The sequence below is a fragment of the uncultured Methanobrevibacter sp. genome (assembly GCF_902784195.1).
Classification (GTDB): Archaea; Methanobacteriota; Methanobacteria; order Methanobacteriales; family Methanobacteriaceae; genus Methanobrevibacter.
In genome coordinates this window covers 230,686-271,583 of sequence record NZ_CACZTX010000009.1, presented here as the reverse complement: position 1 = coordinate 271,583, position 40,898 = coordinate 230,686, and the positions used below count along the sequence as shown (strand labels likewise).

Sequence of the window (40,898 nt, the reverse complement as noted above, 5' to 3'; positions counted from 1 at the left end):
TTAAGAGGGGATGTTTCTGAAATTGTAAATTCCCTTTTAACTGAAATGGATGGAATCAATCCAAATGATGGTGTTGTAACAATTGCAGCAACCAATAACCCATCTTCAATTGACTTTGCAATCAGAAGTCGTTTTGAAGAGGAAATTGAATTTAAGCTTCCAAATGATGATGAAAGAAGAGAAATTTTTGAGTTAAACCTTAACACGTTCCCAATGGATTATGATTTGGATATTGAAAAATTAGTAAAGCTTTCTAAAAGGATGTCTGGTAGGGACATTAAGGAAAAGATATTGAAAACAGCTCTTCATAATGCAATAATAAATGATAAGGAAAAAGTAACAATGGATGATATTTATTTTGCATTAGACATCAATAAATATAAAAAAGAAGAAATTAAAGGAATGTTTGAATAATCAACATCCTTTCATTATTTTATTTTTAATTTTTTCTATATTTTTTTAAGACTTATCTACTATTTTATGACTTTATCAAATTATTTTTTTAAGGATTTTAAGTTTAGTCTCCTTTTAAGATCATTTCACATATTCTTACGTAATCATCTTCATTATTTTTTGCTGTTTTTCTGATGTTTTCAGAAATGTCATAAAATATTTTGTTGACTATGGACTGAGTCATCTTATCTATAGTTTTTATATCCTTTGCATCTACACTATTTAGTTTAACTATGCCCTTTTGACTCTCACGTTGTCTTATCTCTTCCATAGACTCTCTTAAACTACCAAGTAATGTATTTATTTCAATTAAATTAAAGGATTCTTTAAGTAAATCAAACTCACTTTTGATTATCTTTTCTGCTTCGATAACTTCTTTCTCACGAAGCTTTTTATTTTTCTCTGCAATTCCCCTTAAGTCATCGATGTTAAATAAGTCAATGCCTATTTCCTTAACATCCTCTTCAATGTCTCTTGGATTTGCAATATCAATGAAAACCATCTTTTTTGGTATTTTCTCATCAAATACTTTCAATAGTCTTGCTTTATTGATGATTGCATGAGGCGCTCCAGTGGAACTGATGACAAGGTCTGCGTTGAGCAATTTTTCTTCCAAGTTATCAAAGAGAATTGCTTCCCCATCAAGTTCCTCTGCCAGTTTAATAGCTTTGTAATAAGTTCTGTTTGCAACAAAAATAGCTTTCAAGTTCTTTTCAGCTAATGCCTTTGCAACGAGAGTTCCCATCTTTCCTGCACCAATAACAAGAACATTCTTATCTTGCAAATCTCCAAGATTTTCTTCTGCAAGGTCAACTGCTGCTGAACCGATGGAAATGGATCCCTGATTGATTTTAGTCTTGTTTCTCACAACTTGACCGACATGGATTGCCTTTGTGAAAACAGCATCCAATTTCTTTCCGCAATGGCCTTCCCTTTCACCTTTTAATTTTGCATCCTTCACTTGGCCTAAGATTTGGTCTTCACCGATAATCATGGATTCAAGACCGGAAGTCATTCTGAATAAATGCAAAACTGCTTCATCACTATATTGTATTATGACATACTTGTTTTCGCAGTCTAAGTCAAGTTCATTGTAATCCTCAGCATAAAGGAAATACTCATATCTATTGCATGTATTGATTTCAATATATTCTTTAACATCAATCTGTTCTTTTAAAGCTGAAAACAATTCTTTTAAATCTTTTGATACCTTTTCCATAGTTTCTATGTCTGCAAGAGTATGGTCTACACGTATATTGATTATCAATTTTGAGTCTCCTTTATTTTATGATAAGTCAGAGTTAATTATGCTTTCTGCAAGCCTTTTAGCATCATCTAATTTATTTTCCTTTAGGCAGTTCCTTATTTCTTCATTGTTTAGAATACTCTCAAGATATTCCCTTCTCACCTTTTGGTCATCTACTTTTTCCTTAAGGATTTTTCTTGCATGATCTTGAAGCTTTATCTCAAGGATATCCTCTTCTGTAATGATTGATTGTATTTTCTTTCTAAGTTCTCTAGCCATTAAAGGACTTTGCCCATTTGTATAAATGGATATCTCTATATCATCTATCAAGAAACTTGTAGGCGCTATTATATTTCCTTCTTCAGGTTTGTCTGCTCTGTTAATTAATTTTCCTTGGCTGATGGATGCGATGTATTCACATAGCTTTTCATCGCCGCTTGCAGTAATCACTATGTCGCTCCATTTAACCATTTCGTCAAGGTCTTTTAAAGGTGTTAAAATAGCTCCTTTTTTAGTCAATTCTTCATCAATTGAATTTCCTGCCAATATTACATTGGCTCCTTTATCTAAAAAGCGATGTGCTCTTCTTGTAGCAACCTCTCCAGTGCCTAAAATAAAGACATTCTTGTTTTCCACTTCAAAGAAAAGAGAAGTTTTTCCCATATTATCACATCATTTATTGTCAATTGATTTTCGCATCTGATTTTCACATAAATTCAGATGGATTATGATAACTAAAAGTTTATTTTTGTTCTAATTGTTTAAGTTTTAATAATTTTACAGCCATTCTTAAGTCATTGTTACAGTCTGCAAGAACTTTTTCAGCTTCTGCTTCACTTATGTCAAAGGTTTGTGAAAGTGCAAATACCGCTTCATTTGATGTAGGTGGTGTTCCTGCTGCTAAAATCACTTCAGACAATTCCTTTTTGAGATTCATATATTCATCTTCGCTCATGCCTATTTGGTTTAAGGTCATGTCTCTTAAAGGACAAGGTTTTGAAGTTTTACAGCACCATACAAGTGATCCAAAACAGGTTGCAGGGCCTTCGCCTAATCTAGTTTCTCTTGCAAATTTTTGCTTAATGTCCAAGAATTCTTGAGGAGTTAATCCAACTTCTTTTAAAGCTCCCATAATAGGGCAAGGTTTTACAGGAGGACAACAGAATGCGAGTCCTCTTACATCTCCTCCTCTACAAATATGTGACGGTGAATTTTCCCATACCATAATTTTTCCTCTATTGTAAATAATAAATATAAAATAATTTTAATTTTTTAATAAATGAATTTTTGATTTATGAAATCACATTAATAATTAATTAAATTAATAATTAATATAACATTATTAATTTTGTTTGTTTATATTAATATAAGTTTTTAATTATAGTTGAAAATCTTTAAAAATAGTTTGTATAATCTATGCTAATAAATATTTAAAGTGTTATCTAGAAAAATAGTAAAAATTAAAAATAATAATAATGAAAAAATAAAAAAGAAAAGAAAAAGAGTTTAGTGATCTTTAATCATATCTGCTTTTTCTTCACCAGTTAATTCTGCAACGATTTCTTCTGGAGTTCCAGTACTGAGGAGTTTTCCTCCTCTCATTAAGCTTGCCTTGTCACAAACATCCAATACGAAATCCATATCGTGAGAAATAATTACAAATGTTTGATCCAATTCATCTCTTGCCTTTAAGATGGAATTGGTTACGATGATTCTTGTAACTGGGTCCATTGTACCTGTTGGTTCATCCAATACGACAATGTTAGGTTCCTTGATTAACACTTGTGCAAGAGCTACTCTGTGTCTTTCCCCTCCACTTAACTCATCTTGCCATTTGGATAAGATGCTCATGGATTTTTCCTTTTCAAAACCAACGGTTTCAAGGATGTGCGCTGCCTTGATTTTTGCAAATTCTGCAGGCAAGTTCAAACTGATAGCGTCAGTTAAGTTTCCTAAAATGTCTCTGTGAGGGTATAATGAGTATTCTTGGTGTAATAAACCTAAGTATGGAGTTACACGGCCTCTGTTTAATGGGCCTGGTTTTTTCATGTCAATCCAGTCGTCACCTAACTTGATTTCAAGTTCTCCAGAACTTGGTTCAGTCAATCCAATCATCATTCTGGTTAAGGTGGTTTTTCCTGATCCACTTAGTCCAACAATACCATAAATTTCTCCTTGGTTAATTGTTAAACTTACACCGTCTACAGCCTTAACAACTCCTCTTTCAATTGAATAGTAGTGCTTCTTAATGTCTTTTACTCTAATGATCTCTTCGGTGTGCTCAACTTTTTCAACTTGTTCAGCTTGAGGAACGGTTTCAAGGAATTTTGGAACTATGACATCTGGATGACCATGTTCAATGATTTCCCCTTTGTCTAACCATATAGCATCGTCAGCTAATTGATTCATAACTTCTGGCCAGTGGGAAGTGATTACCATACTGATTCCTTCATTTTTTACCCCTTCAATCAAGGTTTGGTGAAGTTTTTCAGCAGTTTGTGGGTCTAAAGTACCTGTTGGTTCGTCAGCTAAAAGCAACATTGGGTTTTTAGCTAATTGTCTTGCAAGTACAACTCTTTGTTTTTCTCCTCCACTTAAGTCACGAGCAATATGAGTAACCCTGTGACTCATTTGAACCATTTCCAATAAGTCAATAGCGTTGTAAATATTCTCTTCTTCGTATCTGCCTTCGTCACCCATTGCATTCAATACGTTTTCAATTACGCTTTGTTCATCGTACAATGCAAAGTTTCTTTGAAGCATAATTGAAATTCTTCTTCTGATTGCTGCCTTTTCCAATCTGTCAGCATTCCAGAAATCGATTTCCTTAGCTTTCAATTCAGCTCCACATTCTGGACATTTTTCGCCAGCTTTTGAAGCAGGTTCAACATGCAAGCATTTTTTATTTTCACAGATTGCTAAGTCAAAGAGTACTTGCCCACTGTCAGGAGCATATTCTTTAGTACCTCTTAGCATGTTGATTAAAACAGATTTTCCACTACCACTTCTACCGAGAATACCTAATGTAGAACCTTCTTCTATTGTTAAGTTAATATCTTTAAGAACTTGTTCTCCATTAAATGACTTATTAATATTTTTTAAAGTTATGAAAGACATAAGCCCACCTTGATAATTAGTTGTAATTATGATTTATTTTTTTAATTTATTATATTTTATTTATTAAAATATATTAATTTTATCAAATATTAATTTATTAAATTATATGTATATTATTTTTAAACGATATTATTAATATAAATTTTGATATTTTTACAATTTTTTCAATTTTTCATTAGTCTTCAATTAGTTTTCCTTATGATTTGAACCGCATAATGGTGTTCCGCATTCAGGACATTTTATGTTTCTGCATGGGAATCCCCTAATCTTAGGTGCTATGTAACCACAGTTCGGACATTCGCATGCTTTTGATGGTCCTCTTCCACTTCCTGAACCTCCAAAAGAACGTCTCTCATTCAAAGGATATTTTGAAGCTTCGGGTACATTGAAGATTTGCGGAGCAGATGGCTTGTTTTCCAAATCATTTTTAATTATTTCAATGTTTTGAGACTTGCAGTCAGGACAGTTTGTGTATTCCTTTTTGGGATTATTCCATTGAAATCCACAATCCTTGCAGATATATACCTTTTCTTCTGCTTGAAATTTTTCATTGTTTATTTCAATTTTCTTGCCTTCAATTAAAGACATTGCTGTCTTTTTTCTAGCAGAGTTAATGATTCTATGGAATGTTGGCTGTGATATTCCCATTAATTCTGCAGCCTCTTTTTGCTTTATATTGTGATAATCTCCCAATCTGATTGCTTCGAATTCATCCAGATTCATTTTAATGCTTTCAAGGTCATCTTCTCTTGAAATATCTCCATGAATTAGGCAATCATATTCTGGTTTTTTCACAATTCTACGTTCAATTTTTGGCCTAACCATTTATTCTCTCCTTAATCAATTTCCTTAAATCATCTATTGATAATGATTTCATTATGAATATATATTTATTATGAATATATATTCATAACATTTAATATATAGTTTGTCTTTTGAAATTGTGTAACAAATCTTAAAGCAAAATTTATAAACTAAAAATACAAATCTAAATAAATAGATTTCTATTAGAAATATCATAAATCAATTTTTTCAAAACTATTCTTGAGGTATTGAAATGGGTGAACTATCTAAATTACCGAATATTGGTAATGTGCTTGAAAAACAATTAAATGATGTCGGAATAAACACAATCGATGACTTGATTAATCTTGGCAGTAAAGAGGCATGGCTAAAAATTAAAGAAATAGATGATAGTGCATGTTTAAATAGATTAATGGCATTTGAAGGAGCCATACAAAATATTCGTTGGCATAGCTTATCTGAGGAAGATAAGGATGATTTAAGGAATTTTTATAATTCACAAAAATGAATGTTGAATTGAAAATAGATATGTTTAGTCTAAAATAAGTTTAAATTTTAAAAAATTAAAATATTAAAAAAATTAAAAGATTAAAAAATTGAAAATAAAAATAATTAAAAATTAAAAAAGAAAAAAAGTTAAAATAATTTAACTTATCTTTTTTTAGCTATTTTTCCAGTTACTGTCTTGGCTTTTATGTTTTTGTTTCCCAAGAAAGTGACTTGATATTTATTTGACTTGAGACTTTTAATCTTAAGATTTTTAATGGCCAGTCCATTTTGAACCTTAACGATGTAAGACTTGCCATCTACTGTAAACTTGACTTTTCCTTCATCCACTTCTGCATCGTTTTTAAATCTTAAATTAGCTTTTAACTGTATATTTTGCTTGCCGGATAGGTTGATATCTGCCGCTTTCATTCTAATTGAAGTCTTCTTGATTATTATTGTTTTGTATTTAGGCTGTGCCTTTATCCCGCCATCTTCACAGTAGATTTTTGCTTTACATGTTCCCACTTCCAAATCGTTAGGGGTAATGTAATTTATTCCCTCATCATCAGTACAATAATATTCGGAAGCTATTCTCTTTCCTTTCTTCAAATAATCAACTGAAAGTAAGGTTTCTATTCCTTTTCCATTCCTTTTCTTAACAATCTTTGCTTCAAAGGCTCTTCCATCATTATACTCCCTTACGAAGGTCTTATCATCCTTAAACTTGATTACTGCATTTGACTTGTCGATTATCCTAAGCTTTTCAGCTGTCTTCTCATCCACTTTTCCAGTCACTTTCAGTTTTTTGGCCTTCTGGAATTGCTTGACTGATCTTTCTGTATAATATCCGAACCAGCCATCAACCTTTAAGTAGTGGCCCTTATAACTTAAGTAGTATCCATTCCTTTTCAAAGCCTTTTGGATTTTCTTAACAGCAACCTTATCCTTACTGCCTTTGGATATGGTTTTGAAAGAAACTTTATTTTTAGAACTTTTTTTAGCTGTGGCATTTTCTTTCACTTTTGCATTGCCTGATGAACTGACAATAGGTTCATCATTCTTGCTTGCTAAAGCAGGTTCTTCATTTGCATCATTTGTTAAAATATCTGGCGGTTCCTCATTTGTTAAAACGTTCTGTGGGATACTTTCTTCTAAAATAATTTCCTGATTATTATCAGCAACAGAAATATCTCTTGTTGAGTCATCTGCAGCACTGACTGCAGAGATGGAAATTATGCTAACAAGCAATATCAGTGCTAAAAATAGATATTTTTTCTTCATGCTAGTTTTCTCCTAATAAAATATTCTTAAATTAGTATTCTTTTGATATATTAGTATATGATTATTAATTATTTATAAAATTTTATTATATTTCTTGAAAATTTTAAAAAAGTGAAAAACATTTTAAAATAGTAAAAATGGGAATAATTAGATTTTAATATCATTCAAATCAAAATTCAATTTTCCTCCAATTGCTGCTCTAGCTATTGAAATTCCATTTGCCCCTGCTTTTAACATCTTCTCTGCTTGAGCAATGGAGTTTATTGAATTGTTTCCAATAATGAAGATGTTGGTATTATCTGATATTTGTTTTATTAAATCAAAATCAGCATCCCTTACCCCTTTTTTCATGGCATCTATGTGCAAGTAGTCCACTCCACAATCCTCTGCTAGTTTAGCTATTTCAAGGTTGTCCACTCCTTCAACATTGGCTCTCACCTTCATGGATACTTGGGACTGGGATTTTTTGACAACTTCATTGATGTAGTCTTCCAAATCTGGTCTTAAAAGCATTGCTTGTCCGCAACAGGCTTCAACAAGTTCCTCTTGTCTGCAATGGCAATTGATTTCAATGATGTCAAGATTTGCTATTTTGCTGATTTCAATAAGAGGATCTGGGGTGGTTCCTCTTAAGTTAGCGCTTACGCTTACATCAAAATTGTCTTTTATGGTGTTAACCTCATTTTCAATTACACGGTAAATCTCTTCTTTAGGGTAATTGAACTCTTTCCTGCCTCTGGCTATGATTCTTTCACAGGCATCTATTGATTCATTGTCAGTATTGTATCCTCCAATAGTGACTGTGTCAAATCCATAAGGTATAAGTTTCATTGCAAATTCTGCATTTGTTATTCCCGCCATAGGTGCAAGTACTTTAATGTTAACACTTCCTTAAGTTTTGATAATTGCAATTATTCTAAAATTGTATCATTCTATAAAAATAGTTTAAAAAAGTATAATAAAATAAAAAATGGAAATAAAAAGAAAAGTTAATTAAGTGAAAATAAGATTTATTTAAAGTTCTTCTATTACATGAATCCAATCTTTATTATTTCCTGCACGAATTATTTCAAGTCCGATGTCTGCCATATATGCTGCATCTTCCATGTTGTCTGCTCTACCGATACCTGCTTTTAGGCCGATTCCAATTTCTTCATCAATCTCTTTGAGAATTTGGGTGAGGTCATCTTCACTTAATCCATTACATGGGGACATAAAGTTGTCTCCACCAATGAAGAATAATAATGCGCCTTTTTCTCTAAGTTTAGTCATTAAGTAATGTTGTGCTTTGTTTACCATAAAGCTTGTATCAAAAGCAGATTCAATATCAGTTAAGGTTTCAGTTACACTGTTGATGTCAATATGTGCAGCTTGTACGAAACTGTCTTCTGGGTTTTCAATTAAATTGTTTATTGCTAAGATTTCTTTTCTTCCTGAAGATTGTGCTCCACCTTCTTTTTGAAGTGCAATGGTTGCTAATCTTTGAGCTTCGTGTGCAGTTTCTGCTGCTCCAACACCCATACTGATTGTAATTGGGTATCTGTTTCTAATAGATCTTTGAATTCTCATGTGGTCTTCTTCATTAAGACCGTTTGTGACTGCAAGTAAATTATCAAATCTTGTAAAGAACACTAAACCTTTTTTAGCAGCTATTTGTCTTTGCACATCTGCAAAAAGTTCTGCTTGTAAAATTTGAAGGTCAGATTCTGTACGTGGTCTTGGAGTAACTGTCCATGGACCATAATTATCGATTTGTATCAAAGTCATTTGTATCATATATTTTCACCTAATAGTAATATATTTAGTTATAACTAAATTAGTATTTAAACTTTAAGCATTTAATTAGTAATTTTTTTAAAAATCTTTTATTTTTAATAATTTTTTTTAATTTTTTATTAACTAATAATTTTTAATAATTTTAAATAATTTTAAAAATTTCTAAACAATTTTAAAACAATTTTTAGACAATTTTAAAAAATTTTTTATTCCAAAACCACTTTAGCCAGATTGATTTTATCCTCAATTGTCTTCATAAAAGTGTTGGTTATGATGACATTTGGAACGATTTCTTCAATTTCCTCTTTAAACTCTTCGTCTTGATTGTCAATCACCAATGTATTAAGGAATGATTTGTAAAGTTCTGCGACTCCTTTGGAGGAAGTTTCATAACCGAATGCATTCATGAATTGTCCAGCAGGGCCGCTAAATGCAGATCTGCCTACAAATGGAGAAACCGCGATAACCTCTTTCTCCTTAAGGGCATCTTCAACACCATCTATTGAAATGATAGGTCTTATTGAAGTGATTGGATTTGATGGTCCAAAGATTACTTTATCACATTTTTCTATTGCTTCAATAAGTTTTGGACTAGGGCTCACATGAGCATATTTCACTTCAATTACTTCACAGTTGCATTGATATTTGATCAAAAAGTCATGGAATTCTATTTCACCATGCTCTTTAGTTACAATGCTTATTTCAGATTCTTCATCACTCATTGGAATTATGCTTGCCTTAATGCCTAATTTGTCCTTTTGAAGTTCGACAATATCTGATAAGGTCCAACCTTCCTCAAGCAAAATGGCTTTTTGAAGTTTGGTTGCCCTGTCCTTATCTCCTAATCTGAGCAATTCAGTAGTTCCCATTTCAATTAGCTGTTCTCTAACTATGTAGGTATCCCCTTTAATTCCATACCAAAATTCCTCATCAATCATATCTGCAAAAGTATACATCACTGTATCAATATCCGCTGCAATATAACCTCTGGACATATATAAATTTTCCACAGTATTTACTACGACAGTGATCTCTTCTTCAGGGTAAATTTCCTTTATTCCTTGAATTAATTTTGGAGTTCCAGTGCCTCCAGAAAAAACAGTTATCATGATTTCCACTCTTTTTATTTTTATTGTGATATGATTTGTTTATTATTTTAATAATAATTAGATTATTTCACTCGTAAATTTAACAAATGACGTTTTTTTTAAAATTTTAACTTTAAAATTCTTCTTTTAATGGACCTCCACATTTAGGGCATGGAGTTTTTTCAGAAATTACTAAAGACATTTCACTATTGCAATTAGGGCAATCGTTATTTTCAAGAATGTTTCTCCTATCTTTGTAAAATGTTTTCTTAAAATCAAAAAATAGTATTTTAAATGTTTTATCATTATCGAGATTTTTAGAAATTTCTTTAGTCAATATTTTTTCAATCTCTTCTTGAGTGAATAGCTCATTGTCTTCAGGAACGTAGGTCTTAATTAATTCATTGCAATTTGGACAGTAGTTTTCATAAAGGAATCCTGAAATTAAAGATTTAGTCATCTTGTCTGAATTTTCCTTATTGTGAATATCTTCAATAAGTTCTAAATGATTGCTATCCTCTTTCTTGTCTTTAGAATAGAAATTTAAAATGGATTCAAGATCTTCTAAATTAGTATCTAAATAGAATATTAGGTTCTTATCTAAAAATGAAAAATCACAGCTTTCACATTTGAAATTAATTTCAACCATATTATACACTCAAAAAGAAAAAAAATCGTTTTGTTATAAACTGTTATTGTTTGTTATCTATTTTCTAAATACATCAAACTCTTTAGGTCTAAGCAATGGTTTGATTCCAGTTTCTGTGTCTCTAAGGTGGTTAAATGCATCAAATCCTCTAATCAATACGATAGGAATTCCTTCGTTTGCTTGTCCCATCAATAAGGATGCAGCTGCTGCAAGCTCATCTGCAGTAGCAACTTCAGTTGTTTCAAGAGCTCTGCCGAACAAGTCTTCCTCGCCGATTCTTACCCAAAGAGGATTGATTCCTGAGCAGCCAATAGCTGTTCCAATTGCACCTACTCTAAATGCTCTTCCTTGAGTGTCAGTAATGATTACTGCAATTTCCTTTTCAGTTTTTTCTTCTAAGTATTCTCTTATTTCCTTTGCAGATTGGTCAGGATTCTTAGGCATTGGAGTTGCTAATCCCTCTTCCACATTGGATTCATCAATTCCAGAGTTTGCACAGACGAATCCATGTTTGGTCTCGGTTACAATGAAATTAGGTCCAACTGCAACGATTTCATTTGATTCCTGCAAAATAGCTTCTACAAGTTTCGGATCTTTTTTGCATTGTTCTGCGATTTTAATTGTTTCCTCGCTTGGCTCAAGTTCATCAATTTTTATGTAGTTGCCTTCAGCTTTGGAAATCAATGTTTCTGCAATAAGCAAAATATCTCCATCTTCAAGAGCAATATTTTCCTTTTCTAAATCCTCTTCAATTATCTCAGCTATATTATCTCCTTTTTTAACTAAAGGAATTTCTTTTAATCCATATAATTTTAAAGTCATATTTAAATGTTATACTAATAAAATATAAAAAACTATTGTTATTCACAGAAATTATTGTTATTCACAGAAATTATTATTTCAGAAATTTTTATTTAGAGAAATTTGTAATTATTCACTAAAATTTGTTATTTATTGGAAATTTTTTTAAAAATTAACAATTATGCTTTATTTTTTTTTAAAAATTAACAATATGCTTTTATATTAAAAATAATAAATTTATTATTAGTATGATTAATAATCAGTTTTATTATTAATTTATTAGATTATTTAATTATTAATTAATTCTTTAGAGGATATTATGATTATAGAAAGTCTTATTAATGGATTTGACATGATTATGGAGATGCTCCAAAGTGGGGGAGTTATCACTTATATAATTCTTTTGCTTGGTATCTATGGTCTGTTAATATCTATAAGAAAGATATTTTACCTTAGAAAAATAAGTAAAATCGATGCTACAGAGATTATGGGGACTATTACCTCATCTATGGAACAAGGTGGAGCTATTGAAGCTTTAAAAAATATCAGTCACTATAAAAACCCTGTTTCAAGAATCATGTCTGAAGCATTGAAAATTGGTTATAAGAATAAGATAGAAGTGGAAGAAAGTATGGAGCAAATCTTCATTGTGGAGCTCTCAAAAATGACCAATGGTATTAGTGCATTAAAAACTATTATTGAGCTTGCTCCTTTCTTAGGATTGATTGGTACTGTATTAGGTATTTGGATGACCTTTAAGAATTTAGGTGTAAATCCTGATGCTGCAGCTATGGCAGAGGGTATTTACATTGCTCTTATTACCACTATTGCAGGTTTAACTGTAGCTATTGTTCTTATGCCATTATATACTTATATCAAAGGTTTAATTGATGCAGAAATGGATAAAATTGAATTAGCTACTAAAATGACTAATTGGAGTTATGCTGTAATTAAAATCAGAGTTTATGAAAAGTTGCCTTGTGTAATTGAAGCACTTCAAGAAGCAGAAGGTATTGTTAGCGTAAAGGAAATCTCTGATCCATATTCAAATATTCAAATTTCATTTAAGCCAAGTATGCTTGAAAAGAGTATAAGTAATATCATATTGGAAAAATGTGATGTAAAATCTGAAATTACTGAAAGTAAATTAAGACAATAATCAAGGGGCTGTTAAATTGGCAATTGACATTAAGCGTCATAAGGAGAAGATGAGTAGGGATGAGCCTGAAATCAAGTTGGTTCCTTTTATTGACATTTTATTTACTTTACTTATCTTTTTAGTAGTGACCAGTACTTTCGGTGCTGCATCTGTTACTGGTGATGACACTGGCACAGGCACTGGAAAGCCAAATATGACTGACACTACTGGAGATGCAGAGTATTATTTGCTGCCTGTTGCAGGACTTCAGAAAGTTGTTGTAAATGGTGTAGATATGTCTTCTGAGATAAGAGGAAATGCTGTCGGTGTTCATGCAAGAGTGCTGGATGAGGGTGATGTTCAGATTAAAACGAGTGAACATGCAATATATATTCAAGCACCTTCTGGAATGACTCCTCAAGAGGCAGTTCATATGCCAGAGTGATTTTAAAGTTTATTTTAATTTTTTTAATATTTTCAAATTTTTCATATTTTAATGCTTTTTTAAAATATGATTTTTTTATTTTTTAATTTTTTAATAGTAAAATTTTTTTAATTTTAAAATTTCTTTAATTTTAGAATTTCTAAATTTTTTAATTATTGGATTTTGTATATTATAATTAATTTGGGGTAAAACAATGTATTTAGGCAGAATTATTTCAGCAGGAAAAACAGAAGATGGAAAACCATATGTTGCTTATAGAGTTTCAAGCAGGTCTTTTCCAAACAGACAAGTAAAAGTTCTTGAAGATGAAGCAGCCATCATTCCAAAGGAAGGGTTTGAAACAGATATTTTCAAAAACTCTTACATTGCTTATGATTGTGTAAAGACTGTAGGTGACATTGCAATTATTTCAAACGGTTCTCAAACCAATCCTATTGCAGATAAGATAGCTATTGGAATGAATATCAGGGATGCAATGGCATATTCATTAATCACATTAGATTATGAAAAGGATGATTATAACACTCCAAGAATTGCTGCAGTAGTTAAAGGAAACGAAGATGATTTTGAAGCTTATATTGGTATTGTAACTGACAGTAAAGTATTAGTTGAAAAAATAGAAGATGGTAAAGCTCAATTCATTTCCACATATGAGAAAAACACACCGGAAGATGTTGTTTTTGCTGCAGAAACTCCTGATGATGCATGTAAGTTTATTTTCGACGAAGGTGCATTTGCTGAATTTGAAAATCCTGTCTCTTCAGTTGCAGCAATATTTGATGGAAAATGGAAAATTGCTGGTTTCAATCCAGATTAAATCCCCAAGCTTTTTAGCCTTCGGCTAAAAACCTTGACCAAAATTCTTTCCAATTTATTTAGGTAAATTGGATTTTTTTTATTTTTTTTATTTTTTGCATTGAAAAATTTTAGTTTAACTTATTCTAATTTTTCAGCCTCTTCGGCTTCTTTAATTTTCTGGACTGTTCCCCAACTTCTTCTAACGAAATCTGGCATTTCATCATATTTAAATTTCTTCAAGAAGTTTTTGGTTTTTGGATCGCTTGGATAACCTGAACCGATTCCATCTCTGTCCTTGGTGGATCTGATGTACTGCTTATTAATTTCTTCAATAATCATGTCCCTTTTTGCTTTTGCAATGATTGAAGCTGCTCCAACCGCAAGATAGTTATCATCTGCCTTATGTTCCGCAATGACCTCACAGCTATGGCCTACATATTCTTCCATCTCCTCCTGAAGTCTTCCTTCCTTAACATCCAAAGCATCTATGATGATTCTATCTGCTCGAAGAGTATTTATGATTTTTTTCATAGCTAGTTTTTCTATTTGATTAAGATTAATTCCTTTTGCTCTTAAAGTGTCAATATCCTTTGCAGTAATTACCACTGTTTCATAATCGAACATTTTAGTTAACTTACGATATAGGACAGCTCTTCTGTTAGGAGTTAATCTTTTAGAATCTTTCACGCCCATTCTTTCAATGATCTTTTCTTTTTTCTCAGGTATTACAATACCGGCCATAACCATAGGGCCTAAAACAGGGCCTCTTCCAGCTTCATCTAATCCTAGTGTATCCATATTATTAAATCCAGTTTTATTATTTAAATAGTTTAGTTTTATTTAGTTTTCATTAAATAGTTACATATCAGTTTTATTAATTTTTATAAAATAAGATTTTAAAGTTTAAAAGAAGTAATTTTGATGGTGTTGGTTTTTGGTGTTAAAAGGAATATTATGGATTGTAAAGACAATCCATAGTATTATACGTATTAATAACGCTTGAAATTGTTTAAATTTATTTCATAGCTTTTAAACGTACTTCCGGTTCTAAAGCTAATGGTTCAGCAGCTACGATTGCAGTTCCTTTTGCAACTACGGTCATAGGGTCATCAGAAATTTGAATTGGGATGTCGGATTCATCATAAATTCTTTCTTTAAGACCTCTTAATCTGGAACTTCCTCCTACTGCTACAGTATTTTTGTAAACTCCCATCATCAATTCTGCAGGTAATCTTTCTAGGATAATGTTTAATCCGCCAACAACTGCTTGGATGATTGGTTCTACTGCATCTGCAACTAACATTGAGTCAATAACAACTTTTTTAGGTCTGTTAGTTTCTAAGGATTTACCAATAACTTCATAACTTAAGTTTTCAAATTCTTCGCTGCAATGAATCATTCCAATTTCCATTTTTGCAGCTTCCGCATCGTGAATGCTAATTGCAACATTGTATTTTTCTGCAACCAATTCCACGATTCTATTATCAATGTCGTCTCCACCTACTCTTACGGTTTCGATATCGTTGATTCCACCAAGGGAAATAACCACCAAATCAGTAGATCCTGCACCAATGTCAATTACCATGGTTCCATTTGGTTCTGCGATAGGCAATCCTGCACCAATAGCTGCAGCTAAACCTTCACTGACTACTAAAACGTATTCAGCACCAGCTTTTCTACCTATTTCTTCAGCAGCATTTTTTTCTACTTCAGAAGCGTCTCCAGGAATTCCAATAACAATTCTTCCCACGGTTTCTCCTTCGTTAATACCAATTTCCATAGCTCTAATGAGTAATGCTTGTGCTTGTGCAACGTTTTCGATTACTCCTTTTTTAAGTGGTCTTACTGCAACAATGTCCTCTGGAGTTCTGCCTAACATTTTTTTAGCTTCTTCTCCAACAGCAAGTACTGCGGAAGGGTCATCTTTTTTTACAGCAACTACAGAAGGAATTTGGTATAAGTCAAATTTGTCTCCTGATGGTTTTGCAATTACTGTGTTTAAGGTACCTAAGTCAATACCTAAACTATTTTTCACAACTCTTGTTGGTTCAATTTCAATAGCGTCTTCATTTCCGAAAATACTCAAAGTTATTCCTCCATTGATAAAATTAAATTAAATCATTTAATAGATTATTTAATCGATTTTATTTTTTTAATTATTAATTAATTCATGTTTTTGAATTGAAATATTCAACTAAAATATTCATAAAATTAATTAATGTTTTAACAATAATTATTTATAATTTTTATTAATAATAAGTTTTTGTATAAAATTATGAAAAGATTTTAAGAATTATGTAAAAATAGTCAAAAATATGATTTTTTTGTTGGGTGTGTAAAAAGTTTAATTAATTATTGTAGTTGATTTTCTTCTTGTGATTCTAAGGTGTTGTCTAGATTGGTGTTTTCTTCTTGTTTCTCTTCTTCCTGATTTTCTATTTTATCTTCTTCCACATTCTCAATGATTCTTTGCTTTTCTTTATCTTGGATTGTTTTCTTTAAGTCAATTCCAAATAAGCTATTGTTTTGGCTAATTTCTTTAACATGCTCAATATCATTTTCATCTACTACAGAAACTAGGATTGCGGATAAAACAACATCGCTCATATCAAGTATTGGGGTCACTGTACTTCTTAAAAAGGATGGCAATTTAAATCTTGTATTAAGCTCAGCCTTAATAAAACTGCTTGTATGATCTTCAGCTAAAATGTTTATTTTTGTATTTTGCCTATTTGTTTCTCCATTGAATGATTTCATTGATTCTTCGGGACCAACAATCACCAATAGATTAGGCACTTCATTAATATGCACATTAGTTATCTCTACAGATGCCCCTCCTTTCTCATTGCACCTGTTTCTAAGTTCGCTGATTTTCAGTGTCTCTCCTTTTAGCATTAAGCAATCAAATCTTTTTGAAGTGTATTTATCTAAAATCTTAATGGATTCTCTAAATAGAATTTGAACTCTATCCTTAGCGGTAATTGCATTGTATGCTATATCATCAACTAGCTTTTCATTACCTGCGATGACACACCATACGTGTTCATTATTCTCTCTAGATGAAACTTTTGCAGCTCTTCTGAGAATTTGTATCCTGTCTTCAATCATATAATCACTTAATAGAGTTTAAATTAATTTTCGAATCCTTTTTCTTAAATCCTTTGATTTTTTCGAATCAATTATCTGTTTATTGTTTGCATATTCATTTTAAATTATTGTTCGTATTACTATTTTCAATTAAAACCAAGAATTTTAATGCTATACTATTTTAATATATTTCATTATTATAATATAAAATTTTGTTTTTATATAGGCCTATATAAATCAGTTTATTTTTTTAAAAAAAATTAAATATAAGATAATAGAATATATTAAATACTATTGAGTAAATATTTAAGTAATGAATTAAAACAATATTCATGTAATATTGCTTAATGAATTATGCTAGTTTGTAAAAATTGTTTATTTTTTAAGTAAAGTTATAGTGAAAATGTAGAATTGAATTCATGTAAAAAAATTTAATTTATTTAGAATATTTACTTTATTTAAAATATATATTATTTTAATTAAAAATGCTAATTTGAGTTTATTTTTCAAATATAGTTAAATTTTTTAATTAAATTACTTTTAACTAATGTATTGTTATTTTATATTGATTTAGAAAACAATTAATCGTTTTTTGAAAAAATTAATAAGGGAGTTTATTTAAAATATTATTTGGAGTCAAATTATGAGATTAAAAAGTGTAGGAATGGGATATTTTTTAGCTATTCCTGATGTCATTTCAATATTGAATTTGGTATTTGGATTTTTAGCTATTTTAATGGTTATTGGCAATCATTTAACATATGCATCAGTGTGCATACTTGTTGCAGTTGTTTTTGACTCTGTAGATGGATGGGTTTCAAGAAAACTTAATCGTGATGATAAATTTGGTTTTGGTAAGAATATTGATTCCTTAGCAGATATTGTATCTTTTGGTGTTGCGCCTTCAGTCATCTTATATTATATAGGATTAGGAATCTCTGACTGGGCAGGATACTTAATGGCGATCATTGCTGTTTTAACACTTGTTTGTGGTATGTTAAGACTTACTCGTTACAATGTAATTTCAGATAAAATTAATTACCACGGATTTGTTGGATTCCCAATACCTGGTACAGCTATTATCATAGCAACTTATTACCTAAGCGGTTTATTTAATGTTGCAGTTGCTGCAATATTAATGTTGTTTGCAGCTTATTTGATGATCAGTACAATCAGATACCCTAAAGTTGACAATTATTATGTTATTGGATTTGGAGCAGTAATGATATTATTATTGATTTTACCTATTAATGTATCAATAGGTGCTGTAAATCTTCCAGCTTTAGCATTGTTTGTATTATCATTAGTCTATATGTTCATGACCTTCTTAGAATTCTTCATTGATACTGAAGAAGCTTTAACTGCAGAAAATGTTAATAGAAATATTGGTCAAGTTAGAGAAATAACCGCTGATAAAGTCAGTGGTTCCTTAAGTTCTGCAAAAGATGCTTTCAAATCAATGAGAGAGAATATCAATAAGGTTTCTTCAGGGGAAATTATTGGTGAAGCTAAGAAGTCAGATAAAGAAGAAGAGGAAGAGGAAAAACTATTGAATATCAGTACTGGTGAAGTGGAAAACGAATAGTTTTATTAAGTAATTTTCTTAATTATTTCTTAAAACTTTCTTCACTTTTTATTTTTTATATTTTATTTTCGAGTTTTTTGATTCCAATTTCTTTTTTTTAAATTTTTTATCAAACTATTTTTATTATTCCATCAATTGGGAAATTTAATTTATTCATTTAATTTATTTAATCCTATTAATTCTTTGAAAACCTGTTTTTTCTGCTATTTTTATCTCATTCCGTTTTAGGTTTGATAACTATGACTAATCGGAAAAATCGATTTAATTTATTTAAGAATGATAAGTTTAAGATTAAATTAAAAAATAAGGGGGTAAAAAAGAAATCTAATGATAAAACGAATGATGAAAAGTCAGAGTCTTCGGATTTTTTAAGTTTTGATTCTATAATTCCTGAAAATTCCCCCTTAAAGAATAATTCACATTCTAGTTCTGGATTTTATAATGATGAGTTTAGTCTTAAGGATAATTTAAGGTATAACTCAAGGAATAATTCAAAGGATAATTTAAGGCTTAACTCAAGGAATAATTCAAGGGGCAATTCAAGGGATAATTCTGATGCCAAAAATGATTTGGATGAATTTGATGAAAAATACTCCAAATACATATATTCTCCAGATTCTAATGGTCTAAGTGATTTTAAAAATACTTCTAATGAAAAGTTTAATGGGATGAAAAATTCTCAAAATGAGTTTTTTGTGGATAATCATTTAAAGGAAGATGATAAGAAAAATCTTAAAGAGAATCTTTTAAATTTCAAAAAAAATCTATTGAATAAAAATGATGCTTCAAAATCATTTTTTGCTAAAGCGGTTATTCTATTGATATTTTTAGTGTTAATATCCTCTGTATTTTACTTTTTTGTTTATCAACCATTTCAGAGCGAATTGAATTTGGAAAAAAATTCAAAGCTAAATGAGCTGAATGCCTTGTATAAGGGGCCTTTAGAGTTAAATTCAAATGCTTATACTTTAAAGAATAGAATTGATCAATCTTATGATATTGAAGAAATCAAGTCGATTGATGTTTTAAGGTTTGCCACTAAGGATTGGAGAATTTATCATAGTTCTAAGATTGTATCTTCTAAGGATGATTTTGGTAGAGTGATGATGTCTTATGGAGAAAATAAGAATATTATCATGTCTGTTAAAGATGCAAATGATTTTGTTAAGGATAATGATGCTAAAATCCTATCAAATGTTCAATTCAATAAAGTCAACACAGTCATTGTTCCAATTTCTCTTACAAGGCTTCAGGCTACTGCAGGATTAATTTCTGTAGGTTCTGTTGTTGATGTCTACTGCTTAAGAGATAATTCTTCAGAGCATATGGATGATTATGATAGTATGGATAGCAATGTAAGTTCAGTGCAATCAAATGAAACCATTGCTAATGGCACTTTGGAAGAGAATGAAGAAGACCCAATTGTAAGTGGAGCAACAGTTTTGGCTATCCTGCGTTCTAAGGATAGTGGTTTAGTTGATAGCACTGTTTCCAAATCAAGAACAATCATTAAAGGAAATGAAACAAAACCATTTGAAAACACTGTTTCCTATTCAAGTGATGTTGAAGAACTTCTTAAATCTGCAGTATTGAATTCAAACAATGTTGTTGATGCTTTAGATTCTTATTTGATGAATTATGGTGTTAGATTGTCTAATTTCGAAAGAATGTCTAATTTGGGTGATCTCGATTCAGAGTATATTATTCTTCTAGAGGTCCCTCATTCTGATGTTAATTTCATCATCAACAATATGGATAATTTAATTTTAACAATTCCTACAGATTTTGCTCCTGACTGGGTCGTTAATGAATTGAATGAAACATATTATGAAAACTTATATCAGGACAATTCTTTGGATTTATTATAATTTTCATTGATTTTTATCATTTTTTCTTTTAATTTTTTATTTTTATCTTTTCAATCCATTTTTCAAACAAAAATATTATAAATTTATTAAATATGAAAAATAGATAAAAAAATATCAAGATTAAAATTTAAGATTAAATATCAAAGTAATATTAAGAAATTTAATGAAATTTAATGTTAAGTGTTTTTATTTGCAAATTTATTGCAAATATTTTTGAATTTAGAATAGTTTAATTCGTTGTTGATTTTTATGGATATAAAGAGTTTTTTAAAGCCTACAACAATCATTGTAGTCATTGCTTTCTTAATTATAGGGTTATATGCCTTAACAGAAGTAAATTACTTTTCATATAAGAATGTAGCTGAATCTAATGATGTGAATGCATCTGTAATCATTATTCCTTCATTGGGAGTCTTTGAAAAGATTAATAATGTTTCCATATCTCAAGGGGTAATGTATGACACCACTTCGAACATTCCAACTAAAGGAGATACTGTTTTATTTGGTCATAGGACATTGCAAGGCTCTCCATTTTTACGTTTAGATGCTCTTAAGAAAGGGGATGTAGTCACTTTAGAATGGCCTGGAATCGGTGAAATCAATTACACTGTTAAAGATTCTAAGATAATATCCCCCGCTAATTATTTGGATTTAAATGAAAGTCATGAAACTGGAGATATCCATAATCAGGAATTGATGTTAGTAACTTGCCATCCTATTGGCTCATCTGCTGAAAGACTTCTTGTAACTGCTCAGTTGAATTCTACAAGTTTCATCAATGAAACAGCATTGGAAGAAAATCCTCAAGCTAATGGGGCATGGTTCATTACTGCAGGATTCTTAATATTTGGACTTATAATATCCTATTTCACTCCTGCTGATGAGCGAAAAATTATTTTAGCGGTTGTCATAGCTATTACAATTGTTCTGGTTTATTTCTGCATTTTCCCAGTATCTTCACAAATTTGGGCTGATCAGTTAGGATGGTTAAATAGCTTAATGGGAATTAATTAAATTCTTTTAATTTTTTAAGTTAATTTTTTAAGAGTCATATGAAAATAAAATTATTCTAATATTCACTTGAAATTAATTTATTTTGAGGTATTTTATGGACACTAAAGAAAAATATTTTTCTAATATTTCAAATAGGGAAAGGGCAATATTTGAAGGGGCCATTAGTATGGGGGCTTTGTTCCATCAATTCGTAGGAACTCCCTTTAATAAAACCAATATTGCTAGTTTGGAAAAAGCTATGGAAGAGTCTTTCACTTTGCAGCCTTGCATTGATAAGGTAGAGGTTTCAATTGATTTGGATAGATTGGATAAGGCAATGACTGAATTTGAATACACATCTTTAAGTGGGGATATGCTGGATGTTAAAATATATTCAAAAGTCGATGATGTTTTGGCTGTTATCCGAATCAAATTCATAGAAGAACTTAATTATCCTTTAATGTTTGTTGAGGAGATAATTGAATAATTTGGTTAGTCCTTATTTTTTATAACTCTTATTTTTTCCAATCTCTTATTTTTTCTATTTTTATTTTCATAATCCAATAATTGATTTTTATTATTTTATATTCCTACTTAACTTTTTTTAGCTACTTTTTTATTTTTTTTTAATTATTCTAATGATTTTAATTATTTTAGATAATTCCTATTTTTTTAATTATTTAGTTTAAATATACTAAATTATTTAAATAAACACTGCCATATATATTAATATTATGATTAATATCTTAAGGTAAACAATAGCGATAAGGTATTTATTTTAATATTTGAATTAATTTATTTCAAACTATACAAAGAATGTGAGATGATTTAATGATTATTATAGATTCTAAGCTTTGTAAAGGATGCGATATTTGTATAGCTACTTGTCCTAAAAATGTCTATTCAAAATCTGACAAAGTAAACACAAAAAATGTTTACCTTCCTTTCCCAGAACATGAGGAAGGTTGCACTAAATGTGGTTTATGTGAAGTATCCTGTCCTGATCAAGCTATTTATGTTGAAAAAGAGGTGGAATAAATGGTGGAAGAGCGATTTGTTCAAGGAAATGAGGCTTGCGCATTAGGTGCAATAGCTGCAAACTGCAGATTCTTTGCAGGTTACCCAATTACTCCATCTACTGAAATTGCAGAACAAATGTCTATTTTGCTTCCAAAATATGGGGGTTCTTTTGTTCAAATGGAGGATGAAATTGCATCTGCAGGAGCTATCATTGGAGCTTCCTGGAGTGGTATGAAAGCAATGACTGCCACTTCCGGCCCGGGTATTTCATTAATGCAGGAAAATATAGGTTATGGATTCATTACAGAAACCCCTATTGTAATTATCAATGTTCAAAGAGGTTCCCCATCTACTGGTCAACCTACCATGTCTGCTCAAGCTGATATGATGCAAGTTCGTTGGGGTTCTCATGGAGATTATGAACCTATTGCTTTAGCACCTTCATCCGTTCAGGAATTCTTTGATTTCACAATCAAAGCTTTTAATTTAGCTGAGGAATACAGAGTTCCTGTAACTGTTCTTGCTGATGAAGTTGTAGGGCATATGAGAGAAAAATTGATAATTCCTGATGATATTGAAATTGTTGCTCGTAAAAGACCTGAAAAGGCAGATGGCCAATACATGCCATTTGATGCTCCTTGTGATGGAACTACTCCTATGCCTGCTTTTGGTGATGGATTCAATATTCACGTCACTGGACTCACTCACGATGAGAGGGGTTATCCCGACACTAACGATCCAGACACTCATACTCAATTAGTTGAAAGATTATGCAATAAAGTTTTAATGCATAGAAAGGATATCTGTTCCGTTAAAAAGGAAAATTGTGATGATGCAGACATCGTTATTGTATCATGTGGTTCTCCATATCGTTCTGTTGGGGCTGCTATGAAAAAGGCAAGAGAAGAAGGCATTAAGGTAGGATCTCTTAAAATTGACACTCCATGGCCTTTCCCAGAAGAGGAAATTGCTGAAATCGCTAAAACTGCAAGTGACATAATTGTTCCTGAAATGAATTTAGGACAAATTGTTCATGAAGTTGAAAGAGCAGCACATGGTGAAGCTAATGTTCATTTGATTGGCAAGATTGGAGGAATCCTTCATAAGCCTGATGAAATTTACGAAAAGATTAAGGAGATTAATGGATAGGTGGTAAAATGGTAGAAAAGGAAAGTCCATATAAAAAATATCTTAGAGAAGAAAGATTGCCACACATATTTTGTCCAGGCTGTGGAAATGGTACTGTAATGAGCACCTTCTTTAAAGGATTGGAAGGAACTGACATTGATTTTGAAAATGTTGCTATGGTTTCAGGTATCGGTTGTTCTTCAAGAATCCCTGGTTATGCAAAATGTGATTCACTCCACACAACCCACGGAAGAGCTTTAAGCTTTGCAACCGGTCTTAAAGTTGGAAACCCTGACTTGGATGTTGTTGTATTCACTGGTGACGGGGATGCAGCATCCATTGGTGGAAATCATTTGATTCATGCTGCAAGAAGAAACATTAATCTTACTGTAATCTGTATCAACAATAATATTTATGGTATGACTGGTGGTCAAATCAGTCCAACTTCACCTAAAGGAAGCTTTGGTACAACTGCACCTTACGGTTCAAGAGATGTGCCTTTTAATTTAGCTGAGCTTGTAAGTGCAGCTGGTGCATCCTATGTTGCTAGATGGACCACTACCCATCCTCTTCAATTATCCAAAGCTATTCAAAAAGGTTTGGAAAATGAAGGTTTCTCATTTATTGAAGTTGTTTCCCAGTGTCCAACTTACTTTGGACGTAAAAACAAGATGAAAACTCCATTGCAAATGTTCCAATGGATCAAGGAAAACAGTATCAATAAAAGAAGAGCAGAAAAGATGGATGAGGCTGAATTGGAAGGAAAAATCATTGTTGGTGAATTCGCTAATAATCCACATGCTGAATTAACTGATAACATCAAGGCATTGGCTGAAGAGAATTCAGACAAGCCATTAGCTATTAAATCTGCATTTGAGGAGTTGGATTAAGATGAGAACTGAAGTTCGTATAGCTGGTTTTGGTGGTCAAGGAGTAATCATGGCAGGAGTTATCATTGGTAAGGCTGCTTCACTCTTTGATAATAAAAATGCTGTTCAAACCCAATCCTACGGTCCTGAAGCTCGTGGAGGGGCTTCCAGAACTGAAGTTGTTATTGATGATGATGAAATCGACTATCCTAAAGTAACCAGTCCAGACATTTTGGTTGCTATGTCTCATGAAGCTTTAATCAAGTATATGGGGGATTTGAAGGACAAAGGAGTCTTGATTATCGATCCAGATATGATTGTTGAAGAAGAGATAGTTGATTTTGTAAAGGAACACAAAATAAAACTTTACAGAGCACCTGCAACTAAGACTGCAACTGAAGATGTGGGACTTAGGATAGTTGCAAACATTGTAATGATCGGTGCAATTGTTAAGGTCACTGAAGTTGTTTCAGTTGATGCAGCAAAACAAGCTATTTTAGACAGTGTACCAAAAGGAACCGAAGATAAGAATATTCAAGCATTTGAAGCAGGATACGCTTTGCTTTAAATATTTTTATCATTTTTTATTTTTTTAATATTTCAAATGATTTTTGAATTATTTTTATTATTTCTTATTTTTATTATTTCTATTAATTTTTTAATTTTTTAATTCAATTTTCACTATTTTTTATAAATAATTTTAATAATAAGAAATAACATATTATATTATGTTTAAGATAATACATCAGTTCTATTGCAATATATTTATAATATATTTACAAAAATTTTTCATAGGACATTTATCTTTTTAATTTATTTTAATATTCATAAGTATTTTTAAAATTCATACTAATTTTCATGCTTATTAAATAAGAGTGAGAAAAATGAAGTTTTTTGAACATAGTGCAAAAAAGGTTTTTGAAAGTGAAGGAATTAAAATTTTAGAAGGGCATGTTGTATACTCTCCTGAAGAGGCAATGGAAGTTGCTACTGAATTTGGTAGACCTATTGTACTCAAATCTCAAGTTTTAGTCGGTGGAAGAGGTAAAGCAGGAGGTATTAAGTTTGCAGACAACCCTGGTGAAGCATTTGAAATCGCTAATGAGTTATTAAAGTTAGAGATTAAAGGTGAAAAAGTAAAACACTTGCTCATTGAAGAAAAAGCAAATATCCAAAGGGAATTTTTCTTAAGTGTTTCAAATGACAGGGCAAATAAAACTCCAATCATTATGGCAAGTGCTGAAGGTGGAGTGGAAATTGAAGAATTGGCTAAGACATCCCCTGAAAAAATCATTAGATATAATGTAGACCCATTAAAAGAGTTCTTGCCTTATGAAGCTCGTGAAATAGCTCGTAAAATGGAAGTGGGCTCTGAATTGATGTCTCAAATTGGTGCTATCATTTGGAAGCTCTATAATGTTTATGATAAGTACGATGCAGAAATTGCAGAAATTAACCCTCTTATCTTAACAGATGATGGTTTGATTGCAGCTGATGCAAAATTGGAAATTGAAAATGATGCTTTATTCCGTCATCAAGATCAAGTAAGACAAAACAGATTCAAGAAAAAGGATTTTGCATTTGTAAAGCTTGATGGTGACATTGCAGTTATCGGAAATGGTGCAGGATTGACTTTAACCGGTATGGATATGGTTACATTATTCGGTGGAAAACCTGCAACTTTCTTGGATATCGGTGGTGGAGCATCTGATGAATCCATTAAAAAAGCTTTAAACTTAGTTTTAAATTACCCTCCTGTAAAAGTGGTATTCCTTAATGTTTTAGGTGGTATTACCAGAGCGGATGATGTTGCAAGAGGTGTAATTGCAGCTTTAGAAGATAATAAATGGGATGTAAACATTGTAACAAGACTTACTGGTACAAATGAAGAGGAAGGTCAAAGATTACTTGAAGAAGCAGGCATTCCTTATGAAATCTCATTAGAAGAAGCTGCTAAGAAAGCAGTTGCAATGTGTGAAGAAATTAAAGCAAAAGAAGCAGCTAAATAGCTATGCTTCTAATTTTTCTTTTTTTAACTTTTTTACTTTTTTTTAAACTTTTTTTAATATATTTAAGTTTTTTTCAATTTTCATAACTTAAATTTAATTATTTTTTTAATTAAACTTTTTTTTTAAAAAATAGGATGTTTTTTATTCCAATAAAACAACTCTACTGACTTCAGACTCTTTAGTTAATTCTCTGCCAGTTTTATCAGCTATTTCTTGAGCAAAGTCACGAACTTCCTGATTTGATGGCATATTGTCAAGACTTAATCTTTTTCTGGAAGATCCTACAAACATGTATGCTTTCACTTCAACATATTTTGGGTTTGCCTTATTGATCAGTTTAGCATATTCGTCAGTGTTTATCATGTTTTTGCCCTTAACTGAAGTAATTCTAATTGCTGTTCTGCTGTTAAAACTGTTCATAAGTTCAAGTGTTTTGTTTAAATTGCTCCAAGCATCATTTATTTGAGGGTTACATAGCTCTTTATACACTTTCTCGTTAGGTGCATCTAAGGAAACATACAGTTGAGTTGGTTCGTTTTCAAGGCTTCCAAGTTTTTCCCAATACATTCCATTGCTCACTAAAAATGTTGTGAAATCCTGTCTGTGGAATTCTGCTAAAAGCTCATCAATCTCAGGATATAAAGTCGGTTCACCCGCAAGTGAGATTGCAGCGTTTGTCGGCTTCTTGCTTTCTTCAAGCTTTTTCCTATCTGCCTTTTTATTTCCACCAAAACCGCATAAGAGATTGTTTTGAGCTTTTATGGCGCCTTCAATAATTGTTTTAGGATCATCATATTCCCCTTCCCATTCTATTCTGGTTTGACTTAAGTCTCTCCAGCAAAAAGAGCATTTTTGGTTACAGAATGGTACAGCTGGAGACATTTGAAGACATCTGTGGGATTGCACTCCATAGAATTGCTCTTTATAGCAAACTCCTTCATTAACCATGCTTTTTCTAGTCCAATGACAGATTTTTGCAGCCGCATGGCCGTGCTCTCCTACAAATCTATAACCGCTGTATTCCAATTTTGCTTGTTCTTCTTTAGTGAATGCCATAATAATCCTTTGATTTTTTTGTTGATTAAAATAATTTAAATATAATTAAGAATATATATTTTATTAATATAGTAATAATTTTTTTAATTATTCTATTTATTATTTATCATACTAAAATGCATAAATATTAGATGTATAAATGTTTGATGTATAAATGTTTGATGCATAAATGCTAAATGTTATTTAATTATAGTTTTTAAGGAGGATTTGATTTGAGTCTTAAAACACCTGTTGTTATATTAAATTTTAAAACTTATTTGGAATCCAGTGGTGAAAAGGCATTGGATTTGGCTAATGCTTTAGAAAGTGCTGGTGAAGAATCTGGAATTACAATGATTGCTGTACCGCAAGCTATTGATATTTATAGAATTAAAGAGGAAACCAATATTCCTGTACTTTCTCAACATATTGATGCTGTATCTCCTGGAGGTCACACTGGAAGCAATTTATTTGAAAGTTTCCTTGCAAGCGGTATTGATGGGACTTTATTGAATCACTCTGAATGCAGAATGACTCTTGCAGACATTGCAGAAGTTGTTAAAAAGACAAAAGAGGCAGAACTTATTTCATGTGTCTGTACCAATAATATTGAAACAAGTGTTGCAGCCGCTACCTTTTCTCCAGATTATGTTGCAGTGGAGCCGCCTGAACTTATTGGTACTGGAATACCTGTTTCCAAAGCTGATCCTGAAGTTGTTAAGGGAAGTGTATCTAAAGTTAAAGCCATTAACAAAGATGTTAAGGTTTTATGCGGTGCAGGCATTTCCACTGGTGAGGATATGGCTGCAGCTATTGAATTAGGTGCTGAAGGTGTTCTTTTAGCTTCTGGAATCATTAAGGCAGAAAGCCCTAAAGATGCATTATTGGATTTAGTAAGTAAGATTTAATTTTATTTGAATTATGAAACTATTGTTATTGAGTGAAATTATGGCTAACTTTAATACTATTGATGATTTTGATGTAAATGGCAAAACAGTTTTAGTTAGGATTGACATCAACTCTCCTGTGGATCCTAATTCTGGAATCATTTTAGATGACACCCGTATGAAATTGCATGCTGAAACCATTAAGGAATTATCTATGAAAGGTGCTAAAACTGTTATTCTTGCTCACCAAAGTCGTCCAGGTAAAGATGATTTTACCACATTGGAGCAACATGCTGTCGTTTTATCTAGAGCGGTCGGTTTGGAAGTGAAATATGTTGATTCAATTTTCTCATCTAAGGCAAGGGAATCAATCATAGCTTTAGAGCCTGGACAAATTTTACTTTTAGAAAATGTCAGGTTCTTTTCAGAAGAACAATTAAAGCGTTCCGCGGAAGAGGAAGCTACTTCTGTGCTTGTTAAAACATTGACTCCTCTAGTTGACTATTTTGTAAATGATGCATTTGCTGCAGCACACAGGTCTCAAACCTCCTTGGTTGGGTTTACAAGAACCGTTCCATCAGCAGCAGGAAGAGTCATGGAAAAGGAATTGACCGTTATTGGAAATGCTTTAGCGAATGTTCAGCACCCTTGTGTTTTTGCTTTAGGTGGAATGAAGGCAGACGATTCAATTACAGTTACTGAAAATGTTTTAGAAAACGGCACTGCAGATTATGTCCTTGTTTCAGGTCTTGTTGCTAATATATTCATTTGGGCAGCAGGTTATGATATCAAATCCACTAACAAGAACTTCATTGAATCAAGAGGATATCTTGATATGGTGGATAAATGCAGAGACCTTATTGAAAGGTTTGGTGATAAGATCGTTTATCCTACTGATGTTGCAGTAAGTGTTCAAGGGGATAGGGCAGATGTAACTATTGAGAATATTCCTGATGCTTCCATTTTTGATATTGGTAGAGATTCACTGATAAAATATTCCAAGATTTTAAGAGAGGCAAAAACCATTTTCGCAAATGGTCCTGCGGGTGTGTTTGAAGACCCTAAATTTGCAATCGGTACTGAGGATATTATCAATGCAATTGCATCATCAAAAGGATTTTCAGTTATTGGTGGAGGGCATATTGCAGCAGCTACCGTTAATTTAGGATATGGTGATAAGATGGATCATATCAGTAGTGGTGGTGGAGCTTCCATTGATATGTTGGCTGGTAATCCATTACCTGCAGTTGTAGCTCTTGAAGAGTCTAAGGAATTATTTGACGGTAAATAATCCTTGTAAATAATTCTTAAAATAATAATATTTTTAATAATAAATAATTTTTATTTCTAAAAAAATTATTTATCCTACTTCTTTTCTTTTTTTAATTTTATTCTTATTTTTTATTCATTTAATTGTTTTTCATAAAAATTTTTAATGATTTTTACCATATTTTCTAGTTATTTTAAATACATTTTAATAATTTCATATTAATTTATAATGAATAATCATGATAAATTATACAAAACTATAAATAAAAATAATGATAAAAGATAAGAATGTTGAAAAAATTTAAGATTTTAAAGGTTATAAAATGACAGATGAAATTATAATTGCTGACAGTGAAAATGTAAAAAACGCATTAAACGGATTTCAAAACGCTTTAAGAAATGTAAAGGAAATTTCTCCTTTGACCTTTTGCATTACCAATTTTGTTACAGTTACTGATTGTGCGAATGCAGCATTAGCTATTGGAGCATCACCAATCATGTCCAATGGTGCTGAAGAAGGTGGAGAAATAGTAAATATTGCAAGCGCTCTTGTAATAAATATTGGAACATTAAGCAAAGCTCAGAATGAATTGATGAGAAACAGTGCAAACCAAGCTAAGGAAATCGATAAACCTATCATATTTGATCCAGTAGGTGCAGGTGTAAGCGCTCTTAGAAATGACATGACAAAGGAAATTGTTGAAAATTATCCTCTTGCATTAATTAGAGGAAACATGTCTGAAATCAAAGCCATTACTAAATTGATTAATCTTGATGAAAGCAATGATTCTGTAGCTAAAGGAGTGGATGTAGCAGCAAGTGATGTTATTTCTAAGGATAATTTGGCTGTTAATGGATTGCTTGTAAAAGAATTGGCTAAGGAATTAAATACTGTTGTTATTGCAAGCGGACCTATTGATATTATTTCAGATGGTGATGTGACCTTCTGTCTTGAGAATGGTGATGAGATGATGCCCCTTATTACTGGTAGTGGATGTATGTTAACTACCATTATGGGTTCATATGTTGGTGCTAATAATCCATTGATTGGTGGAATTACTGCATGCGCATTGATGGCAGTTGCAGGTGAAAATGCTGCAGATTATGTAAGGAAGAATGATTTGGGTACCGGCAGTTTCAGAACATTATTAATTGACAATCTGTATAAATTAACTGCTGAAGAATTGGTGGAAAGAGCTAATTTATTTGAAATCAACATCTAAATAACATCGGTATCACATCTAATAAATAGGAAAGTTGGTTAAATGAAAAAAGAGGATATTGACTATTCAGTTTATTTGGTTACAGACCGAAGGAATAAAACTGATGAGGAATTTTTAAATATTATTGAAGAAGCCATTAAAGGCGGAACCACTGTAGTCCAGCTTCGTGAAAAGACTGCCTCAACTAAGGAATTCTATGACTTGGCTTTAAGAGTTAAGGAAATAACCAGCAGGTATGGTGTTCCATTGTTGATTAATGATAGAATTGATATTGCACTTGCAATTGATAGTGAAGGTGTTCATATTGGCCAAGATGATATGCCTGCAGATATCGCTCGTGAGATAATTGGCGAGGACAAGATATTAGGTGTCTCTGCTTCAACTGTTGAAGAGGCTAAAAAAGCTGAGAATGATAGTGCAGATTATATAGGTTCTGGTGCTGTTTTTCCTACAGCAACTAAGGATGATGCAGATTCAGTATCAAAAGAGGAATTAAAGGAAATTGTAGATTCAATTGATATTCCTGTAGTGGCAATTGGTGGGATCACTGTAGAAAATGCCAGTTCATTGAAGGATAGTGGCATTGCAGGATTTTCAGTTGTCAGTGCAATAATGAGTGCTGAAGATCCAAAAGAGGCTTCTAAAAAATTAAAGGAAATTTATTTCTCTTAATTTCTTTTCTTTTTTCGTTTTTTATTGCATTCATTGCAATATTTTTTCTTGATTTTTTCACTTTTTCTATTTTTCTTTTTATTTTCTCTATTTCTAATTTATTTTAATTTAAAGAAAATAGATTCAATAGTAAACTATTTAAATGATATTTTACTAATTACTATTGTTGAATATTTTAATGGAATATTCCTATGTCGAACATTCCATTTGGATATTGATTCTCTTTTTAATTTTTCATTGCCTCGGTGGCTCAGTCTGGTAGAGCGCGAGACTTGTAATCTCGTGGTCGCGGGTTCAATTCCCGTCCGGGGCTTTATATAATATGATTCTGTAATTTGAGTCAGTTATATGATTTATTTAATCAGTTATATAATTTTACTAATCAGTTATATGATTTACCAAAACATTTATATATTATGGTAATATAAAATAAGTATGTTGTATAAATATTGTTGGGACCATAGGGTAGCTTGGTCGATCCTTTGGGCTTTGGGAGCCTGAGACTCCGGTTCAAATCCGGGTGGTCCCACTTTGTATCTACCCGACTTAGCTCAATTTGGCAGAGCGTTGGACTGTAGATCCAAATGTTGCTGGTTCAAGTCCGGCAGTCGGGATTTTATTATTATATCTATTTTATCGTATTGATTTTTATTTTGAAATTTGATTTTTTGAATTTCAATTTATTTCAAAGTACGATAGGTAGAAACATTTATATATAATAATAAATATATTATTTTAATGAGTATAATTTATACTCACATAGTTTGCCCTGGTGGTGTAGGGGCTATCATGTGGGCCTGTCGAGCCCGCGACTCGGGTTCAAATCCCGGCCAGGGCGCTTAACTATAAGTTAAGTATCAGGGCCCGTAGCTCAGTCTGGCAGAGCGCTTGGCTTTTAACCAAGCGGCCGCGGGTTCAATTCCCGTCGGGCCCGCTCTGATTTTTTTTATTTATTAACTTTACTAAATTTAAATTTTTAAATTAACATTTTTTCGAAGATTTTTTAACTTTAATGTCTTATTTAAATCATATTTAAATTTATATTGTATTTGACTTAGAATTTATTCTACTAGAATTGGGTGATTTATTTATATTTTTAATTGGGGGTAATGTTTAATTTCATAAATTCAAGTGTTTATCTATTTTTTACATTTTAATCATGCATTTTAATCAAAATATTTATTATATTTGATTTGTTAGTTGGATTTATGAATGAATTTGCATTATCTAATTTTGATATAAACTAGATCTATTCTATGATGGTGAAGAAGTAAGGGATTGTAAAAAATTAATGAAAATATTAAATTTTATTTAAAGTTTATATTATGATTAATATTAGAAATTTCATTTAGAAAAAAGTTATTTTATTACAAATTGTTTAAAAAGTTTTATCGGAGGAATATTTTGGCATTTAATATATTAAACCATAGTGCTGTTCCTAAGCACGAGATTTTGTCTGATGATGAAATTGAAGAGATTTTTGCAGATGTTGATTATGACATTAGTCAACTTCCAAAAATTAAAGTAAATGATCCTGTTTCTAAAGCTATTGGTGCTGAAGAAGGTCAAGTTTTAAAAATAACTCGTAAAAGCGAAACTGCAGGTATATTTGTGACATATAGACTTGTCAGTGGAGAAAATAATCAAAAATAAAACATTAAGAACAATTAATTAAGAAAATATTAAATTCAATAATTTAATAATTTTATATTTAATCTAACTGTATTATTTTGGAGATATTAAATGAAAAATAAGACATGGGGTTTAGTAGATTCATTTTTTGATAAATATGATATTGTAGACCATCATATTAAATCTTATAACGATTTTGTTGAAAATCGTATACAAAAGATTATTGATATCACTGAACCAATTACTATTGAAAACGAAAAAGGAAACTATACTCTTAGAACAGGTAAAATAAAAATTGAAAAACCTTTCACCAAAGAAGCAGACGGTTCTAAAAGTATGATTTATCCTACAGAAGCAAGACTTAGAAATTTAAACTATTCTGCTCACATGTACTTGGAAATGGCATTGCATGACAATAACAGCGATGAAGAGGAAGAATTGGAAGAAGTGTACATTGGTGAATTGCCTCTCATGCTCAAATCCAGCATTTGTCATTTACATGGGCTCACTGATAAGGAATTAATGGAAAAAGGGGAAGACCCTAAAGACCCAGGCGGATACTTCATTGTAAACGGTTCTGAAAGAGCTGTTGTAACTATGGAGGAAATCGCTCCTAACAAAATTATCTTGGAAAGAATTGATGAGCCTGAAGATAGACATGCAAAAGCTATTGTAACCTCAATTAAAAGTGGTTTCAGAGCAAGAATTACTTTAGAATACAAAAAACCACGTAAAAGCGGTGTGTTCTTAAGAATCTCTTTCCCATATGTTCCTGGAGAAATTCCATTAGTGATCTTGCTTAGAGCATTAGGATTATCAACTGACCAAGAAATCATTACAAAGATTTCTGATGATTTCAACTTCCAAATGTATATTGCAGACGATATCCAAGTGTCTGAAAAAGACTTGAAATTGGATTCTGAGTTAATGGCAGAAATGACCAATGAAGAAAGAGAAGAATACTTAAGAATGGCTGCTATTAAATACATTGGTAATAGAGTAGCTAAAGGAATGACTGAAGAGTACAGAATTAAACGTGCTGAAGATGTCATTGACAGATACTTATTGCCACATATGGGTATTGAATCTGATAAACGTTATGATAAAGCTATTTACTTAGCTGAAATGACTGAAATGTTGCTTCAAGTAATTGAAGGTCAAAGAGAACCTCACGATAAGGACCATTACACCAATAAGAGATTAAGAGTTTCCGGTGACTTAATGGAAGACTTATTCAGAGTGGCTTTCTCTTCATTAACAAGAGATATGAGCTACCAACTTGAAAGAAGCTTATCCAGAGGTAAGGAACTTTCAATTAAGCAAGCTGTCCGTTCTGATGTTTTAACTGAAAATATCAAGCATGCAATTGCTACCGGTAATTGGGTAGGCGGAAGAGCTGGGGTAAGCCAGCTTTTAGATAGAGTAAGTTACATGGCAACACTTTCTCACTTAAGAAGGGTTGTATCTCCTCTTACTAGAAGTCAACCTCACTTTGAAGCTAGGGACTTGCACCCTACTCAATTCGGTAAGATTTGTCCAAACGAAACACCAGAAGGACCAAACTGTGGATTAGTAAAGAATTTAGCTCTAATGTGTAAAATCTCTGAAGGTTTTGAAGAAGAAGAAGACCAAAAACTTGTAAACATCATTAGAGACATGGATGTAGAGATGATAGACTAATCGGAGGGATTTTATGGTAAGAGCTAAAATTTATATTAATGGTAAACTAACTGGTTATTGCGATAATCCTGAAGAATTCACTAAGGAAATGCGTGATAAAAGAAGAAATGGTCAAATCAATAATGAGATGAACATTACCTATTATGAGGATAATCACGAAATCTATATTTTCACAGACCCTGGAAGGGCAAGAAGACCTTTAATCCTTGTTTATGATGGTCAGCCAGCACTTACAGATGACCATATGGAAGCTATTGCAAACGGTGAATTAAAATGGGATGAATTGTTTGCAAAAGGTATTTTAGAATACTTGGATGCTGAAGAAGAAGAAAATTCCTATATTGCAATGAATTTAAGTCAATTAAATGAAGACCACACTCATTTGGAAATCGACCCATCCACTATGTTAGGTATTTGTGCAGGAATTATTCCATTTTCAGACCATAACTCCTCTCCAAGGAACACTATGGAAGCAGGGATGACAAAACAAGCATTAGGTTTATATGTATCAAATTATGCTTTACGTACTGATACTCGTGCACACTTATTGCACCACCCTCAAACTCCTATCGTAAAAACAAGAATTATTGACGCTATCAATTATGATTCAAGGCCGTCTGGTCAGAACTTGGTTGTAGCTCTCATGTCTTACGAAGGATATAACATGGAAGACGCAATGATTCTCAATAAATCCTCTCTTGAAAGAGGTATGGGCAGATCCAGTTTCTTCAGATCTTATGAAGCATCTGAAAGAAGATATCCTGGTGGACAAGAAGATAAATTCGAAGTTCCAGAAAAAGGAGTTAAAGGATACCGCAGTGAAGAATCCTACAGAAACTTAGATGAAGACGGTATCGTTAACCCAGAATCCCATGTTGAATCTGGTGATGTATTGATTGGTAAGACTTCCCCTCCAAGATTCTTAGGAGAAATTGACGAGTTTGGTACTGTTGCAGAAAAAAGAAGAGAAACTTCCGTAACTGTAAGACACGGTGAAAAGGGTATTGTTGATGCTGTGCTCTTAACAGAAACTGTTGAAGGAAGCAAATTAACTAAAATAAGAGTAAGAGATACAAGACAACCGGAATTTGGTGATAAATTTGCATCAAGACACGGTCAGAAAGGGGTTGTAGGTCTTATCTTATCTCAAGATGACATTCCATTCACTGAAGATGGTGTAGTTCCTGATATTATTGTAAACCCACACGCTATCCCTTCAAGGATGTCTGTTGGACAAGTATTGGAAATGGTAGCTGGTAAAGCAGGATGTATGGAAGGGCATCGTATGGACGGTACCCCATTCAATGAAACTGTTGAAGGTGAAATCAAACGTGCTCTTAAAGAAAACGGTTTTGAATCAGCAGGATGTGAATCATTATACAATGGTGTAACTGGTGAACGTATTGAAGCTGAAATCTTTGTAGGTGTTGCATATTACCAAAAATTACACCACATGACAACTGATAAGGTTTACGCACGTTCCACTGGTCCAGTACAAGTGCTTACAAGACAACCAACTGAAGGAAGAGCACGTGAAGGTGGTCTCAGGTTTGGAGAAATGGAAAGGGACTGTCTCATTGCACATGGTGCTGCTCTCGCATTAAAAGAAAGATTATTGGATGAATCCGATAAGTATGAAGCAGTTGTATGTAATGAATGTGGAATGTTAGCGGTTTATGATAAGAATAAACGCAAGATGTATTGCCCAATTTGTGGCGACAGCGAAACTTATCCTGTTGAAATTTCATATGCATTCAAATTATTATTAGATGAACTTAAAAGTTTATGTATTTTCCCTAAATTAGTTCTTGGGGACAAAGCTTAAGAAATAAGGTGTTGAAATAAAAATAAATTTTTTAAGGAGCCAATATTTTGAAAGGAATTATTAAAAAAATTGATAGAATTAATTTTGGATTAATGTCACCAGAACAGATTAGGGAAATGTCTGTTGTTAAGATAGAAAGACCAGACACTTACGATGAGGATGGTTATCCAATTGAATCTGGATTGATGGATTCTCGTTTAGGTGTTATTGATCCTAGTTTAAAATGCCGTACTTGTGGTGAAAAAGGTGGGGAATGTCAAGGTCACTTCGGTATGATTGAGCTTGCAAGACCTGTTATCCACGTAGGTTTCGGTGATGACATTCATAAAATCCTACGTTCCACCTGTAGCGAATGTGGACGTGTACTCTTGGATGATAATGAAATCGAAGAGTACACTGAAAAGATGGAAGAACTCCAAGAAGCAGGTGAAAGCGTAGAAGAACTCGTAAAAGAAGTTTATAAAATCTGTAAAGATAAAAAAACCAAAGAGGTATGTCCTCATTGTGGTGCTGAACAGGAAGACATCAAGATTGTCAAACCTATTGATATTATTGAAGTTCGCAAGCAATACGATGAAAATGGTGAAGTTATCAAAGATGACAATGGTGATCCAATAACTGAGGATTATGATTTAACAGCATCTGAAGTACGTGAAAAGTTACAACGTATTCCAGATGAAGATGCTTATGTTTTAGGTGTAAACCCTGAAGTTGCACGTCCAGAATGGATGGTGCTCACAGTACTCCCTGTACCTCCAGTAACCGTAAGACCTTCAATCACCCTTGATACTGGTGAAAGATCCGAGGATGACTTAACTCATAAGCTTGTTGATATCTTAAGAATCAACCAAAGATTGATTGAGAATATGGATGCTGGTGCTCCACAACTTATTGTAGAGGACCTTTGGAAATTACTCCAATACCACGTAACTACTTACTTTGACAATGAGGCAAGTGGTGTACCTCCTGCAAGACACAGAAGTGGAAGACCATTAAAGACTTTAGCTCAAAGATTAAAAGGTAAAGAAGGAAGATTCAGAAGTAACCTTTCAGGTAAACGTGTAAACTTCTCAGCACGTACCGTAATCTCCCCTGATCCTAATATCAGTATTAATGAAGTCGGTGTTCCTGAAATGATTGCAAAAGAGGTAACCGTACCTACTTACGTAAACGAATGGAACATTGAGGAATTAAAAGAAGCTATCTTAAATGGTCCTAACGTTCACCCTGGAGCAAACTACGTCAAAAAGACCATCAATGGCAAAGAGATGAAAGTCAGAGTCTTGGATGACAATAGGGAATTGGTAGTTGAGAACCTTGAATACGGTGATGTTGTAATGAGACATCTTAAAGATGGGGACATTGTTTTATTCAACCGTCAACCTTCCCTTCACAGAATGAGTATGATGGCTCACGAAGTAAGGGTATTGCCTTACAAGACTTTCAGATTAAACCTTTGTGTATGTCCTCCATACAATGCAGACTTCGATGGAGACGAAATGAACATGCACGTTTTCCAAACTGATGAATCCCGTGCTGAAGCTAAATCCTTGATGAGAGTACAGGAACACATATTATCTCCAAGGTTTGGTGGACCAATTATCGGTGCTATTCACGACCACATTAGTGGAGCTTACCTTTTAACTCGTGATGGTTTCACTGTTAGTGAAGATGACGCTTTCCAAATGATTAGAAAATCACATCTTCTTAACAACGAATATGTTGATAAAAAACATTTAAAACGTAAAAACCGTGATTGGACTGGAAAAGAGTTATTCAGCTTATTGCTTCCAGATGACCTTAACATGAACTACAAAGCTGAAATCTGTAGAAAATGTGAAACCTGTCTTAAGGAAGATTGCCAATACGATGCATTTGTAGTAATTAAAGATGGTCAATTAACACATGGTGCTATCGACGAAGCAGCATACGGTTCCTTCTCAGGTAAAATCTTAGACACAATCGTTAAGGAATACGGACCATCTCGTGCAAAAGAATTCTTGGACAGATCCACTGACCTTGCTATCTGCGGTATCATGAAAACAGGTATTACCACTGGTACTAATGATGAGGAAATTCCAGAAGAGGCAATCGAGGTTATTGACGCTCACTTAGATAAGGCTGAACAAGAAGTAGATAAGTTAATTGCAACTTATGATGAAGGATTGCTCCAACCTTTACCAGGTAGAAGTGCAGAAGAAACCTTGGAAATGCGTATTGTTCAAGTTCTTGGGGAAGCTAGGGACACAGCAGGGGAAATTGCAGGAGGTTACCTTACCATGGGTAAACAATCTCAAGAGGACTCCTATGATTATGTGATGGCTGTTGAAAACCACTCTGTAGTTATGGCTCGTACAGGTGCAAGGGCGTCTATGTTGAACCTCGCTCAGATCACTGCTTGTGTAGGGCAGCAATCTGTTCGTGGTGGACGTATTACAAGAGGGTATCAGGCAAGGCCACTTCCTCACTTTAGAAAACATGAGTTAGGAGCAAGAGCAAAAGGATTTGTACATTCTAGTTATAAAAAAGGATTGGATCCTGTAGAATTCTTCTTCCACGCTATGGGTGGAAGAGAAGGTCTTGTAGATACTGCTATTCGTACAGCACAATCCGGTTACATGCAAAGAAGACTTGTAAATGCACTTGAAGACTTAAATGTTAGGTCTGAAGGATTAGTTTCTAATAATAATGGTCAAATTATTCAAATGGTATTTGGTGAAGATGGTATCGACCCTGCAAAAAGTGACTTTGGTGATGTAGCAAACTTAGACAAACTTATTGATGAAATGAGACTTAAAGATAAAGACCTTTCTAAAGCAAGTAAAAATGCTGAAAAAGGAATGGAGAAAGCATAATTAGGAGGCAATTATATGACTGATAAAAAAGAAGATTCTCAAGCAATTGTCACTGTTGAAGAATTATTCAAAAAGAATAAGATTAATCTTTCTCAAGATTTTATAGAAAATTTCCAACAGTCTTATGATGATGGGGAGTTAAGTATTGAAGAATTAGATGATTTGATTGACTCCATTAAAACTGTTGAAAAAGCTTTTAAAAAGAATAAAGTCAATTCAACTGAAATTTATGAAATCCGTTTATCCCAACTCTACAGTGATGGGGATTTGGATGATGATGAATTGGATGCAGTGATTTCCAGTATTGTTCTTGTAGAGGAAATGTCTGAAAATAATGAGTTTGATATTTCTGAAACTGCTATTGTTGACTATGCAAGGACTTTCATTAAACACAAGTTAACATACAATGAGTTAAATACTTTAGTTCTTGTTGACAAGGAACTTGAAGTTAATGATATGGAATATTCTAAGGATAACTTAATATATTTAATTCTAACTCTTGAAGATGAACTTAGTATGGAACAGTCTGATTTTGTTCCAGAAACAATTCCTAAGGTTTTGGGAGTAATTGAGAAAAATGAAATCAAGTTCCCTCCAAGTTACATTAAAGACTTGGTAAGAGTTTGCATAAAAAGAGATTTGACTGATGAAGAGTTAGAGGAACTGGTGCTTAAAGTTGACGAAGCTCATGAAAGATCTTATATTGAAGCTGGTGAAGCAGTAGGAACTGTTGCAGCACAATCTGTAGGTGAACCTGGTACTCAGATGACCATGCGTACTTTTCACTATGCTGGGGTAGCTGAGTTAAACGTAACTCTTGGGCTTCCTAGGTTAATTGAAATTGTAGATGCTAGGAAAAAGATTTCTACTCCTACTATGGATATTTACTTTGAAGATGAGTACAAGAATGATGAAGAATTCGTCAGAACTCTCGCAAATCAAATTGGTAAGAGTACTTTAAATGATATTTTATCAGATTTTAAAATAAATTATGCTTCAAATAATATCACAACTTCTATTGATGATTCTAAAATAGAGGAAAGAAGACTTGATTATCAAGACATATTAGAACGTCTTCATAAAGCTTTTAAAAATGTGGATATTAAGGACCATCCTCTTTATGATTTTCTTTTAGAGAATAAAAATGGTGAAATTTTAATTATGGTTGATCAAAAT

General features: G+C 32.3%; 38 protein-coding genes and 5 tRNA genes (1 of these 43 running past the window's edge). 28 read left to right on the top strand and 15 right to left on the bottom strand.

The window, feature by feature from the left end; all coding sequences use genetic code 11:
• Positions 1-414: AAA family ATPase (locus QZU90_RS08280; protein WP_296856607.1), on the top strand; the 414-nt coding region annotated here is incomplete at its 5' end.
• Positions 415-517: 103 nt separating this feature from the next.
• Here the strand turns inward: QZU90_RS08280 and hemA are convergent.
• The 5 genes from hemA to QZU90_RS08255 form a co-directional block, all read right to left on the bottom strand.
• Positions 518-1,720, bottom strand: coding sequence for a glutamyl-tRNA reductase (gene hemA / locus QZU90_RS08275; protein WP_296856606.1), 1,203 nt, complete (start codon positions 1,718-1,720; stop codon positions 518-520).
• Between the two features lie 18 nt (positions 1,721-1,738).
• The gene (locus QZU90_RS08270; protein WP_296856604.1) at positions 1,739-2,362 is read right to left on the bottom strand and encodes a bifunctional precorrin-2 dehydrogenase/sirohydrochlorin ferrochelatase; all 624 of its coding nucleotides are present in this window, start codon (positions 2,360-2,362) and stop codon (positions 1,739-1,741) included.
• 79 nt (positions 2,363-2,441) lie between these two features.
• Positions 2,442-2,924 (bottom strand): methanogenesis marker 9 domain-containing protein, encoded by a 483-nt coding sequence (locus QZU90_RS08265; protein ID WP_296856603.1) that lies wholly within the window; start codon positions 2,922-2,924, stop codon positions 2,442-2,444.
• 281 nt (positions 2,925-3,205) lie between these two features.
• Complete coding sequence (gene atwA, locus QZU90_RS08260; protein WP_295605378.1) at positions 3,206-4,816, bottom strand: methyl coenzyme M reductase system, component A2; 1,611 nt, start codon at positions 4,814-4,816, stop codon at positions 3,206-3,208.
• 186 nt (positions 4,817-5,002) lie between these two features.
• Positions 5,003-5,641 (bottom strand): DUF134 domain-containing protein, encoded by a 639-nt coding sequence (locus QZU90_RS08255; protein ID WP_296856601.1) that lies wholly within the window; start codon positions 5,639-5,641, stop codon positions 5,003-5,005.
• 232 nt (positions 5,642-5,873) lie between these two features.
• Between QZU90_RS08255 and QZU90_RS08250 the strand changes: the two genes are divergently transcribed.
• The gene (locus tag QZU90_RS08250) at positions 5,874-6,128 is read left to right on the top strand and encodes a TfoX/Sxy family protein (protein WP_296856600.1); all 255 of its coding nucleotides are present in this window, start codon (positions 5,874-5,876) and stop codon (positions 6,126-6,128) included.
• A gap of 143 nt (positions 6,129-6,271) precedes the next feature.
• On the opposite strand, the gene QZU90_RS08245 is transcribed toward QZU90_RS08250, so the two are convergent.
• From QZU90_RS08245 to QZU90_RS08220, 6 genes are all read right to left on the bottom strand, one after another.
• On the bottom strand, positions 6,272-7,390 hold the full coding sequence (locus QZU90_RS08245; RefSeq protein ID WP_296856598.1) for a peptidoglycan-binding protein: 1,119 nt from the start codon (positions 7,388-7,390) through the stop codon (positions 6,272-6,274).
• Positions 7,391-7,537: 147 nt separating this feature from the next.
• Complete coding sequence (locus QZU90_RS08240) at positions 7,538-8,251, bottom strand: MJ0144 family RNA dihydrouridine synthase-like protein (protein ID WP_296856597.1); 714 nt, start codon at positions 8,249-8,251, stop codon at positions 7,538-7,540.
• Between the two features lie 153 nt (positions 8,252-8,404).
• Entirely contained in the window at positions 8,405-9,166 is a 762-nt protein-coding gene (locus tag QZU90_RS08235; protein ID WP_295607887.1) for a GTP cyclohydrolase III, read from the bottom strand.
• A 206-nt stretch (positions 9,167-9,372) separates the two neighbouring features.
• Positions 9,373-10,275, bottom strand: a complete 903-nt coding sequence (gene cofD / locus QZU90_RS08230; protein ID WP_296856596.1) for a 2-phospho-L-lactate transferase — start codon at positions 10,273-10,275, stop codon at positions 9,373-9,375.
• A gap of 112 nt (positions 10,276-10,387) precedes the next feature.
• Positions 10,388-10,903, bottom strand: a complete 516-nt coding sequence (locus QZU90_RS08225) for a hypothetical protein (RefSeq protein ID WP_295607881.1) — start codon at positions 10,901-10,903, stop codon at positions 10,388-10,390.
• Between the two features lie 57 nt (positions 10,904-10,960).
• Positions 10,961-11,725: a coenzyme F420-0:L-glutamate ligase gene (locus QZU90_RS08220; RefSeq protein WP_296856594.1), complete on the bottom strand. Its 765-nt coding sequence runs from the start codon at positions 11,723-11,725 to the stop codon at positions 10,961-10,963.
• A 298-nt stretch (positions 11,726-12,023) separates the two neighbouring features.
• On the opposite strand from QZU90_RS08220, the gene QZU90_RS08215 reads away from it, so the two are divergent.
• The 3 genes from QZU90_RS08215 (at position 12,024) to QZU90_RS08205 (ending at position 14,104) form a co-directional block, all read left to right on the top strand.
• On the top strand, positions 12,024-12,863 hold the full coding sequence (locus QZU90_RS08215) for a MotA/TolQ/ExbB proton channel family protein (protein ID WP_295607876.1): 840 nt from the start codon (positions 12,024-12,026) through the stop codon (positions 12,861-12,863).
• A 16-nt stretch (positions 12,864-12,879) separates the two neighbouring features.
• Positions 12,880-13,287, top strand: a complete 408-nt coding sequence (locus QZU90_RS08210) for a biopolymer transporter ExbD (RefSeq protein WP_295607874.1) — start codon at positions 12,880-12,882, stop codon at positions 13,285-13,287.
• 193 nt (positions 13,288-13,480) lie between these two features.
• Complete coding sequence (locus tag QZU90_RS08205; protein WP_295607871.1) at positions 13,481-14,104, top strand: IMP cyclohydrolase; 624 nt, start codon at positions 13,481-13,483, stop codon at positions 14,102-14,104.
• Positions 14,105-14,223: 119 nt separating this feature from the next.
• Here QZU90_RS08205 and rnhB read toward each other — a convergent pair whose 3' ends face one another.
• The 3 genes from rnhB to QZU90_RS08190 form a co-directional block, all read right to left on the bottom strand.
• The gene (gene rnhB / locus QZU90_RS08200) at positions 14,224-14,883 is read right to left on the bottom strand and encodes a ribonuclease HII (RefSeq protein WP_295607868.1); all 660 of its coding nucleotides are present in this window, start codon (positions 14,881-14,883) and stop codon (positions 14,224-14,226) included.
• A gap of 217 nt (positions 14,884-15,100) precedes the next feature.
• Positions 15,101-16,171, bottom strand: a complete 1,071-nt coding sequence (locus QZU90_RS08195; protein WP_295607865.1) for a rod shape-determining protein — start codon at positions 16,169-16,171, stop codon at positions 15,101-15,103.
• A gap of 266 nt (positions 16,172-16,437) precedes the next feature.
• The gene (locus tag QZU90_RS08190; RefSeq protein WP_295607863.1) at positions 16,438-17,193 is read right to left on the bottom strand and encodes a hypothetical protein; all 756 of its coding nucleotides are present in this window, start codon (positions 17,191-17,193) and stop codon (positions 16,438-16,440) included.
• Between the two features lie 622 nt (positions 17,194-17,815).
• Here QZU90_RS08190 and QZU90_RS08185 point away from each other — a divergent pair.
• The 9 genes from QZU90_RS08185 (at position 17,816) to sucC (ending at position 26,644) form a co-directional block, all read left to right on the top strand.
• Entirely contained in the window at positions 17,816-18,757 is a 942-nt protein-coding gene (locus QZU90_RS08185; protein ID WP_295607860.1) for an archaetidylserine synthase, read from the top strand.
• Between the two features lie 239 nt (positions 18,758-18,996).
• Positions 18,997-20,625 (top strand): hypothetical protein, encoded by a 1,629-nt coding sequence (locus tag QZU90_RS08180; RefSeq protein WP_296856592.1) that lies wholly within the window; start codon positions 18,997-18,999, stop codon positions 20,623-20,625.
• A 249-nt stretch (positions 20,626-20,874) separates the two neighbouring features.
• Entirely contained in the window at positions 20,875-21,639 is a 765-nt protein-coding gene (locus QZU90_RS08175; protein ID WP_296856590.1) for a class E sortase, read from the top strand.
• Between the two features lie 94 nt (positions 21,640-21,733).
• Positions 21,734-22,105: a dihydroneopterin aldolase family protein gene (locus tag QZU90_RS08170; protein WP_296856588.1), complete on the top strand. Its 372-nt coding sequence runs from the start codon at positions 21,734-21,736 to the stop codon at positions 22,103-22,105.
• A 344-nt stretch (positions 22,106-22,449) separates the two neighbouring features.
• Positions 22,450-22,656, top strand: coding sequence for a ferredoxin family protein (locus QZU90_RS08165; RefSeq protein ID WP_295607848.1), 207 nt, complete (start codon positions 22,450-22,452; stop codon positions 22,654-22,656).
• Entirely contained in the window at positions 22,657-23,787 is a 1,131-nt protein-coding gene (locus QZU90_RS08160; RefSeq protein WP_295607845.1) for a 2-oxoacid:acceptor oxidoreductase subunit alpha, read from the top strand.
• An 8-nt stretch (positions 23,788-23,795) separates the two neighbouring features.
• A complete protein-coding gene (locus QZU90_RS08155; RefSeq protein WP_295607842.1) occupies positions 23,796-24,656 on the top strand; it encodes a 2-oxoacid:ferredoxin oxidoreductase subunit beta in 861 nt (286 codons plus the stop codon).
• Position 24,657: 1 nt separating this feature from the next.
• Positions 24,658-25,203 carry a 2-oxoacid:ferredoxin oxidoreductase subunit gamma gene (locus tag QZU90_RS08150; protein WP_296856586.1) on the top strand — a complete coding sequence of 182 codons (546 nt, stop codon included), beginning with the start codon at positions 24,658-24,660 and terminating at the stop codon, positions 25,201-25,203.
• Between the two features lie 316 nt (positions 25,204-25,519).
• Entirely contained in the window at positions 25,520-26,644 is a 1,125-nt protein-coding gene (gene sucC / locus QZU90_RS08145; protein ID WP_296856585.1) for an ADP-forming succinate--CoA ligase subunit beta, read from the top strand.
• Positions 26,645-26,785: 141 nt separating this feature from the next.
• Here sucC and twy1 read toward each other — a convergent pair whose 3' ends face one another.
• A complete protein-coding gene (twy1, locus tag QZU90_RS08140; protein WP_296856583.1) occupies positions 26,786-27,700 on the bottom strand; it encodes a 4-demethylwyosine synthase TYW1 in 915 nt (304 codons plus the stop codon).
• Between the two features lie 212 nt (positions 27,701-27,912).
• On the opposite strand from twy1, the gene tpiA reads away from it, so the two are divergent.
• The 14 genes from tpiA to QZU90_RS08070 form a co-directional block, all read left to right on the top strand.
• Entirely contained in the window at positions 27,913-28,587 is a 675-nt protein-coding gene (gene tpiA, locus QZU90_RS08135) for a triose-phosphate isomerase (protein WP_296856581.1), read from the top strand.
• A gap of 37 nt (positions 28,588-28,624) precedes the next feature.
• Complete coding sequence (locus tag QZU90_RS08130; RefSeq protein WP_296856616.1) at positions 28,625-29,857, top strand: phosphoglycerate kinase; 1,233 nt, start codon at positions 28,625-28,627, stop codon at positions 29,855-29,857.
• Positions 29,858-30,158: 301 nt separating this feature from the next.
• On the top strand, positions 30,159-31,058 hold the full coding sequence (thiM, locus tag QZU90_RS08125) for a hydroxyethylthiazole kinase (RefSeq protein WP_296856579.1): 900 nt from the start codon (positions 30,159-30,161) through the stop codon (positions 31,056-31,058).
• Positions 31,059-31,100: 42 nt separating this feature from the next.
• On the top strand, positions 31,101-31,730 hold the full coding sequence (gene thiE / locus QZU90_RS08120; RefSeq protein WP_295607827.1) for a thiamine phosphate synthase: 630 nt from the start codon (positions 31,101-31,103) through the stop codon (positions 31,728-31,730).
• A 239-nt stretch (positions 31,731-31,969) separates the two neighbouring features.
• A tRNA-Thr gene (locus QZU90_RS08115) sits at positions 31,970-32,043 on the top strand.
• 141 nt (positions 32,044-32,184) lie between these two features.
• Positions 32,185-32,259: transfer RNA gene (locus QZU90_RS08110), tRNA-Pro, on the top strand.
• Between the two features lie 11 nt (positions 32,260-32,270).
• Positions 32,271-32,344 (top strand) — tRNA-Tyr (locus QZU90_RS08105).
• A 152-nt stretch (positions 32,345-32,496) separates the two neighbouring features.
• A tRNA-Asp gene (locus QZU90_RS08100) sits at positions 32,497-32,568 on the top strand.
• 22 nt (positions 32,569-32,590) lie between these two features.
• A tRNA-Lys gene (locus tag QZU90_RS08095) sits at positions 32,591-32,664 on the top strand.
• A 470-nt stretch (positions 32,665-33,134) separates the two neighbouring features.
• Positions 33,135-33,383 carry a DNA-directed RNA polymerase subunit H gene (locus QZU90_RS08090; protein WP_292776391.1) on the top strand — a complete coding sequence of 83 codons (249 nt, stop codon included), beginning with the start codon at positions 33,135-33,137 and terminating at the stop codon, positions 33,381-33,383.
• Positions 33,384-33,473: 90 nt separating this feature from the next.
• Positions 33,474-35,042: a DNA-directed RNA polymerase subunit B'' gene (locus QZU90_RS08085; RefSeq protein ID WP_295607821.1), complete on the top strand. Its 1,569-nt coding sequence runs from the start codon at positions 33,474-33,476 to the stop codon at positions 35,040-35,042.
• Positions 35,043-35,055: 13 nt separating this feature from the next.
• A complete protein-coding gene (gene rpoB / locus QZU90_RS08080; protein WP_296856576.1) occupies positions 35,056-36,867 on the top strand; it encodes a DNA-directed RNA polymerase subunit B in 1,812 nt (603 codons plus the stop codon).
• A 47-nt stretch (positions 36,868-36,914) separates the two neighbouring features.
• On the top strand, positions 36,915-39,722 hold the full coding sequence (locus QZU90_RS08075; protein WP_296856574.1) for a DNA-directed RNA polymerase subunit A': 2,808 nt from the start codon (positions 36,915-36,917) through the stop codon (positions 39,720-39,722).
• A 15-nt stretch (positions 39,723-39,737) separates the two neighbouring features.
• Positions 39,738-40,898 carry the beginning of a hypothetical protein gene (locus tag QZU90_RS08070; protein WP_363142483.1) on the top strand. It continues 1,788 nt past the right edge of the window, so the window shows 1,161 of its 2,949 coding nt (coding positions 1-1,161); the start codon lies at positions 39,738-39,740; the stop codon falls past the right edge of the window.

Excerpts from the sequence above, each read along its gene's own strand:
- QZU90_RS08270 (WP_296856604.1), bottom strand. The coding sequence starts at position 2,362 with ATGGGAAAAACTTCTCTTTTCTTTGAAGTGGAAAACAAGAATGTCTTT.
- QZU90_RS08265 (WP_296856603.1), bottom strand. The coding sequence starts at position 2,924 with ATGGTATGGGAAAATTCACCGTCACATATTTGTAGAGGAGGAGATGTA.
- atwA (WP_295605378.1), bottom strand. The coding sequence starts at position 4,816 with ATGTCTTTCATAACTTTAAAAAATATTAATAAGTCATTTAATGGAGAA.
- QZU90_RS08255 (WP_296856601.1), bottom strand. The coding sequence starts at position 5,641 with ATGGTTAGGCCAAAAATTGAACGTAGAATTGTGAAAAAACCAGAATAT.
- QZU90_RS08250 (WP_296856600.1), top strand. The coding sequence starts at position 5,874 with ATGGGTGAACTATCTAAATTACCGAATATTGGTAATGTGCTTGAAAAA.
- QZU90_RS08245 (WP_296856598.1), bottom strand. The coding sequence starts at position 7,390 with ATGAAGAAAAAATATCTATTTTTAGCACTGATATTGCTTGTTAGCATA.
- QZU90_RS08240 (WP_296856597.1), bottom strand. The coding sequence starts at position 8,251 with ATGGCGGGAATAACAAATGCAGAATTTGCAATGAAACTTATACCTTAT.
- QZU90_RS08235 (WP_295607887.1), bottom strand. The coding sequence starts at position 9,166 with ATGATACAAATGACTTTGATACAAATCGATAATTATGGTCCATGGACA.
- cofD (WP_296856596.1), bottom strand. The coding sequence starts at position 10,275 with ATGATAACTGTTTTTTCTGGAGGCACTGGAACTCCAAAATTAATTCAA.
- QZU90_RS08225 (WP_295607881.1), bottom strand. The coding sequence starts at position 10,903 with ATGGTTGAAATTAATTTCAAATGTGAAAGCTGTGATTTTTCATTTTTA.
- QZU90_RS08220 (WP_296856594.1), bottom strand. The coding sequence starts at position 11,725 with ATGACTTTAAAATTATATGGATTAAAAGAAATTCCTTTAGTTAAAAAA.
- QZU90_RS08215 (WP_295607876.1), top strand. The coding sequence starts at position 12,024 with ATGATTATAGAAAGTCTTATTAATGGATTTGACATGATTATGGAGATG.
- QZU90_RS08205 (WP_295607871.1), top strand. The coding sequence starts at position 13,481 with ATGTATTTAGGCAGAATTATTTCAGCAGGAAAAACAGAAGATGGAAAA.
- rnhB (WP_295607868.1), bottom strand. The coding sequence starts at position 14,883 with ATGGATACACTAGGATTAGATGAAGCTGGAAGAGGCCCTGTTTTAGGC.
- QZU90_RS08190 (WP_295607863.1), bottom strand. The coding sequence starts at position 17,193 with ATGATTGAAGACAGGATACAAATTCTCAGAAGAGCTGCAAAAGTTTCA.
- QZU90_RS08185 (WP_295607860.1), top strand. The coding sequence starts at position 17,816 with ATGAGATTAAAAAGTGTAGGAATGGGATATTTTTTAGCTATTCCTGAT.
- QZU90_RS08180 (WP_296856592.1), top strand. The coding sequence starts at position 18,997 with ATGACTAATCGGAAAAATCGATTTAATTTATTTAAGAATGATAAGTTT.
- QZU90_RS08175 (WP_296856590.1), top strand. The coding sequence starts at position 20,875 with ATGGATATAAAGAGTTTTTTAAAGCCTACAACAATCATTGTAGTCATT.
- QZU90_RS08170 (WP_296856588.1), top strand. The coding sequence starts at position 21,734 with ATGGACACTAAAGAAAAATATTTTTCTAATATTTCAAATAGGGAAAGG.
- QZU90_RS08165 (WP_295607848.1), top strand. The coding sequence starts at position 22,450 with ATGATTATTATAGATTCTAAGCTTTGTAAAGGATGCGATATTTGTATA.
- QZU90_RS08160 (WP_295607845.1), top strand. The coding sequence starts at position 22,657 with ATGGTGGAAGAGCGATTTGTTCAAGGAAATGAGGCTTGCGCATTAGGT.
- QZU90_RS08155 (WP_295607842.1), top strand. The coding sequence starts at position 23,796 with ATGGTAGAAAAGGAAAGTCCATATAAAAAATATCTTAGAGAAGAAAGA.
- QZU90_RS08150 (WP_296856586.1), top strand. The coding sequence starts at position 24,658 with ATGAGAACTGAAGTTCGTATAGCTGGTTTTGGTGGTCAAGGAGTAATC.
- sucC (WP_296856585.1), top strand. The coding sequence starts at position 25,520 with ATGAAGTTTTTTGAACATAGTGCAAAAAAGGTTTTTGAAAGTGAAGGA.
- twy1 (WP_296856583.1), bottom strand. The coding sequence starts at position 27,700 with ATGGCATTCACTAAAGAAGAACAAGCAAAATTGGAATACAGCGGTTAT.
- thiM (WP_296856579.1), top strand. The coding sequence starts at position 30,159 with ATGACAGATGAAATTATAATTGCTGACAGTGAAAATGTAAAAAACGCA.
- thiE (WP_295607827.1), top strand. The coding sequence starts at position 31,101 with ATGAAAAAAGAGGATATTGACTATTCAGTTTATTTGGTTACAGACCGA.
- QZU90_RS08085 (WP_295607821.1), top strand. The coding sequence starts at position 33,474 with ATGAAAAATAAGACATGGGGTTTAGTAGATTCATTTTTTGATAAATAT.
- rpoB (WP_296856576.1), top strand. The coding sequence starts at position 35,056 with ATGGTAAGAGCTAAAATTTATATTAATGGTAAACTAACTGGTTATTGC.